General features: G+C 40.7%; 51 protein-coding genes and 2 pseudogenes (1 of these 53 running past the window's edge). 40 read left to right on the top strand and 13 right to left on the bottom strand.

Features of this window, described 5'->3' with window-relative positions:
• The 4 genes from spxB to ACTQ5J_RS11930 form a co-directional block, all read left to right on the top strand.
• On the top strand, positions 1-1,154 hold the 3' portion of the coding sequence (gene spxB / locus ACTQ5J_RS11945) for a pyruvate oxidase (RefSeq protein WP_441753260.1). The gene continues 628 nt to the left of window position 1, outside the view; only the last 1,154 of its 1,782 coding nucleotides appear in the window; its start codon lies off the left edge, out of view; the stop codon is at positions 1,152-1,154.
• A 946-nt stretch (positions 1,155-2,100) separates the two neighbouring features.
• Entirely contained in the window at positions 2,101-3,072 is a 972-nt protein-coding gene (locus tag ACTQ5J_RS11940; protein ID WP_441753258.1) for an alpha/beta hydrolase fold domain-containing protein, read from the top strand.
• Positions 3,041-4,423, top strand: a complete 1,383-nt coding sequence (locus tag ACTQ5J_RS11935; protein ID WP_441753256.1) for an alcohol acetyltransferase — start codon at positions 3,041-3,043, stop codon at positions 4,421-4,423. The genes ACTQ5J_RS11940 and ACTQ5J_RS11935 overlap by 32 nt, the downstream gene beginning before the upstream one ends.
• Positions 4,416-5,078, top strand: coding sequence for a DUF6320 domain-containing protein (locus ACTQ5J_RS11930; protein WP_441753255.1), 663 nt, complete (start codon positions 4,416-4,418; stop codon positions 5,076-5,078). Before ACTQ5J_RS11935 ends, ACTQ5J_RS11930 begins: the two co-directional genes overlap by 8 nt.
• Positions 5,079-5,426: 348 nt before the next feature.
• On the opposite strand, the gene ACTQ5J_RS11925 is transcribed toward ACTQ5J_RS11930, so the two are convergent.
• Entirely contained in the window at positions 5,427-5,582 is a 156-nt protein-coding gene (locus ACTQ5J_RS11925) for a hypothetical protein (protein ID WP_441753254.1), read from the bottom strand.
• A 174-nt stretch (positions 5,583-5,756) separates the two neighbouring features.
• Positions 5,757-6,293, bottom strand: a complete 537-nt coding sequence (locus tag ACTQ5J_RS11920) for a hypothetical protein (RefSeq protein WP_441753252.1) — start codon at positions 6,291-6,293, stop codon at positions 5,757-5,759.
• A gap of 666 nt (positions 6,294-6,959) precedes the next feature.
• On the opposite strand from ACTQ5J_RS11920, the gene nox reads away from it, so the two are divergent.
• The 4 genes from nox (at position 6,960) to ACTQ5J_RS11900 (ending at position 12,715) form a co-directional block, all read left to right on the top strand.
• Positions 6,960-8,300 carry a H2O-forming NADH oxidase gene (nox, locus tag ACTQ5J_RS11915; RefSeq protein ID WP_441753250.1) on the top strand — a complete coding sequence of 447 codons (1,341 nt, stop codon included), beginning with the start codon at positions 6,960-6,962 and terminating at the stop codon, positions 8,298-8,300.
• Between the two features lie 265 nt (positions 8,301-8,565).
• Positions 8,566-8,883 (top strand): cyanophycin synthetase family protein, encoded by a 318-nt coding sequence (locus ACTQ5J_RS11910; protein ID WP_441753248.1) that lies wholly within the window; start codon positions 8,566-8,568, stop codon positions 8,881-8,883.
• Positions 8,884-8,892: 9 nt separating this feature from the next.
• Entirely contained in the window at positions 8,893-11,196 is a 2,304-nt protein-coding gene (gene cphA, locus ACTQ5J_RS11905; RefSeq protein ID WP_441753247.1) for a cyanophycin synthetase, read from the top strand.
• A gap of 559 nt (positions 11,197-11,755) precedes the next feature.
• Complete coding sequence (locus tag ACTQ5J_RS11900; protein WP_441753246.1) at positions 11,756-12,715, top strand: hypothetical protein; 960 nt, start codon at positions 11,756-11,758, stop codon at positions 12,713-12,715.
• An 81-nt stretch (positions 12,716-12,796) separates the two neighbouring features.
• Here ACTQ5J_RS11900 and yaaA read toward each other — a convergent pair whose 3' ends face one another.
• Together yaaA and ACTQ5J_RS11890 are read right to left on the bottom strand one after the other, a co-directional pair.
• Positions 12,797-13,543: a peroxide stress protein YaaA gene (gene yaaA, locus ACTQ5J_RS11895; RefSeq protein ID WP_441753354.1), complete on the bottom strand. Its 747-nt coding sequence runs from the start codon at positions 13,541-13,543 to the stop codon at positions 12,797-12,799.
• 721 nt (positions 13,544-14,264) lie between these two features.
• Entirely contained in the window at positions 14,265-15,233 is a 969-nt protein-coding gene (locus tag ACTQ5J_RS11890) for a nuclease-related domain-containing protein (RefSeq protein WP_441753245.1), read from the bottom strand.
• A 548-nt stretch (positions 15,234-15,781) separates the two neighbouring features.
• On the opposite strand from ACTQ5J_RS11890, the gene ACTQ5J_RS11885 reads away from it, so the two are divergent.
• Positions 15,782-16,177 carry a cupin domain-containing protein gene (locus ACTQ5J_RS11885; RefSeq protein WP_441753243.1) on the top strand — a complete coding sequence of 132 codons (396 nt, stop codon included), beginning with the start codon at positions 15,782-15,784 and terminating at the stop codon, positions 16,175-16,177.
• 29 nt (positions 16,178-16,206) lie between these two features.
• Positions 16,207-17,163 (top strand): 2-hydroxyacid dehydrogenase, encoded by a 957-nt coding sequence (locus ACTQ5J_RS11880; RefSeq protein ID WP_441753242.1) that lies wholly within the window; start codon positions 16,207-16,209, stop codon positions 17,161-17,163.
• A gap of 472 nt (positions 17,164-17,635) precedes the next feature.
• Here the strand turns inward: ACTQ5J_RS11880 and ACTQ5J_RS11875 are convergent, their stop codons facing one another.
• Positions 17,636-19,108 (bottom strand): aldehyde dehydrogenase family protein, encoded by a 1,473-nt coding sequence (locus ACTQ5J_RS11875; protein ID WP_441753240.1) that lies wholly within the window; start codon positions 19,106-19,108, stop codon positions 17,636-17,638.
• Between the two features lie 423 nt (positions 19,109-19,531).
• Here ACTQ5J_RS11875 and ACTQ5J_RS11870 point away from each other — a divergent pair, with 423 nt between their 5' ends.
• The gene (locus ACTQ5J_RS11870; RefSeq protein ID WP_441753238.1) at positions 19,532-20,860 is read left to right on the top strand and encodes an MATE family efflux transporter; all 1,329 of its coding nucleotides are present in this window, start codon (positions 19,532-19,534) and stop codon (positions 20,858-20,860) included.
• A gap of 180 nt (positions 20,861-21,040) precedes the next feature.
• On the opposite strand, the gene ACTQ5J_RS11865 is transcribed toward ACTQ5J_RS11870, so the two are convergent.
• Complete coding sequence (locus ACTQ5J_RS11865) at positions 21,041-21,637, bottom strand: nitroreductase family protein (protein ID WP_441753236.1); 597 nt, start codon at positions 21,635-21,637, stop codon at positions 21,041-21,043.
• 367 nt (positions 21,638-22,004) lie between these two features.
• Between ACTQ5J_RS11865 and ACTQ5J_RS11860 the strand changes: the two genes are divergently transcribed.
• The 9 genes from ACTQ5J_RS11860 (at position 22,005) to ACTQ5J_RS11820 (ending at position 31,344) form a co-directional block, all read left to right on the top strand.
• Positions 22,005-22,730 carry a YcjF family protein gene (locus tag ACTQ5J_RS11860; protein WP_441753235.1) on the top strand — a complete coding sequence of 242 codons (726 nt, stop codon included), beginning with the start codon at positions 22,005-22,007 and terminating at the stop codon, positions 22,728-22,730.
• A 350-nt stretch (positions 22,731-23,080) separates the two neighbouring features.
• Entirely contained in the window at positions 23,081-24,457 is a 1,377-nt protein-coding gene (locus tag ACTQ5J_RS11855; protein WP_441753234.1) for an FAD-dependent oxidoreductase, read from the top strand.
• Positions 24,447-25,907: a helix-turn-helix domain-containing protein gene (locus tag ACTQ5J_RS11850; RefSeq protein WP_441753232.1), complete on the top strand. Its 1,461-nt coding sequence runs from the start codon at positions 24,447-24,449 to the stop codon at positions 25,905-25,907. The genes ACTQ5J_RS11855 and ACTQ5J_RS11850 overlap by 11 nt, the downstream gene beginning before the upstream one ends.
• 208 nt (positions 25,908-26,115) lie before the next feature.
• Positions 26,116-27,627: a glycerol kinase GlpK gene (gene glpK / locus ACTQ5J_RS11845; protein ID WP_441753230.1), complete on the top strand. Its 1,512-nt coding sequence runs from the start codon at positions 26,116-26,118 to the stop codon at positions 27,625-27,627.
• Between the two features lie 16 nt (positions 27,628-27,643).
• On the top strand, positions 27,644-29,473 hold the full coding sequence (gene glpO / locus ACTQ5J_RS11840) for a type 1 glycerol-3-phosphate oxidase (protein WP_441753228.1): 1,830 nt from the start codon (positions 27,644-27,646) through the stop codon (positions 29,471-29,473).
• 78 nt (positions 29,474-29,551) lie between these two features.
• A complete protein-coding gene (locus tag ACTQ5J_RS11835; RefSeq protein ID WP_441753226.1) occupies positions 29,552-30,256 on the top strand; it encodes an MIP/aquaporin family protein in 705 nt (234 codons plus the stop codon).
• Between the two features lie 500 nt (positions 30,257-30,756).
• Complete coding sequence (locus ACTQ5J_RS11830; protein ID WP_441753224.1) at positions 30,757-30,885, top strand: hypothetical protein; 129 nt, start codon at positions 30,757-30,759, stop codon at positions 30,883-30,885.
• Positions 30,882-31,145, top strand: coding sequence for a cupin domain-containing protein (locus ACTQ5J_RS11825; protein ID WP_441753223.1), 264 nt, complete (start codon positions 30,882-30,884; stop codon positions 31,143-31,145). The genes ACTQ5J_RS11830 and ACTQ5J_RS11825 overlap by 4 nt, the downstream gene beginning before the upstream one ends.
• 19 nt (positions 31,146-31,164) lie before the next feature.
• Positions 31,165-31,344 carry a hypothetical protein gene (locus tag ACTQ5J_RS11820; RefSeq protein ID WP_441753222.1) on the top strand — a complete coding sequence of 60 codons (180 nt, stop codon included), beginning with the start codon at positions 31,165-31,167 and terminating at the stop codon, positions 31,342-31,344.
• A 915-nt stretch (positions 31,345-32,259) separates the two neighbouring features.
• Here ACTQ5J_RS11820 and ACTQ5J_RS11815 read toward each other — a convergent pair.
• From ACTQ5J_RS11815 to ACTQ5J_RS11805, 3 genes and pseudogenes are all read right to left on the bottom strand, one after another.
• Positions 32,260-32,448 (bottom strand): aldehyde dehydrogenase family protein, encoded by a 189-nt coding sequence (locus ACTQ5J_RS11815; protein WP_441753221.1) that lies wholly within the window; start codon positions 32,446-32,448, stop codon positions 32,260-32,262.
• Positions 32,449-32,607: 159 nt separating this feature from the next.
• Positions 32,608-33,216 (bottom strand): annotated as a pseudogene (locus tag ACTQ5J_RS11810) (aldehyde dehydrogenase family protein).
• Positions 33,217-33,220: 4 nt separating this feature from the next.
• Positions 33,221-33,631, bottom strand: a pseudogene (locus ACTQ5J_RS11805) (aldehyde dehydrogenase family protein).
• Between the two features lie 790 nt (positions 33,632-34,421).
• On the opposite strand from ACTQ5J_RS11805, the gene ACTQ5J_RS11800 reads away from it, so the two are divergent.
• Positions 34,422-35,750, top strand: coding sequence for an MATE family efflux transporter (locus tag ACTQ5J_RS11800; protein ID WP_441753219.1), 1,329 nt, complete (start codon positions 34,422-34,424; stop codon positions 35,748-35,750).
• A 44-nt stretch (positions 35,751-35,794) separates the two neighbouring features.
• On the opposite strand, the gene ACTQ5J_RS11795 is transcribed toward ACTQ5J_RS11800, so the two are convergent.
• Together ACTQ5J_RS11795 and ACTQ5J_RS11790 are read right to left on the bottom strand one after the other, a co-directional pair.
• Positions 35,795-36,391 carry a nitroreductase family protein gene (locus ACTQ5J_RS11795; RefSeq protein WP_441753217.1) on the bottom strand — a complete coding sequence of 199 codons (597 nt, stop codon included), beginning with the start codon at positions 36,389-36,391 and terminating at the stop codon, positions 35,795-35,797.
• A gap of 177 nt (positions 36,392-36,568) precedes the next feature.
• Positions 36,569-37,369, bottom strand: coding sequence for a DUF72 domain-containing protein (locus ACTQ5J_RS11790; protein WP_441753216.1), 801 nt, complete (start codon positions 37,367-37,369; stop codon positions 36,569-36,571).
• A gap of 281 nt (positions 37,370-37,650) precedes the next feature.
• On the opposite strand from ACTQ5J_RS11790, the gene ACTQ5J_RS11785 reads away from it, so the two are divergent.
• The 3 genes from ACTQ5J_RS11785 (at position 37,651) to ACTQ5J_RS11775 (ending at position 40,159) form a co-directional block, all read left to right on the top strand.
• A complete protein-coding gene (locus tag ACTQ5J_RS11785) occupies positions 37,651-38,097 on the top strand; it encodes an organic hydroperoxide resistance protein (protein ID WP_441753214.1) in 447 nt (148 codons plus the stop codon).
• A gap of 99 nt (positions 38,098-38,196) precedes the next feature.
• On the top strand, positions 38,197-38,880 hold the full coding sequence (locus tag ACTQ5J_RS11780; RefSeq protein WP_441753212.1) for a Crp/Fnr family transcriptional regulator: 684 nt from the start codon (positions 38,197-38,199) through the stop codon (positions 38,878-38,880).
• Positions 38,881-38,968: 88 nt separating this feature from the next.
• A complete protein-coding gene (locus ACTQ5J_RS11775) occupies positions 38,969-40,159 on the top strand; it encodes a DUF998 domain-containing protein (protein WP_441753210.1) in 1,191 nt (396 codons plus the stop codon).
• A gap of 77 nt (positions 40,160-40,236) precedes the next feature.
• On the opposite strand, the gene ACTQ5J_RS11770 is transcribed toward ACTQ5J_RS11775, so the two are convergent.
• Entirely contained in the window at positions 40,237-41,151 is a 915-nt protein-coding gene (locus tag ACTQ5J_RS11770) for a glycerophosphodiester phosphodiesterase (RefSeq protein WP_441753208.1), read from the bottom strand.
• 333 nt (positions 41,152-41,484) lie between these two features.
• On the opposite strand from ACTQ5J_RS11770, the gene ACTQ5J_RS11765 reads away from it, so the two are divergent.
• A complete protein-coding gene (locus ACTQ5J_RS11765; RefSeq protein WP_441753206.1) occupies positions 41,485-42,540 on the top strand; it encodes a hypothetical protein in 1,056 nt (351 codons plus the stop codon).
• Positions 42,541-43,227: 687 nt separating this feature from the next.
• Here ACTQ5J_RS11765 and ACTQ5J_RS11760 read toward each other — a convergent pair.
• Positions 43,228-43,746, bottom strand: a complete 519-nt coding sequence (locus tag ACTQ5J_RS11760; RefSeq protein ID WP_441753205.1) for a hypothetical protein — start codon at positions 43,744-43,746, stop codon at positions 43,228-43,230.
• Positions 43,747-43,878: 132 nt separating this feature from the next.
• Here ACTQ5J_RS11760 and ACTQ5J_RS11755 point away from each other — a divergent pair, with 132 nt between their 5' ends.
• The 15 genes from ACTQ5J_RS11755 (at position 43,879) to ACTQ5J_RS11685 (ending at position 56,922) form a co-directional block, all read left to right on the top strand.
• The gene (locus tag ACTQ5J_RS11755) at positions 43,879-44,298 is read left to right on the top strand and encodes a cupin domain-containing protein (protein ID WP_441753204.1); all 420 of its coding nucleotides are present in this window, start codon (positions 43,879-43,881) and stop codon (positions 44,296-44,298) included.
• Between the two features lie 168 nt (positions 44,299-44,466).
• Positions 44,467-45,564: a DUF871 domain-containing protein gene (locus tag ACTQ5J_RS11750; RefSeq protein WP_441753202.1), complete on the top strand. Its 1,098-nt coding sequence runs from the start codon at positions 44,467-44,469 to the stop codon at positions 45,562-45,564.
• Positions 45,561-46,448, top strand: coding sequence for an N-acetylmuramic acid 6-phosphate etherase (gene murQ, locus ACTQ5J_RS11745; protein ID WP_441753201.1), 888 nt, complete (start codon positions 45,561-45,563; stop codon positions 46,446-46,448). Before ACTQ5J_RS11750 ends, murQ begins: the two co-directional genes overlap by 4 nt.
• A 54-nt stretch (positions 46,449-46,502) precedes the next feature.
• Positions 46,503-47,966 carry a PTS transporter subunit EIIC gene (locus tag ACTQ5J_RS11740; protein WP_441753199.1) on the top strand — a complete coding sequence of 488 codons (1,464 nt, stop codon included), beginning with the start codon at positions 46,503-46,505 and terminating at the stop codon, positions 47,964-47,966.
• 54 nt (positions 47,967-48,020) lie between these two features.
• Positions 48,021-48,890 carry a MurR/RpiR family transcriptional regulator gene (locus ACTQ5J_RS11735; protein ID WP_441753197.1) on the top strand — a complete coding sequence of 290 codons (870 nt, stop codon included), beginning with the start codon at positions 48,021-48,023 and terminating at the stop codon, positions 48,888-48,890.
• Positions 48,891-49,082: 192 nt separating this feature from the next.
• Positions 49,083-49,523 (top strand): PPC domain-containing DNA-binding protein, encoded by a 441-nt coding sequence (locus ACTQ5J_RS11730; protein ID WP_441753195.1) that lies wholly within the window; start codon positions 49,083-49,085, stop codon positions 49,521-49,523.
• Positions 49,524-50,017: 494 nt separating this feature from the next.
• On the top strand, positions 50,018-51,010 hold the full coding sequence (locus tag ACTQ5J_RS11725) for a tRNA dihydrouridine synthase (RefSeq protein ID WP_441753352.1): 993 nt from the start codon (positions 50,018-50,020) through the stop codon (positions 51,008-51,010).
• A 60-nt stretch (positions 51,011-51,070) separates the two neighbouring features.
• The gene (locus ACTQ5J_RS11720) at positions 51,071-51,403 is read left to right on the top strand and encodes a DUF1294 domain-containing protein (RefSeq protein WP_441753193.1); all 333 of its coding nucleotides are present in this window, start codon (positions 51,071-51,073) and stop codon (positions 51,401-51,403) included.
• A gap of 136 nt (positions 51,404-51,539) precedes the next feature.
• Positions 51,540-52,442, top strand: a complete 903-nt coding sequence (locus tag ACTQ5J_RS11715) for an SDR family oxidoreductase (protein WP_441753191.1) — start codon at positions 51,540-51,542, stop codon at positions 52,440-52,442.
• A 434-nt stretch (positions 52,443-52,876) separates the two neighbouring features.
• Entirely contained in the window at positions 52,877-53,290 is a 414-nt protein-coding gene (locus ACTQ5J_RS11710) for a GNAT family N-acetyltransferase (protein WP_441753189.1), read from the top strand.
• A gap of 97 nt (positions 53,291-53,387) precedes the next feature.
• Positions 53,388-54,341: a Gfo/Idh/MocA family protein gene (locus ACTQ5J_RS11705; RefSeq protein ID WP_441753187.1), complete on the top strand. Its 954-nt coding sequence runs from the start codon at positions 53,388-53,390 to the stop codon at positions 54,339-54,341.
• Between the two features lie 195 nt (positions 54,342-54,536).
• Positions 54,537-55,025 (top strand): PaaI family thioesterase, encoded by a 489-nt coding sequence (locus ACTQ5J_RS11700; protein WP_441753186.1) that lies wholly within the window; start codon positions 54,537-54,539, stop codon positions 55,023-55,025.
• A gap of 77 nt (positions 55,026-55,102) precedes the next feature.
• Positions 55,103-55,822, top strand: coding sequence for a YebC/PmpR family DNA-binding transcriptional regulator (locus ACTQ5J_RS11695; RefSeq protein WP_441753184.1), 720 nt, complete (start codon positions 55,103-55,105; stop codon positions 55,820-55,822).
• A gap of 48 nt (positions 55,823-55,870) precedes the next feature.
• Positions 55,871-56,731, top strand: coding sequence for an aminoglycoside 6-adenylyltransferase (locus ACTQ5J_RS11690; protein ID WP_441753351.1), 861 nt, complete (start codon positions 55,871-55,873; stop codon positions 56,729-56,731).
• Positions 56,728-56,922: a YwbE family protein gene (locus ACTQ5J_RS11685; protein ID WP_441753182.1), complete on the top strand. Its 195-nt coding sequence runs from the start codon at positions 56,728-56,730 to the stop codon at positions 56,920-56,922. The genes ACTQ5J_RS11690 and ACTQ5J_RS11685 overlap by 4 nt, the downstream gene beginning before the upstream one ends.
• The last annotated feature ends 749 nt before the right edge of the window (positions 56,923-57,671 follow it).

The raw sequence follows: 57,671 nt of genomic DNA, 5'->3' as shown, positions 1-57,671 counted from the left end.
GTCCTGTAATTTATGCAGGTGTTGGGACTATGGGACACGGTCCTGCAGTAACAGAATTATCTCGCTTAATCAAAGCACCAGTCATTGTAACTGGTAAAAACTACGAGACTTTCGAATATGATTTTGAAGCGCTAGCTGGTTCTACTTACCGTGTTGGTTGGAAACCTGCTAACGAGACAATCAAAGAAGCTGACACAGTTATCTTTATTGGATCAAACTTCCCGTTTGCTGAAGTAGATAAAACATTCGAAAACATTGAAAAATTCATCCAAATTGACAACAACCCAGTAATGCTAGGTAAACGTCACAATGCTGATGTTGCAATTCTTGGAGATGCTGGTGAAGCAGTTCATTCATTATTAGCTAAAGTTACTCCTGTTGAAGAATCAGCTTGGTGGAACGCTAACTTGAAAAACATTCAAAACTGGCGTGAATACATGACGAAATTAGAAACAAAAGAAAGTGGCGCTTTACAACTTTATCAAGTGTACAATGCAATCAACAAGTATGCTGATGAAGATGCAATCTACTCAATCGACGTTGGTAACTCAACTCAAACATCTATTCGTCACTTACACATGACGCCTAAAAACATGTGGAGAACTTCTCCATTGTTTGCATCAATGGGAATTGCATTACCTGGTGGTATCGCAGCTAAGAAAGTTTACCCAGAACGTCAAGCATGGAACTTAGCTGGTGACGGTGCGTTCTCAATGAACTACCAAGATATCGTTACAAACGTACGTTACGATTTACCAGTTATCAACGTGGTATTCACAAACACTGAGTATGGTTTCATCAAGAACAAATATGAAGATACAAACTCAAACACGTTTGGTACTGAATTTACAGACGTTGACTACGCTAAGATTGCTGAAGCACAAGGAGCTGTTGGTTTCACAGTAAGTCGTATCGAAGATATGGACCAAGTGATGGCTGACGCAGTTAAAGCATACAAAGAAGGCAGAACAGTTGTCATCGATGCTAAAATTACAAAAGAACGTCCAATTCCAGTAGAAACACTGAAATTAGATGCATCTTTATACACTGCAGAAGAAATCGCTGCTTATAAAGAGAAATATGAAGCAGAAGAATTAGTAGCATTCAGTGAATTCTTAAAAGCTGAAGGTCTTACTTCTAAAGTAGCTAAATAATTTTGACAGAATATTAATTCGAGAAAAGGTGAGTCGCTGATTAAAGTGACTCACCTTTTTTGTCTTTTTAATGTTGATAGCAATAGAAAAGGGCTATAGATCCTCATACTGGCCAATTTAAGGATCTAAGTTGAAAAAAGTATTAGAGAAAATTTTCTCACAATGCTCAAAATATTATAACCATTTCTTTACCAATTTCTTGGGAAGATTCGATAGGTGTACTGGCTGAACCAGCACGATTAAAAGCTTAGCTGCTTTTTTAATCCTTGCGATACGAAGCGAGCAACATCTCTTGTGTTTTCAACTAGCGCGAGCCTAAGTGGCTCGGAGTTGTCTAGGTGAGCTATCTTTTAGTGTCTGAGTACTTAGGTGAGTAAGTAAAACATGGCTGACAACTTAGGTCAGTAAGTAAAACATGGTTGACTACTTAGGTGAGTAAGTAAAACATGGCTGACTACTTAGGTCAGTAAGTAAAACATGGCTGAGCTCTTAGGTCAGTAAGTAAAACATGGCTGAGTACTTAGGTCAGTAAGTAAAACATGGCTGAGCGTTTAGGTGAGCCACTAAAACATGGCTGAGCTCTTAGGTGAGCCACTAAAACATGGCTCAGTGATTAAAATGAGGGATGTAGAATAATATTTTGGGCAAAATAGAACGGTCTGACAAATGGTTATTGCTAACTAGCTAGATGATACGTGGTGTGGGATAGTCAGATGAAATAAAAATTTGCCTGTATGGAAAAAGGTGCCAACATTCCTGTACAATATAAAAAAGTGTTGAAATACTATCGAAACTACTCAATAAGTAGAAAGTTATAGCGAGTATTAGAAATAAGACTTACTTTAATCTGATAAGGCTTTTTATTCAGGCGGCTTATCTTTTTGCTTGACCTTCAGCACAACATCAGACACACTACAATAAAACAATCATGAGTGAGGGGACTATTATGAACATTATCGTACGTTTTCTATTGAAAATTATTTCTTCCCCAAAAATAAATATGCGCGAGTGGTACAAGCGAATTCGAAGAATTCAAGAATTTTTCGCTCTAAGTGTAAAAAATCGATATGAGTTTTTAGATTGGCATATTTATGCGGAAGATGGCAGCCATGAAATTCCAATTCGTGTCTTTCAACCAGACGTTAAACGTAGTAATGAATTACTACTATTTATTCATGGCGGTGGTTGGGTACTTGGTAATGTTGATACCTATACAAAGGACTGCAGCAAACTGTCCAATCGAACAGGCCGAACCGTTTTATCTGTCGACTATTCGAAAGCACCAGAGCATCCATTTCCAGCAGGCTTTAATGATGTTTATCAAGTAACTGATAGGTTATTGACTGATCTAAAAACGACCGGTTTGTTAGAAGGAAATGAATTAACATTAGTTGGCAACTCAGCAGGAGCCAACTTGGTAGCAGCTGTTTCTTTACGTTTACGTGATGAAGGTAAAACTATCCCCACCAAGCAAATATTAATTAATCCAGTGACTTATTGGGCGCACGATGAACGCTCACCTTTTAAAAGTGTCTGTGAAAATGCGACTGATTATGGCTTAACCGCTAAGAAAATGCAAGAGTACATGGATATGTATGAACCAGATATTGGAGCTCGTCAGTCACCTTATGTCGCTCCTTTGATGACACAAGACTTTTCTAAGCAACCGGCCAGTTTAATCATTATTTCTGAATTTGATCCATTACGTGATGAAGGGCTGATGTATGGCGAGTTGTTAGAAGAAGCGGGGAATTCGGTAGAAGTTTTTGAAGCAACTCAGACGGTTCATAATTATATATTTGGACCACTCAACCATAAAATTGTCGAAGATTCTTATGATTTAATCGAACGCTTTCTAGATAATCACTTGAAAGGAAGTGACGCATATGACGAAACGGGAAGCTCGAAGCCAGAATAAGTGGGTAAGGTTAGACTACGCTTCGAATATATTTCTTGCTGCCATGACACAAAGGGACACCAAAGTGTTCCGATTCAGTGCGGAAGTTTCAGAAGCAGTCGACGCTAATTTGTTGCAAATGGCCTTGCAGAAAGTCTATGACCAATACAGGCTATACCATAGTGTCTTACGGCGTGGCTTCTTTTGGTATTATTTAGAAGAAAGCGATTTAATACCAACTGTAAAAGAAGATACACAATCACCCTGCCGTCCAATTTATCATTTTGACCGCAAAGAATTGCTCTTTCGCGTGCTTTATTTAAATCAGCGAATTAGTCTGGAGGTATTCCATGTTTTATCAGATGGAACGGGCGCTATGTGGTTTTTCCAAGATTTAATGCGCGAGTATTTGGTATTAAAACATCCAGAAGCCCAGAGTATGCTTCTAGAAACCTCAACTTATAGTCACGAGAGCTCAAGTGAAGATAGTTTCTCGCGTCACTTCCGTAAAACTGAACAGCGCAGTTTTACTCAAGAGGCTCAATCTGCTTTACGTAATTTTACAGAAATAGGCGTGCGAGTGAAACGAATTCTTTTTCCAATCGCCAAACGAAGCAAAAAGAAAGTCTATCACTATAAAGGGACGTATACTCCGGATAACAGGCCACGAGTTGTCGAGTTAGAAATGCCAGTCAAAGACATTATTAGCCAAGCGAAGAAAATCGGCGTATCGGTAACTATTTATTTAACCGCTTTATTTATAGAAGCTTTACGGCAAAGTGTCACGGATTTTGAAGGTGATGAAACAATTGCGGTCTCTGTTCCAGTTAACCTGCGCCAATATTTCCCCTCGACGTCTGCGCGAAATTTTTTCTCGGTGACCAATATTTCTTATACTTATAAAAAAGGTCATGAGAATAGTTTGCATGACATTTGTTATGAGCTCAAAGCCGAGCTTGATCCTCAACTCGAAAAAGATCACCTAGAGGGCTGGCTAAAGCAACTCGTTTATTTCGAATATATGCCGATTAGCCGTGTGGTTCTTCGGCCAATCAAAGATTTTGGTTTAAAAATAATTAATTATCTGAATAACCGAAATATCACAATTGCGATATCCAATTTAGGACGCGTCAGTTTTTCTCAAATGATTGATCAATGGGTCAAGCAAGTTTTCTTTCATACGATTGCTGTCAGACCTCAATTTTGTACGATCAGTCATAATGATGTGATGACGATTACCTTTACCTCACCGTTTGTGGAAACTGATATTTTTCAAAACTTTGCGACTCATTTAACTGATTTGGGCATACCGGTCACAACAACTGTTAATAAGGTGACTGAAGAAGAGTTAGGAGAGGGCAGCCATGCGTAAATGCGACCGGTGTAAAGTTGAAATAAATGGAGATTGGGCAACTTGTCCCTTATGTCACCAAGCAATTGCTCAAACAGGAGGAGTCGTTCCCAGTTCATATCCCGACGTTCCGCTTCAATTTAATAATCAACGAATTGTTAAATGGCTAGTTTGGCTGTCCATCCTGATTATACTGGTAATTTTTGCTTTCGCTTATATTTGGCGGGGAGAAATACGTGTGTTTGAAGGATCTGTTTTAGGCATTGGAACGATTTGGCTGATTGTATTAATCGTTGTACGGAAACGGCGAAATTTAGCCAAAAGTGTCCTGTACTTGCTAGTGAGCCTGTCATTAGTCAGCGCCTATCTAGATTACCTTCTGACTTGGACAGGCTGGTCGTTGACTTACGCGATACCAATTTTTTGTAGTGCATCGCTCGTGGGGATGTTTGTTTCCACAAGATTAATCCACTTGAAGCCAGGGGATTATATTCTTTATTTAGCTGTTGCGGACATACTTGGGCTCGTGCCAGCGATTTTTCTAATTTTAGGTTGGGTTACAGTGACAACACCCGCGGCGATTTCAGTTTTTTTGAGCGTTTTAACCTTGATTTTAATTGTCTTGTTCCGTTGGCCGGATATCCGTCGCGAACTAAAGAAACGGACCTTTATTTAGAAAATGACTCTTTACTCAGAATATTTTGATTGGATTTACAGCAGTACAGCGATAGTTGATGATTGCAAAGTAGGCTTACTCTAAGTTTGCTTGAAATGTTGTGGAAGTAAGCCGTATATCATCAGTCGACATTCTGAATAACAAGCAAAAGAGCCGTCTCATTTCAGAGGCGGCTCTTTTATTACTCATATTCAGTTCGAATCCGTCGAGTCAGGAAACCGCCTTGCATGCGAATAGACCTAAGAAATACCCGGCAAGTAAAGCTCTACTCGTCGATGCTATCTAAATGTCTTTCCATTGTTTCAGCGCCGCCAAACCAGGTATCAATCAGCTCTTCCATTGGTAAATTCAACAGATCTTTGACGTATTTGAATTCAAGCTATCATCCTCGATACCAGTCTCAGTTGCTGTGGCTAATGAGGTATGACTACCGAAATAAGCTGCGAAAACGATGCTTTTTAAAGTGCTACCCAATAATTCATTATCTAATTCGTAGATGTTCATCTAAAAACTCTTTTTTAATATTATTTCCTTACATAATACCATATAAAACCGTGAATTTCGGAGATACTATAACTAACATGACTCTCTCCTTTAGGTTAAATCCTCTGCCTTAAACGATTTAATAGCGACGGTAATCGAAAATCGCTCTGGAAAACTCAGGACCAGTCAACAGGTTTACTTGAGCGAGCCTACACGCATAATCGTAGGAACGTCATCCAAGAACAATTCTTTAAATTCAATCTCCACATTTTCTGGCTCTTCATTTGTACCATAATAAATCATTAGATTAATGGCGCGTCCTGCTGAGACAAACTCTTGTTTAATTTCATCTAAATTGTAGTAATGTTCTGCCTTGACATTGTTAACGTAAACGTCGAGGTCGTGGCCCGTACGGTATTCTTCGCTCGTATGATTGTGCAGAACATATTCAACGACAATCACATGTTTGAACGTCGTTTCTTCGTAATCATAACGCTTATTAGTCAAGGCAACCTTTTTAATCTCAGCAATCACTTGACCACTTGGTAAGTTAATACCAGGTTCGTAGTCCACAATATCGCTTTGTAATGCCCTCATTTCTGAGGTTAGTAAAGCTATCTCTGCTTCAATTTCACTGAACCGCGCCTCGGTCTGTGCTATTGCAGACGTTAACTTCAGATTATTCAAACTAACTAAAAGCACAAAGACTATTTGTACCAACCATTTTTTCATTCAATGCCTCAATTATGATTTTTTGAAAACTCAAAAATGCCTTTATCTCATTATATCATGGAGGAGACATTTATGGGACTTATCATCAAAACGCTCATCTCGCCAAACACTTCCAACATTGTCAAAATATTCCTTGAAATAAAAAAATTGGAGGACCAGATAGAAAGCCTGCTAAAATGCTGATAATTCGCTGCTAGAAAATTATTTTTTCGCAAGTTTATAGGAGAAGAATAATCAAATGAACTCAAAATGCTTGTGAATAGTTTTGTTTTCCATGAAGTGATTCGAAAGCGAGATAATTCATTCTAAACGCCATTGTAATAAGCTTGCGAAGGGGATAAAAAAATAAATTAAATTTTAATTAAAGTGAAGTTTGTGAATTTCATATAAAAAAAGAATATTTTTGTGAAGGAAAAGTAAATCAACTTATCCAAAAGTGAACAAGGATGAAATTGTCATAAGTTTATTGTGAAAAAATAGTTGTCATGACAGTATTATATTGTATAGTTAGTTAGCTTATGATTTAACGAGTTTAACAATGAATTTAAAATGAAATCAGTTATAAATGCCTATTTAACAATGTTTTCTCTCCCGTTTTTATGAGGGAAGTGTTATACTTTTAAATGTAAATTATAACATTGCCTAAGTGCAAGAAGGAGACTTTTTATGAAAATTGTATTAGTCGGTAGTGATCATGCTGGAATTGCAGCAGCTAAAATGATCTTAACGAATCCAGAAAACGAATTAGTAGTGATGGATAAAAGCAGCCACATTTCTTATGTAGGTGCTGGAACAGCTCTTTGGGTAGGTCAAAAAGTTGAGAATCCTAACGATCTTTTCTATACAAATCCTGAGGAATTAGCAGCTTTAGGCGCTAAAATGTTAATGGAGACAACGGTAACAAACGTTGATTACGCAAATAAAATTGTTTTTGCTGAAGACAAGAATGGTGAAACGATTGAAGAGTCATACGATAAATTAGTTTTAGCAACAGGTTCATTGCCAATTGCTCCTAATTTACCAGGTAAAGATTTAAAAGGAATTCACTTCTTAAAAGCTTTCGAAGAAGGCCGTGAAGTTGAAGCTGCTATGGCAGACCCTAAAGTAAAACGCGTGGGTATTATTGGTGCGGGTTACATTGGAGTTGAAATTGCTGAAGGTATCCGTCTACGTGGTAAAGAAGTTGTGATGTTTGATGCGGAAGCACATTCATTAATGAACTACTATGACGAAGAGTTCGCTTCAAAAATGGATGAAAACTTAATTGAAAATGGTTTAGAATTACAATTCGGTCAATTAGCTCAAGGCTATATCGGAAATGAAGAAGGCCATGTGACAGGTATTAAAACATCTGAAGGCGAATACGATGTTGATTTAGTTATCAACTGTATTGGTTTCCGTCCAAGCGCTGACTTAGGTGGCGATCATTTAGAAAAATTTGTCAATGGTGCTTACTTAGTCGACCGTAAACAAGTGACAAGTGATCCAGATGTCTATGCAATTGGTGACTGTGCGACTGTTTTCTCTACCGCACAAGGCAAAACAGGTTACATCGCATTAGCATCAAATGCTGTTCGATCAGGTTTTATTGCAGGTTCTAACTTAGCAGGCAAAGACATTGAATCTCCAGGTGTTCAAGGTTCAAATGGGATTTCAATCTTTGGTTTAAACTTAGTTTCAACTGGGATAAGTGTTCGTGCTGCTAAACGTTTTGAAGTTGAAGTCGACTATGTTGACTACGAAGATACCCAAATCGAAGAATCAATCAAAGACCATGAAAATGGTACTGTTAAATTACGTATTGTTTGGGAAAAAGAGAGCCGCCGCATTGTTGGTGCGCAATTTGTTTCAAGATTGAATATTTCAAGTGTGATTCATACGTTCTCATTAGCTATTGAACAAGGTTACACGATTGATCAACTAGCATTATTAGACATTTTCTACTTACCACATTTCAATAAAGTGACTAACTACATTACTTCAGCCGCTTTAAAAGCAATTAAATAATTTAGTTAGCCAAAGCTCATCTTCGGATGGGCTTTTTATCTTGGAAATAGAACTGTTTTACTGAGTATTTTGCTTGAATAATTAGTCAATGTTCCTCACATCACTGTTAAATCGGAGAGTGTTCGATTTTTGAGAGTATAAACACTCTTGGTGTATCGATTTGTACTAACATTAGATGAGTGTGTATACTTTTTATATCACCAAGAAAGAAAGCGTTTTCAGTGTTGTGACTGTGATTGGTCAATTAATTGGAGGGAATAATCATATGAGAATATTCGAAAAGAGAGCTCTACGTGGGGCAAACTATTATCATCAGCTTCCGGTTATCTTTATGGGATTGGAATTGGGTGAACTTGAGGAACGGCCAAGTAATACAGTACCGAACTTTTTGATTAATCTTAAAACTCTACTCCCTAGCTTACAAGAACACACATGCTCGCCTGGTGTGGTGGGTGGCTTCTTTCAGCGAATTGAGAGTGGTACTTGGGCAGGGCATATTTCGGAACATGTGGCTTTAGAGTTGCAGAATTTGATTGGTCATCCCGTAAACTTTGGAAAGACGTTTACTAAAGAACCTAAATGAACCTATCACATGGTTTATCGCTACTGCATTGAAGCGGTTGGCTTGCGAGCGGGCGAAATGGCAGTGGAATTAGTCAATCGTTTATTTGAAGGGAAACTCACAGAAATCGCACCATTACTTGCTGAACTACGAATGCTAGAAGAAGAAAGTTCGTTTGGACCGTCGACGCAAGCTATAGTTGATGAGGCGACTAGCCGTGGTATATCCTATAACCGATTAAACAAAGATAGTTATGTTCAATTAGGTGATGGTAAATATCAGCGTCGCATCGAAGCGACCCTCATGGATAGTACGTCTGCTATCGGAGTTGAAATTGCTGCTGATAAAGAACGAACCAAGGAAATACTTGCCAATAGTGGTATAGCAGTATCAAAAGGAAAGCGAATCACCCAGCTAAACGATGCGATTGAGACGGCTGAAAGTATTGGTTACCCTGTCGTTTTAAAGTCACAAACTGGTAATCATGGTAGGGGTGTGGTGGTTAATATTCAGGATGAGAGTACACTGCGTCTAGCTTTTGAGAAGCTTTCATTGATGACTTCTCAGATGATTGTTGAACAGCATCTTGAGGGGTTTGATTATCGCTTAATGGTGATTGATGGTAAGTTTGTAGCAGCGGCTTTGCGGCAACCAGCTTATGTTATCGGCGATGGTGAAGCGAGTATTAGTGAATTGATTGATCGCTTGAATGATGACCCACTAAGAGGGAATGGGCATGAAAAAGTCTTGACGAAGGTTAAGATTGACCATGACACACAACGAGTATTGGGCTTGCAGAATTTTCATTTGAGTACAGTTTTGACTTTAAAGCAGCGGGCTTATGTTAAGGCGACTGCCAATCTAAGTTCGGGAGGCACGGCTGTCGATGTGACTGAGACTGTCCATCCTACGATTAAAAGGATGGCAGAACGGGTGTCACAGTTGATTGGACTGAATGTGATGGGAATTGATTTAATTGCGGATAGCTTAGAAGAGCCATTGGATTCAAGCCGAGCAGGCATCATAGAAGTTAACGCTGGACCAGGATTTCGTATGCATTTATGTCCTTCTGAAGGGATACCTCGTAATATTGCGTCCTCAGTGATTGACATGTTGTTTCCCGAAGGGACGCCACACACTGTCCCAATTTGTGCGATAACAGGAACAAACGGTAAGACTACGACCTCCCGATTAATTACACATATACTCTCGCAACAAGGACAAATCGTAGGGTTGGCATCAACCGATGCAGTGGAAATTAATCATACACCGATTCTTAAAGGTGATTACAGTGGGCCGGCTGGGGCGGTGGGTGTGTTGGCTGATCAAACAATCGATTATGCTGTCTTAGAAGTTGCGAGGGGTGGCATCATTCGCCGAGGATTAGGTTTTCGGGAATGCGATGTCGGTGTTTTACTAAATGTCTCATCGGATCATTTGGGCTTTGGCGGTATCGATACACTCGAGGAATTAACTCGTCTGAAGTCCGTTGTGACTGAGTCAGTCAAGCCGGAAGGGTATACCGTTTATAATGCGGATGATCCATTAGTCATGAGTCGGGCTGGTAAAACAAAAGGAAGCACGATTTATTTCTCACTTGATGATCAGAATGATATTCTGTTGGAAAACTTAAAGAATGGACGTGCTAATGTCACGCTAGTTGGTAAGCAAGTGGTGATTCAAAAGCCGGACCAGCAAGTGGTCATTGGCGAGATAGATGAGTTTCCAATGACGTTCGCGGGACAAGCGCAGTTCAATGTTAAAAATCTGATGGCAGCGATAGCAGCCACCTATGCTTTAGGTGTGCCAATAGAGCAGATTCGTGCGGGTGTAATGAGTTTTAATACTTCGATTAGCCAGTCGCCTGGACGAATGAACGTCATCGATTTTGGGGAGTTCAAAGTCGTCATCGACTATGGACATAATCCTGGTGCCATCCATGCGACGGGGGATTTTTTCCGACGCTTAATGCCAGGGCGCAAGATTCGTTTAGCTTCTGGGGTTGGTAATCGACGTGAAGAGGATATTAAAGCATATGGTCAAGCAGTTGCACATTATTTCGACCAGGTCATTCTTTGTAATTCGGCGCCAAGAAATCGTCCATTAGGTGAAACGGCAGAAATAGTCAAACAAGGTATGCTTGAAGGCGGTATGGAAGCCAATGCGATTGAGCTGGTTTATGATGAAATTCTTGCTGCTCGCCGTGCATTGGAGATGGCGGAACCGAATGATCTAGTGGTGCTTCAAGCAGATAATATTGCCAAGGTCACACAAGACGTTCTGGATTTCAAGAGGGAATATACCGCCAACCAAATTCTTTCATTGAAACAATAAGGTCGCCTTGGGTCGAATATACTGATTTCCGGATGTGTAACAAGGTAAGCATAATCATTGATACAAAATATTTCTATTAAATTAAAGGTTCGTAATAAATAAAGTGTTACGATGCCTGATTTTTTTTCTAAATGTTGGATTATCAACGATTATAAGCATTCATCATCACAGTATACGAACCTTCAAAGGGGAAGCTAGGGCTAGTAAAAGAATAAATACATCGCAAAAATTAAGTGGTAAGTAATTTTAAAAGACCTGTTTTTGTTTAGAGGTCTTTTTTATTGTGGACCAAAGAAAATAGGTTAGAACACTTTAGCGCTACAAATTGTTTGGTCATGTTTAATTACAAGTATTAAGATAGCTTGCTAGTAAAAGTTTGCGTTAGCAGTGATCCAAGACTTAAACGGAGTTGATATTATTATTATTTTAAACATCGATTTTTCCTATTGCTTGACCACAAGTTTTACAAAAAAATTAAAGCAAAGTGAGATTATATTTAAAGTTTTGCCATTTTTGTTATATCATTTAAATAAAAACTTCTAAGAAAGCGGGTGATTCAATGTACCAGACAGAATTTTTACTAAAAGAATATCAATTCAGACATTATAAACTAGATAAGGTCGAGCTTTTGACTGGGACTGCAAAAGCTTATCCAGTGATAGTTGGGCTAAATCCAAGTGCTAATGAATACTTTTTACGATTAGGGATGGAAAGGCAGTATGAAATACTAGAAGCGGATGAAATGAAAGACTTCATCCAAAAGCTTAATCATACGTATGATGCGGAGAAAGTTGAATATACGCCGACTACTCGATCAACTTTTTTCGAAGTGAAGGGCCAGATACCAGCTAAACAAGCAGAATTTGAAAAACTAATGACTGGTTTATTAACTGAGTTGCCTTTGAAATTTGAAGAATTATCTTTAATGGAAACGGATTTCATGAGTGAACTGGTCGAAGAAACCATCGATTTATATGCCTACGATAATTCTTATTATTTATTGAATAATTCCAACTATCAGAAAATCCTTAACAAACAAGCAAAGTACACGGAGCGAGAAGAATCCCCAATAACTGGGCTTTATAGTGGCATCTTAGGGGCAATCCTCGGGGGAACCTTGGGAACACTGGTGGCATTTCTCATGTGGGGACCGGCTATCAACTACTCATTTTACGGGTGGTTGCCTAGCTTTTTTAGTGTCGCGATGGGCTTTGCCTGCTATCGCAAGCAAAAAGGGCACGTCTCAAAAGCGACTTATCTCAAGTTAGCCACTGTGGTAGTTCTCATTATACTGATGCTTAATTACGGGATTTACACGATTTTGATGGGGGATAGTCGTTATTTCTTCAGCACTCTCATCCGTCTGCCGATTATCCTGAGACTTTCGGGAGTTTTACCCGTCTTCCTTACCAACAACGCGACCGCCATCGCCGTCGTATTCATTTACACTTGGTTGCACTACAATTATCACCATCGCCGCAAACGTTTATTTAATATTCGAAGAATTGCACACCAATAACCAGAAAAGTCCTCGTCAGGATAGACTGATGAGGACTTGTTATATTTTGGCTGACTGTCTCTCAGTCAGATTCTGGATTCTTTATGTTTGATAGAGAAAGACGAGTTGTTTGTCAGTCGAGCGTTCTTTTGAAAAAATATAATGAGGATGATCGAAATGTTTTAGATCGTCAATCTGTGAAGCCTGGTGTTCAGCCGCGAATCGCACCATTTGACCACGAGCCATTTTCGCCGGAGTAGCCTTTATTTTCAGCTTTCCGTCGATTAAGTTTGCAAAAACAATATCAATAAATTGATCGCTAGTTTTGAGGTAAGGAGTAAGGGCCTTGGTATACTCTTTAGAAGCCAGGTTAATGATCGGACCTTCGTCAAATTGAAGAGCGTCATAGATTTTCTGCCCCCAAAATTGGTAAAGATTGGTGTGATTTTGGATAGGCAGCGGAGCCTGCATTTCAAGTCGGTAGGGCGAAATCCCATCAAAGGGACGTAATATCCCGTAAAAACCAGAAAGAATCCGTAAATTCTCTTTGACATAGCTCAATTCGCTCGCAGTAAATAAATCGGGCACCATATACTGAAATTGCAGGCCCTTATAAGACATGACCGCAGCCGATAATTGCTTATCTAATTGCATATTTCTTAGCCGTTCGAAATTTTCAGTTGCCAGCTTATCATTACATTTCCAAAGTTGCTTCGCCTCTACATATGTCAAAGCCTGCAAGCTATTAAGAATCTGGCTGGCTTCTTTGATATAAAGCGGCTTACTTTCGGCGAGGAAACTATCTGTTTCAGCGACCATTTGTTTAGTAGGTGAAATAATAATTTGCATAATAATTCCTTTCATTAGAGCAGTTCCTATTAGTTTAACACGGCAGTTGAAATTCGTCAGCATCTAATGCAAGTGGCGTATCTGGTTAAATCGTGTTTACTGAGCGACGAATCACGTTACGCGGTCATGAAAACTTGGCTGACTGTTTAGGTGAGCCACTAAAAGTAGGCTGACTGTTTAGGTGAGCCACTAAAAATTGGCTGACTGTTTAGGTGAGCCACTAAAAGTAGGCTGACTGTTTAGGTGAGCCACTAAAAGTTGGCTGACTGTTTAGGTGAGCCACTAAAAATTGGCTGAGTGATTAGGTGAGCCACTAAAAGTTGGCTGACTGCTTAGGTGAGCCACTAAAAGTTGGCTGAGCGATTAGGTGAGCCACTAAAAGTTGGCTGAGTTCTTAGGTGAGCCACTAAAAGTTGGCTGAGTTCTTAGGTGAGCCGCTAAAAGTTGGCTGACTGATTAGGTGAGCCACTAACACATGGCTGACTGCTTAGGTGAGCCACTAAAAGTAGGCTGAGTTCTTAGGTGAGCCGCTAAAAGTTGGCTGACTGCTTAGGTGAGCCACTAAAAGTAGGCTGAGTTCTTAGGTGAGCCACTAAAAGTTGGCTGAGCGATTAGGTGAGCCACTAAACCTTACCTTTTAGATCCCAACAACTATCAAATCAGCTGGGTATTTTTTTAATATTTTGATATAAGGGGAATTTTTATGAAAACTAGAATTGGTTTATTTGCTAAGGGGTCTGTCCTTGAACCTAAAAGTTAGCTCCGGAAATTGGGCATTATAGTTGAGTTGGCGATTTATGTAATGGTTAGAGTTGGACTTCCTATGAAAATGCCGTTTCAGAATCAAAAAAAGTGTATTGTAGTTTGTGTTTGGGCTGAGAAATGTCATCAAATCGGGCACGCTGAGATTTCTAAAGGGAAAAAGAATCCCATAGTCACAAATCGTTCTAATTATTGCCTTTTCTTTACTTTCGCTAAATTGGCAGCTATTACAATAAATGTGGTAGCGATCGCCGGCAATGTCGAAGGAGTTACAAGCGACGCAATGAACTCCTTTTTGAATCGTCGCGAAACGGTCATCCGTCAGGCTGAGCCGCCGTTCATCAACTTGGTGCTGACTAATCAGCCATTCGGTCTCGCGGTGATACGTTTGAGTTGGCGCCTGCTGACAGTCTTTCAGAGTATTCTTTACAAAACGGCCCAGTTTCGCATGCTTAATAAACGGCAGAGTCGGGTCATCAATTTCGACCGAATCCTCTTCATTTATATACACGACAAAACTATCAACAGGTATATTGATTCCGTGTTGCTGCATATGAAACCTGAGCAGGCCCACTGTGCGATCGAGTTGCAGAAAATCATTGTGATATTTCACCTTGCCATTTACTTTCCAACGCCCATCGTTGTAGTGATAATCGGCGGAGTAATTTTTAACTTCAAACAAAGTTAGGCCTAAATTGGTGATTAAAATCGCATCTATTTGGATTTCACCATTTATTGTTTTCAACCGAAGATCCTGCAACAATACCCAATCTTTCGGTATAAAATTCCTCATATACTTGCCAAAATACTCCTCCCCATTGAAACCGGCTTGCATTTGTTTGAGTTCTCTTTGTTCGCTGGTTGTCAAACCCTTGCGCTTTTCCATTTCTTCTAACCACAATAATTGTTGGTGCTTTTGTAATTGCATTTGCATTCCTCCTAAAAATCTACTTATATATAAATACGTATTTTGGAGAGAAATATGCTTTTAAATAGTATAGTTTTTTATTAAGTTTTATGAAAAATTGTAAGCATTAATAAACTGCTTTTTAAAGGTTGGTAGAAGAAGGAGCTGGCAACCACTTGAGAGTTGCGCTGTCACATTTGGTCATTTAGTCGGTAAATCCGGAGTATTGAATAACTATCTTTTCGGGTCAAGGAGTCTAAGTTTTAGCCGGGTGATTCTTAATGGCCAATGAACTGGAAATTACAACCAGAATATAATTGTTCGATGTTTCACAATTGAAGTCAATTTTCTAATTGCTCTTAGTATATCAAATCAAAATAAAAGAGATTAAAAGATAAGTCGGTTGGTAAAAGCTTATTTAGCAGAGTTTTTGTTGTGTTTAAACAAAAGTTAGCTATAATGCATAATCGGACAGGATATTTTATCGATTTACAATATGTGAAACTTTGAGCGATAGGGTTATTATGTATATGTACAGAAGAGATGAATAAGAGATAGGGGGAATTGAGATGTCGCTTAAAACGATGTTGCGTGAAGATTTACAGGAGCGAATTTTTCATTGGCCGGAGATGCAAGTGTTTAGAGAAGAAGCTGCTACGAAACGAATTTTATATGAAACGCCAAATACTGTGGGTGCAGTTTGGTGCATGAAACCTGGGCAAAGTTTGCCGATTCATTCGCACGACTGTGCAGATGATATTTGGATCGTGATTGAGGGAAAAGCCGATTTTTATCCTGAATGTGGTGAAAGAGTGACAATTAAAGCGGGTGACATTGTTGTCGCACGTGCCGGTGAAAAACATGGGATGACGAACACATCGGATCAAGATTTCGTAATGCTAGGCATTGCAGGTCCCACACCTATCGGATTTATCTCTCATGAAGACCAACATTTTATAGCCTAAATAATATAAAACAAATAAGGAGAATTTACATGCGAATTAAATTATTAGAACCATTAAACGTTTCCCACGACTTGATTGAGGAATTAGCCGCACCGATTAGAGAAAAAGGCCATGAATTCGTTTATTACAAAGATAAAACGACCGACCCAGCTGTATTAGTTGAACGGAGTCAAGACGCAGACGTGGTGATGATCGCGAATAACCCATATCCAACGGAAGTTATCGACCAAGCCGACCAACTTAAATACATCAACGTTGCGTTTACGGGGGTCGACCATGTTGGACTAGCAGCTGCTAAAAATCAAGAAATCCTCTTGTCTAATGCGGCCGGCTACGCGAACCAAGCGGTTGCGGAATTGTGTATCGGCTTAACGCTCGATTTATACCGCAAAATCACGCAAGGTAATTCAGTAATCCGTGATGCTAACTTTCCTGGACCTTTCCAGGGTGGCGAAATTAACGGCAAAACAGTAGGCGTGATTGGAACAGGAAAAATTGGCCTAGTTACGGCCAAGCTCTATCAAGCTTTTGGCGCTAAAGTTATTGCTTACGATCCTTACCCAAATCCTGCCGTAGCAGCTTTGGATATTGCATATTTAAGTTTGGATGAAGTCCTGGGCCAAGCAGATATCGTGACATTACATCTACCATTATTGCCCGCTACTAAAGGCTTGATTTCGGCTGAAAAACTTGGCTTAATGAAGAAAAGCGCGATTTTAATCAATTGTGCACGTGGCCCGATTGTCGACAATACAGCACTAGCCGCGGCACTGAACCAGGGAACAATTGCTGGTGCGGGAATTGATGTCTTCGATATGGAGCCACCAATCCCGACCGAGTATCCATTATTAACTGCAAAGAATGCGATTTTGACACCACACGTTGGCTTTCTAACGAACGAAGCGATGGTGAAAAGAGCCCGGATTGCATTTGATAACACCATGGCCTTTTTAAATGGCGCACCACAAAATTTAATCAACCGTTAAACGTCAGCAAACCGTCCGCCTAAATTAGGCGGGCGGTTTCTGTGTTTTTTTAACACAGCGTGCATTTTACAATGTGCTAAGAATCCCTCGGATTATTAGCTAGAATCAGCAAAACGTGGCGCGGTTGTCAGCGTGACGGCAGCCAGAGCAGGCGGTTGGATCATTGCCACAAACTAATCTGGCATTCAAATAAAGCCGGGCGGGCTAGAAATATAAAGGAGTCCCTCGCTGCGTTCGGGACGATTATATAAAGGGCGCTAGACTTTAAATCGTGCTGGCGAGCCAGCACACCTTCTGAATCTTTCGATGCTCGAATAGCGTTAGCTGATGATTAGACAGATAATAAAAAGTTTGGATCGAAGCTTTCACCTTCACACCCAACAATCAAATCTTCCAGCCGCAAGCCTCCACAAACAAGCATAGAAAAAAAGGACGGGAAAACCCCGTCCCTTTAACTAAACTAGGAGACTGTTTAATACATTCCGCGACTCTGACCGCTCAGATCGATATAAATATTCTTAGCTTGTGTATAAGCATCTAAAATCATCTTATGCGTTTCACGCCCAATTCCAGAATTCTTATAACCACCAAATGGAGCCCCGGCTTCAAAACCAGCATACGTATTGACCCACATGCGACCAGTACGCACACCACGCGCCACCTTGAAAGCAGTGTTTAAATTACTCGTCCACACACCGCCGCCTAGACCATAGTCGTTGTCGTTAGCTAAAGCAATGACTTCATCCGCATCTTTAAATTTAATCACGACCCCAACAGGACCGAAGATTTCTTCTTGGGCGATACGAGCGTCATTAGTTGCTTCAAAGAGTGTCGGTTGGAAGAATGACCCTTTGGCTAACTCACCTTCTTGATAGCGACTACCACCGGTTAGTATTCTAGCACCTTCCTCTTTACCTATCTTTACATATTTTTCAATTGTTTTAATCTGACTCTCGTTTACTTGAGCGCCCATCTGTGTCTCTGTATTTAAAGGACTACCCACTTTAACGTTTTCAAATTCCTTAACCAAACGTCCGACAAACTCATCGTAGATTGATTCTTGGACGAAAATACGTGAGCCTGCTGAACAAACTTGACCTTGATTAAAGAGAATACCTAAAGAAACTCCTTCTAAGGCTAAATCCATATCCATGTCCTCGAAAAAGATATTGGCGGACTTGCCTCCTAATTCCAACGTTGAAGGAATCAAATTTTCTGCTGCTGAAATACCAATTTGGCGCCCAACTTCAGTTGATCCTGTAAAGGCAATTTTATCAATGCCTTGATGGCGTTGTAAATAATTACCCGATTTAGAACCGCGTCCAGTCACTAAGTTGAAAACCCCTTTAGGTAAAACATCGTTTAGAATTTTAGCTAATTCTAAGACGCTTAAAGAGGTACTAGATGATGGGCTGAAGACAATTGTATTACCTGAAGCTAAAGCGGGCGCGATTTTCCAAGCAGCCATTAGGAAGGGGAAATTCCACGGAACTATCTGAGCAATAACGCCAATCGGCTCGCGTAAAATCATCGACATTGTTTGATCGGATAACATTTTGACTGTGTCTTCTTCAGAACGAATGACACCAGCAAAATAGCGGAAGTGGTCGATGGCCAAAGGTACGTCTGCACCTGCCGTTTCGCGAATTGGTTTCCCATTATCTAAGGATTCTAATTCAGCGAAACAGTCAGCTTTTGCTTCAATCCGATTGGCGATTTCCAATAGGATGGCTGAGCGAACTTTGACATCCGAGCGGCCCCAATGTTTAAAAGCTGCTTGAGCAGCTTCAACTGCTTGATCCACATCATCATTTGTTGCATCTACAAGTGTCGTCAGTGCCTCACCAGTTGCTGGATTATAAGAAGTAATTTCGTCTGCCCCCGTACCTTGGGTCCATTCACCGTTAATGAGCAATTTATAATTTGAGTCTAATTTAATCGACATTTTTCCACTCCTACTTCATTTAATAATCTAAGTATACCAATTTTTGTAAAGCGCTTTCAAATGATTGTTCCGCATTGTGGAACATCCATTTGAAAGATAATTTAATGAAATTAGATAAATTGACACAGCCATTAGGTAAACATTTTTCCAAAAAAATATATCTTCGGTAAATTCACAGAAAATCAATTTAAAAGCCTTTGAAAAAGAATCTGTGCTTTCAATTAATGATCACTGACAGAATATAGCCTTAACAATTTACTTGAAGAAAATTTGACTTACCAAAATTAGGGTGATAGAATTCAGTTTAATTAAATCAATGCGACTATTTTATCACCGGGTAAAATAGACACGCTCTTTTTCTTTTGTGTAGGTCTTAGAAACAAAAGAGAAGGGGCGTTTTTTATGTTGGGGAGGAAATTACAGATGGAAAAATTTGAAAATCAAACAAGCAGCACCCGCCAATTATTTGTTCAATACACATTTTTAGCAGTTTTGAGTATGTTGGGCCAATCTTTGTTTATTTTTGCCGATACATTTTTTATTGCAAATGGCGTGGGGGCACATGGAATTGCTGCTTTAAATATTGTTTTACCAATGATCAGCCTGTTTAACGGCTTAGGTTGGTTATTTGGAATTGGCGGTGCAACACTTTTTGGGATTGCGCTAGGTAAAAAGCGAGTAGTAGAAGCAAATCAACTATTTAACATGACACTTTGGTTTACATTGCTTGCATCAGTCATCTTCGTGGGCGTGACGACCATATTCTCCAATCCACTCTTGAATCTTCTGGGAGCAAATCCAGAAATTTATGAGATGTCAGCCAGCTACTATAATATTCTAATGTTGTTTGCGCCCTTATTCATGGTAAACGTCGTGCTGGTTTCCTTTCTCCGCAACGATCATAATCCACGCTTAGCGATGATTGCCCTCTTAGCAGGCGGCTTGACCAATATCATTTTAGATTATATTTTTATTTTCCCTTTACAAATGGGGCTAACAGGAGCTGCTATTGCAACAGCTAGTTCACCCATCGTCTCAATGCTAGTGGCTAGTCTACATTGGCGCCGGCAGGATCATCATCTCCAGTTTCGTAAAGTTAGTTTAAAATTCGAACAATTAAAAGCAATCGCTAGCTTAGGGTTCTCGTCCTTCTTTAATGAATTTTCTTCAGCGGTCGTGATGTTCTTATTTAATATTATGATTTTACAAGTTGCCGGAACGATTGGGGTAGCGGCCTACGGCATTATTGCTAACTTAAATATTATTGTCATTGGCTTATTTACAGGGATTGGTCAAGGTTTCCAACCTCTAATTAGTTACTATTTTGGCCAGAGAAAAGCGAAAGAAATTAAACAAGTGCTTAAATTAGCTCTAATGACAGCTGTCTCCTTGAGTATCGTGATTTTCTTAATAGGCACCTTAATGCCAGATTCCTTAGTTAGTATTTTCAATAGTGACTCAAATGTCCAGTTAGCGACCATAGCAAGCCAAGGCATTCCGCTTTATTTCGCTTCCTTTCTACTTACAGGAGTTAATTTCGTTGTGATTTATTTCTTAGCCGCGATTAATCAAGCACGAGCATCTTTAAGATTATCAGCCTTACGAGGAATTGTTTTTATCATTCCGGTTCTACTAGTGATGTCCCTTTGGTTTGAATTAGTCGGAATTTGGTTGACGTTATTAGTTGTCGAAACAATGACCTGTGTTCTAGCAGTCTATCTACTTAAAAAATCTGTCGAACGCCTTAACTAATACCCATAAAAGTTTCTAAAATTTTGAATGTTGGCGAGAAGTAGCTTACTGACATTCATTTTAATTTAGAGTGTTTAAAAACCAGCGTGGTGAATCGCTTTGCTTGACTGTAGCCACCAACACTCAAAAAAGTTAGAACAAAAAAAACCGCCAAATTTGGCGGTTTTTACATATAAATTATTATTTAAATAATTGAACTTGGATGTTGGTATCCATGTATTCTTTTGCATCAGCCGCTTGTTCGATTGAATCGAATGGCATTTGAGCAATTAATTCAAATGAATCTGGTAGGTTGAACATTTCGCGAACTGCTTTATCAAAGCCTTGTTCGTAGCCAACGTTAAAATGTTGTAAGGATCCGCCTAAGTTCATTTCAGTCAATGTTAACCAAGTTGCGAATTGTGAGTTAGCAGAGTTGTTTTGTTTGTAAGCTTCAGTACGCGCGCCAACTGTAGGCATCGTTGCAACAGCATCACGGTCCTCGAAGAATAAAACTGTTCCGATACCATTTTTAGCACCCATCATAATTGGTGACATGAAGTCCCAAGTTCCTTCGTCTAAAACGTTTTTTTGAACTTCTAAGATTAAATCCCAGAATTTAGTGTTTGCTTCGCCATTCAAAATAACTAAACGAGAAGTTTGGCTATTGAAAGCTGTTGGAACATCTTTTTGAGTTTCGCGGATTGATGAAACAATCTCTTCGATTGAATGTTCGCTTTTGTTACCTGATGCGTAGATTGAGCGGCGGTCTTTGATTACTTGTTTAAATTCTGTCATGAATGAAATTCTCCTCAATTGTTTGGCATCTTCATAAGAAAGCGACTTTAATTTCTGAAGAATATCCTTTGCCTCCTTGAGGTAAAGAGGGTGACTCTCGGCCAAGAAACTGTCCGTCTCGATGACCATCTTTTTAGTAGGTGAAATAATAAATTTCATAATAATTCCTTTCGCTCATCCGTTCCTATTATCTTAACACGGAAGCGCTCATCCGTCTTTAACAATGAGTTGAGAGGGATAAATTTTGGAAGGCTTTCGCTTTACTTTTTTATAATAAGCTAACATACTGTGAATAAGTACGTGAACGTATTTAATAAGTTGAGAATCGCAAATAAAACAGACACGATGATAGATAGGAGGGTTTTACATGAAAAGTAAATCAAAAAAGGGCTTATTTAACAGAAGAAAGGCTGCAAAGGACGTGATTTCTTTAGTACAGGTGAGCCCTGAGCAAGAGCTTGAACTTAACGCGGCTGATGAAGAACAAGCCTTTAAGTCTTTCTTCGATGAAGTCTTGAAACAACTGCCAACGAAAACATCAGCTATTATTATAAATACTTTTGAAAAGTCAAAAGTACAAGCAGAAAAAATATTAGCCAACAGTAAAGGACAGTTTGAAGGGATCTTTGATGAGTTTTTAGAAGGCGTGGACGAGGACACTCGAAAGAAATGCCACTCAACTATTCATGCGGCTTCACTAAGCGCCGCAATAATTGGTTGTTCACCCATTCCATTCTCGGATGCTGTCTTACTGGTACCTGTGCAAATGACGATGATGGCTCGCTTGCACAAGACGTTCGGTCAATCATGGTCTAAAAGCTTAGGCTCAAGCCTCTCGAAAGAATTATTAGTGGTAGGTTTTGGAAGAAGCGTTGTTGGAAACATCATTAAATTCGTACCAGGTGTTGGGACAGTTGCTGGCGCGGCAATCAATGGTTTAGTCGCTAGCACGATTACTGAGACACTTGGCTGGGTGAGCGTTAAGATGTTGAATGAAGGGGTCGATATCTTTGACGATGTTCTTTCATTTAAAGGGCAATTTAACTTATTGCTAAAGGCCCTTAAATCGAGTGGTAAAACAACCAAAAGATAAAAGTTGTTCAAATTTAAAAATATAGGCGATAAACAGCACTGCGAAAGTCAGGGGAGAACTGATTTTTGGAGTGCTTTTGTTTTGGCTGAAAATTGAGTGTGAAGGAGACGACTTGAGGTGAATATCTAGCCGATTCTCTTAAAGTAACGGTTCGCGTCGCATTAGAGGATAATAAGCGAAATCAAGAGAAGTCCAGTTAAAAGATTACTCAGCAAAACCAAGTCGCTCAAAAGCAGCGACACCTAGTGAAGCGTAAGAGGTCATTTGATAAACGGCAGTCATTTCGCAAGATTGTTATTCTATCCTTTACTAAAGATTGGTAAGATAGAAACTAAAGAGAAATCAGTAGGATGGACAAGAGAAAGGGATTATCAACTATGGAACCATTAAACATCGTGATTATTGGTGCATCCTTTGCCGGTATATCAAGTGCGCTAACAATCAAACAATTAAATGAGAATACTAGTGTCACGGTAATTGATCGCCAAGAAACCGTGGGCTTTATCCCCAATAGTATCAATCGCCTGTTGAAGGGGAAAATCAAACAGCTGACGGATCAAATGCCTGAGACAAAGGAAAGAATGTTAGAGGCGGGAATCGACTTGTTGTTAGGTCATGAAGTGCTCGCACTTGATGCAGAAATCAAGCAATTACAGTTGACGCATCAAGGGGAAATCAGCACACTCCACTACGATAAGTTGATTCTAGCAATGGGCTCTATTCAACTGTCTGAACGAATTGACGGGGCTGATCATCCAGCAGTTTTAACGACAAAGACATTAGCTGCTAGTCTAAAAAGCCAAGAAGAATTAAAAGAAGCGACGCACCTCTTAATTGTAGGAGGCGGACAAGTAGGGTTAGAAGCAGCAGACGCCTATACAAGGGCCGGTAAAAAGGTGACGCTCGTTGAAGCCTTCGCTTCACTCGCTTTTAAATCCTTTGACCCTGAGATGGTGACTGAATTAGAAAAACGCATGCTTGAAAGTGGCGTGACGATTTATAAAAATCAGCAAGCTGAAGTAATTAGAGTAAGCGAAGAAGGTTTGACAACGACCACTAGCCAAAACGAAATACTCGCATCGAGTCACGTTTTACTTGCAGTCAATTTCAGACCCAATAGCCAACTTGTAACAAATCATCTGGCTTGTCACCTAGACCGAACGGTGGTCGTCAACGATTATTTACAAACGAGTCAAGCAGATGTTTATGCAGCAGGCGACTTAATCCGAGTCCCTTATACAGGCACCAATAGTGAGTATTATTTGCCATTTGTGAATAATGCGGTTATTACCGGACGACTGGCAGCGATGAATGCTTTAGGTATGTCAGAAAAAGTCGACACTTTTGTAAGAGTGGTAGGCTCACAATTGTTTGGACTTTTTATAGCCAGTGCAGGCTTGACTGAAGAAGAAGCTCAGTTGTACCATCAGACAATCACAATCATTCACCGTCAAACTGATGAACAAAAATGCCCGATGACGCTTAAATTAATCGTAGAGAAGACAAGTGGTCGCTTATTAGGAGGGCAAGTCTATTCAGACGTCAACGTGATAGCTTTGATGGATACTTTAGCTGTAGCTATCAAAGCGAACTTATCCGACCGTGATTTGGCCTTCCAAGATTATCTATATGATTCAATGGATTCTATAATGGCACCGCTATTACACGAAGCAGCTTTTGCGATTTACCGAAAGCGTCTGAAAGGAGCTAGCCTAGATGCATCTTGAAGACTTATTTGAAAAGAGAGAAAAAAGTCAATTAGTCTTAATTGGCACCTTGATGGAACAAACTTCGGAAGCGATTTTGAAAGATATTTTGTCAAAAACGGGCTTGTCGCGTACAACTTTAATTAAATACATCGATGATTTAAATGACCTGGCCCAAGAGAGTGGCTTTGAATTAGCGATATTCCTCAACAGTGACCGCTTGGATTTGCGCCTGGGCGCCCAGGTAACGAAAGAGGAATTGATTCAATTGTTGCTACCTTTTTCCCTGAAAATTCAAATTCTCCATTACCTTTTTGCTAAGGAAGAATTTACGGTTCAGAAATTATCGCAAGAATTGCTAATTAGTGAAGCAACTTTGCACCGTCAACTGGCTGCTTTGAATACTTTACTGGAAGAGTTTGGCGTTAGTATTAAAAACGGCCGTCTAAGAGGAGAAGAACATCAAATTCGTTATTTCTACTATCAATTATATTGGTTGACGATACCCAAGAAAGAAATGGCTGAACGATTTGAATTCCCTCAATATCAACCAATGATTGAAGCAATCAAGCAAGTGTGGTCGATCGAGATGCCGACAACGAATGAATTTAAATTAGCTTTATGGTTTTCGATTACAAAGAAACGTATTGGCTTGAAGAAGAAATATTTCAAAGGCTTAAAACAACAGATGAGAGTGTATCAAACGCACCGCTTCTTCCAACAAGTACGTCAACAAATGTTACGTTATCTCAGTCGCTACGCATTGGAAGTGGAAGAAGAAGAAGTAATGTGTCAATTTATATTTATTACGACTATGTCTATTTTATCCCCCTATGTGATGGAGCGAAAATTAGGCTATGGTGGACCGGTCAGTGAGGCGACGACGAAAGGTTTGCGGGTGATTCGTTCAATCGTTCCGCTTGAAGAGAACTTGAGTGAACAAGGGATGTACACACTCAATCAAATCTTAGGTCAATTGTATTTCTTTAAAGGAGCCTTGATTGACCATGCCTATCGGTTGGATCAGGATTTAGCAGTGATTGGTGGAAGCATGGCTTTGGATCATGTGGACCTAGCTCAGGCAATGATTGATGAAGTCGTTGTAGAGGTTTATGGCTTTCATCCTAAGCAATATGGTGATTTGTTAGTTAAAGCCCGTTGGCGAATTATGGAAGTCTTGTCCTATGTGATTTATCAAGCACCGCGGCAATTAGTGATTGGTGTCGACTTGTCCGGTTCACAGACCAAACGCTTGCCGGTTCTGAGCGTCTTGCGCCAGCAGTTGGAAGTTAGTCGTTTGGTTATTCTAGAACCTTGGAATTCTAATGACGATTATGACTTTGTGATTTCAAATGTTTATAACGAGACCTATCGTATGCCAACCTATTATCTGAAAGGGGCACCAAACGCTTATGATATTCGGCAATTAGAAGAGACGATTAACGATTATTTGGTTGGGAAATCCCCTTAATTAACGACTAGCTTCATTTTTTTGAGGCTAGATTTTTTATTGTCACCTCAAGGATTTGATGGAAGGGCTCTCATTAATTTATGAAAGTAGAAAAAAGACGATAGTTACTAGAAGTAAAAAACAGTAAAGTAGTGTTAAGTTACAAATGAAAGCATTAACATCATGATGTCAATACAATTATTAAATCAAATAAACAGGGGGACTTTCAGTGGAAAATTATATTTTATCCATCGATCAAGGCACAACTAGTTCGAGAGCAATCATTTTTAATAAAAAAGGTGAAAAAGTGAGTAGTTACCAAAAGGAATTTACACAAATCTTCCCAAAAGCAGGTTGGGTCGAGCATAATGCGAATGAAATCTGGACTTCAGTTCAATCGGTTATTGCGGGTGCATTTATTGAAAGCGGTATTAAGCCAAGTCAAATCGCGGGTATTGGTATTACGAACCAACGAGAAACAACCGTTGTTTGGGATAAGGCGACTGGTTTACCCATTTACAATGCGATTGTATGGCAATCACGTCAAACAGCAGAAATTGCGGATCAACTAAAAACAGCAGGTCATTCTGAAATGATTCACGAAAAAACAGGACTAGTGATCGATGCTTACTTCTCAGCGACTAAAATCCGTTGGATCTTAGATCACGTTGAAGGGGCACAAGAACGTGCGGAAAAAGGTGAATTATTATTCGGTACGATTGATACGTGGTTAGTTTGGAAATTAACGAATGGAGAAAAACACGTCACGGATTACTCAAACGCTGCCAGAACCATGTTATACAATATTAAAGACTTAGAATGGGATCGTGAAATTCTTGATTTGTTAAATATTCCAACAATAATGTTACCAGAAGTCAAATCAAACTCAGAGATTTACGGTATTACCGCCCCTTTCCATTTCTATGGAGGTGAAGTCCCCATTGGTGGAATGGCTGGGGACCAACAAGCAGCATTATTTGGTCAATTAGCTTTCGAACCAGGTATGGTAAAAAACACTTATGGAACAGGATCATTCATTATTATGAACACAGGTGACAAAGTGCAAATGTCTAACAACAACCTATTAACAACAATTGGTTACGGCATTAACGGTAAGATTTACTATGCCTTAGAAGGATCGATTTTTATTGCGGGTAGTTCGATCCAATGGTTACGTGATGGTTTAAAAATGATTGGCGATTCAGCGGAATCTGAAGAGTTATCACGTCGCTCAACAAACAATGACGAAGTTTATGTAGTCCCAGCCTTTACCGGCTTAGGAGCACCTTACTGGGATTCAAATGCGAGAGGCTCTGTTTTCGGCGTAACGCGTGGAACGACGAAAGAAGACTTTGTTAAAGCGACTGTTCAATCGATTGCTTATCAAGTACGCGATGTTATTGATACGATGCAAGTCGACACAAAGATGAAGATCCCTGTCTTAAAAGTGGATGGTGGCGCAGCGATGAATAACTACTTAATGCAATTCCAATCAGATATTATTGGCATTGAAATCGCGCGTGCGAAAAACTTAGAAACAACCGCCTTAGGAGCAGCTTTCTTAGCGGGTCTTGCGGTAGGTTTCTGGAAAGATTTAGACGAAATTAAAACATTAAATGAAGCGGGTGAAGTCTTCTCGCCTTCGATGAATAATGCACGTAAAGAACAATTATATCGTGGCTGGAAGAAAGCTGTTCATGCTACTCGCGTCTTTTCGCAAGATGACGCATTAGATCTTTAAGAAGGAGAGAATAATGATGAGATTTTCAAAAGAGACACGTTTAAGAGCCATTGAAAAATTACAAGAGCGTACCTTGGATTTACTAATTATTGGTGGAGGAATTACGGGAGCGGGTGTGGCATTACAAGCGGCAGCCAGCGGTTTAGACACTGGTTTGATTGAGATGCAAGATTTTTCGGAAGGAACAAGTAGCCGTTCAACAAAATTAGTTCACGGTGGGATTCGTTATTTGAAGCAGTTTGATGTGGAAGTCGTATCTGACACAGTGAAAGAGCGTGCAGTGGTTCAACAAATTGCGCCACATATTCCAAAAGCAGACCGCATGCTATTGCCTGTCTATGATGAACCCAACTCAACTTTCAGTATGTTCCGCTTAAAAGTCGCGATGGATTTATATGACTTGTTGGCTGGGGTGACTGGTACGCCTTTAGCGAATAGACAGTTAACAAAAGAAGAAGTCTTAGAGCGCGAACCAGAAATTAAAGCAGAAGGCTTATTAGGTGGAGGAGAGTATCTAGACTACATCAATAATGATGCGCGCCTAGTCATCGAGAACATCAAACGAGCCAATGAAGATGGCGCCTTAGTGGCTAGTCGTGTCAAGGCGATTGGTTACTTGAAAGATGCGAAAGGTCAAATCCTTGGGGTGAAAGCGAAAGATTTACTGACAGGCAAAGAATTCGACATCAATGCACGTTATGTCATCAACACAACAGGTCCATGGAGCGACGTTGTTCGTAATATGGATAACACGGGTGACCAAAAGCTACAAATGCGACCAACTAAAGGGGTTCATTTAGTGGTAGATAGCAGTAAAATCAAAGTTCCAAATGCGACCTACTTCGATACAGGCTTAGGCGATGGACGTATGGTTTTTGTGATTCCGCGTGAGAATAAGACATATTTCGGAACAACCGATACAGACTATACGGGTGATTTAACTCATCCAACCGTGACTCAAGAAGACGTTGACTACTTATTAGAAGTCGTGAACAGTCGATTCCCACAAGCGATGATCACTTTAAAAGATATTGAAAGTAGCTGGGCTGGATTAAGACCATTAATTTCTGGTAACAATGCATCAGATTATAACGGTGGAGATAATGGGTCGATTTCAGACGAAAGTTTTGATCACTTAATTGCGGTTGTTAGTCGTTACTTGAACAAAGAGGCAAGTCGTGAAGATGTAACAGAAGCGATTATGACAATTGAAAGCAGTAGTTCAGAGAAAAATCCATCAAGCATTTCTCGTGGAAGTTCTCTAGATATAGACGATAACGGGCTAATCACATTAGCAGGTGGTAAAATTACTGACTACCGCAAGATGGCTGAAGGTGCGATGCGCGAAATCATACGTTTACTTGCCCAGACTCATAGTCGTCACTATACATTAATTAACTCAAAAACTTATCCTGTATCTGGTGGCGAGTTGAATCCATCAAACGTGGATTCAGAGTTAGAGACTTTCGCTCATTTAGGTGTCAAACGTGGCTTAGATGCAGCCGATGCGCGATATATTGCGAATGTATTCGGATCGAATGCACCTCGTGTCTTTAAATTAGCAACAGATCTAGAAGCAGCAGAAGGCTTAACGTTACGCGACACCTTAGTCTTACATTACACAATGCGTGAAGAAATGGTTTTAACACCGGTTGACTACTTCTTAAGAAGAACCAACCACTTATTATTTATGCGTGAGTCATTGGATGCTTTAATTCAACCAATCGCAAACGAAATGGCTAAATATTTAGGTTGGAGTGAAGAAGAACAAGCAGCTCACCTAGCGGAATTAGACCGTGTGCTAGCTGAAAGTGATTTAAGAGACTTAAAAGCACTCGCAAACTAATCGATTGACACAATAGAGCATTCAAAATATAAAAGCAGGGAGTCCTGTAGGGCTCCTTGATATAAGAGGAGAAAATTTATGGGAACAGAATTTATTGGAGAATTATTGGGTACATTTATTTTAGTGTTGCTAGGAAATGGAATTGTTGCGGGTAACTTATTAAATAAAACTAAAAGCAACAATGCTGGTTGGTTAACAATCACAATCGGTTGGGGGATTGCGGTAACAATGGGGGCTTTCGTCTCAGGTTACATGAGTTTAGCTCACTTAAACCCGGCCGTAACGATTGCTTTCGCAATCTCAGGCGGTATTGCTTGGAGTTCAGTACTGCCTTACATCGCGGCTCAAATGGTGGGTGCTTTCTTAGGATCAGTCTTTGTATGGTTACAGTATAAAGATCACTATGACATTACCCAAGACCAAGGGGCTATCTTAGGCACGTTTGCGACAGGTCCTGCAATTTACAATCCAATCATGAACACGATTAGTGAAGTGATTGGTACTTTCGTATTGATGTTTGGTATCCTTTCATTCTCTAACTACGATACATTCCCATGGGCGGGTAACTTAATCACAGGTGCGTTAATCATCGGTATCGGTCTATCATTAGGTGGAACGACAGGCTATGCCATTAACCCTGCACGTGATCTAGGGCCACGTATTGCTCACGCAATCTTACCAATCCCCAATAAAGGCGACTCAGACTGGAAATATGCTCTTGTTCCAATCGTAGGTCCAATCATTGGTGCAATTCTAGCGGTATTAGTTTACGGCATGATTTAATTAAAGTCAGACTATTCACAGTGCGATCCCTCGATAGGAGTGTCGCACTGTTTTTTTTGGGGGGAGGCAGTCGTTATTAATTTTTAGTGATTATTCGAGAGTAGCTCGTCAGATAGTTGAATAGTCATTGGGGTTTTACACTCATGAAACATACTTATGACACACCGCTTATAAATGAATGCGATCATTCACTTCAACCGAGTATAAAATAAGCTGCTAACTAACGCTGATTCGAATGTTCGTAAAATTACAAACGGGGTATGGATTTTTAATTGTGTTCTTGGTGGCAACCTAGAACTATAACTGAATAATATAAATAGACTGATAAAACACTCGTTATATGAAGTATCATAAGTTTTTTTGGAGGTTAAGTGACAAACATTAGTCACTTAGCATAATAGAAGTTGGGGTTTGTCTCAATTCAACATGTGAACACTTAATCAATCGATTTGTGATTAAATTAAAAATAAGAAATAGACGGAATTAAGCTGTCGCTTAAAATGATGATGCGTGAAGAGTTACAAGAGCGAGTTTTTCGTTGGCAACAGGTGCAAGAGTATAGAGAAGAAGCCGTTACCAAACGAATTCCATACGAACATCAAACACTTCAGGTGCTGTCTGATGCATGAAGCCAAGACAATATTTACCGGTTCATTCACAAGACGGTGCACACGATATTTGGATTGTGATTGAAGGAAGGGTAGAGTTTTATTCTGAATGTGGCAAGAAGGTTATGATTAAAGTGGGGGACATCGTTATAGCAAGTGCCCGAGAAAAACACAGTATAACGATTAACTCGGACAAGGATTTCGTGATGTTAGAAATTACAGGACCAACACCTACCGGTTTTATCTTTCATGAAGAACAACACTTATGGCTTTTTTTTTAAACAGATAAGGAGAATTGACATGCGAATTAAAGCATTAGAATCATTAACTGTTTCACACGACTTGATTGAGGAATTTGCTGCACCAATTAGAGAAAAAAGTCATAAATTCACTTATTACAAAGAAAAAACGACTGACTTAGCCGAACGTAGTAAAAATTCGGACGTTAGAATGATCGCAAATAATCCTTATCCAACGTAAGCAATCGACCAAGCAGCAAACCTAGAGTACATGACGTCGCCTTTACAAATGTTGATCATATAGGGATCGCGGATGCTAAAAATCAAGAGATTCTACCTTCGAATGCGGCAGACTATGCCAATCAAACCTTTGCAAAAAATGATCTATTGAAATCACTTTGGACCTTTACTGCAAAATTACCCTAGGAAAGAAACACATCTGTGATGCCAATTTCTCTGGACCATTCCAAGGTGGTGAAATTACGGCAAGACAGTCAGCGTGATAGGAAAGGGTAAAACCGGTATCATAACGGCCCAATTATATTGAGCGTGTGGTTGTCAATTAATTGCTTGTGACCCCATCCCCCAACTCAGATGCAGCCGCATTAGGTATCATTTATTTATCACTAGATGATGTCTTAACACAAGCTGACATTGTCACACTACACCTGCCCTTATTACCGGCTACATAAGATTTGAATTCGACTAGAAAACTACAATTAATGAAGGAAAGTGTGACTCTAATCAATTGTGCACAATGCGTTTCTAGCTGACGCATTGAACACAGGTCAAATCGCTGGGGCAATCATTGACGTCTTCGATATGGAATTACTCATTCCAGCAGGTTATCCATATTATACGTTAACATGCGATTTTAACGCCGCACGTCGGATTCTTAACAACGAAGCCATGGAATAAAGAGCGCGTATCGCATTTGACAACAGCTTAGGCTTCTTAGATGGTAAGCCATAAAATGTAATCGTTCGCTAAGTCATACTAAACTGTCCCCATTATTAGGCGGGCAGTCTTTTAAGGGGAATACACGATCACAAAGGAACACAATCAGGAGTCACCAATCGCTTATAGCTCATAATTGAGAATGTGTAGACCAAAAAAAGGACGGAAATATCATCCGTCCTTTCAAGTGTCAAGAAGATTAGTACATACCGCGAGCTTCATCACTTAAATCGATATAAATATTTTTGGCTTGAGTATAAACATCTAAAATCATCTTATGAGTTTCGCGTCCAATTCGTAAATTCTTGAAATCACCAAATGGTGCGCCGGCTTCAAAACCTGCATACGTGTTAACCCAGATACGACCTGTGCGTATAACCCGTGCCACTTTAAAAGCGGTATTGATATCTTTCGTTCAAACGCCATCACCTAAAGCCTATTCATTATCGTGGCTCGTTCGATGACCTCATCCACATCCTTGGAAGTAATTACAACTCCAACAAGACCAAAGAATTCTTCATGCGCAGTAGGTCAATCATTCGTTGCTTCAAGTAAGGTTGGCTTGTAGAAGGCACCTTTGGCACAACTCACCATCTGGATAAAAACTTCCGCCCACAAGGAGTGTCTCACCTTCTTCTTCTTCTTTATCAATTTTCACATATTTTTCAATCAGTTCGTTTGGGTCTTCATTCACTTGAGCACCCGTTTGTATCTGTAAATCCAGTGGACTAGCGACTATAACTCTCTCAAAATCTTCTACTAGACGACCAACAAATTCATCGTAAACTGATTCCTGAACAAAAATTCGAGAATCATCTGAACACACTTGTCACTGATTAAAGAGGATTCGCAAAGCTGCATCATCTAAAGTTAAGTCCATCTCCATATCTGCAAAGAATATATTGGTAGATTTTCCTCCTAGCTCTGAAGTTGAAGGGATTAAATAATTAGTGGCTGTGATATCACTCTAGCGTGCAACTTCCGTTGAAGCAGTAAAGACAATTTTATCAATTACTTTATGATGTAGTAAGTATTCACCTGATTTTGAACTGCGCCCTGTCAGTAAAATGAAGCCCCCATGAGGTAAAACATTGTTTAATATTTTTGTTATTTCTAAAACACTCAGCGACGTACTAAAGGAAGGGCTAAATCCAATCGTATTACCGGCTGCTAGGGCAGGTGGGAGTTTTCCAAGCGGCCATTAGGAAAGGAAAGTTCCAAGGGACACTCTTTGACACGACACCAATTGGTTCGCGTAACATCATTGACAAGGTCTGATTGGTTAATATTTGGACTGTCTCTTCTTCTGAACGAATCACGCTAGCGAAATAACGGAAGTGATTAATTGCTAAAGGAATATCTGCACCAGACGTTTCACGAATTGGTTATCCATTATCAAGAGATTCCACTTCAGAAAGAAAATCAGCTTTTGTCTCAATTCAATCAGCAACTTCTAACAAAAGGGCAGAACGTTCTTTTACATCTGTATGGCTCCAAGAGTTAAAAGCAACTTGTGTAACTTCAACTGCTTTGTCGACATCATCATCCGTTGCGTCGACCAGAGTAGCCAATACCTTACCAGTTGCTGGGTTATAAGAAGTAATTTTATTTGAACCGGTCTCATGAACCTATTCACCGTTAATGAGCAATTTGTAATTTAAATCTATCGTCAAGGATATTCTCTCACACCTACTTCATTTAGTGCTTTCACTATGAAGAGATTTCAAAGCGCTCTACAACTAATATTTCATTTAGCGCAACGAATCAAAGATATTTATTAGTTTTACATTAACAAAATACGTTTAAAATCAGCCTGAAAGCTAAAAAATATTTATTATCGATTCTAAGGCTGACATAAAGTGGAAACTTTCGAACTATCCTCAGAAAATAGCAAAAAAACGTATTGTTTTAAAATGTCCTTGGCGATTTCTAGCCCTTAATGTTAATTCACTTTGTTCGATAAGTAAATGATAGACAAAGGTTTTCGTAAATCTCGCGGGGGAAATTTGTGGGAAAGCGGCTTGCTGGTCCAATTCACATTCTGCAAATCAACTTAGCTGTCATACTATTATGTTAATCGGTTAATCTTTTGTTGTGCCTATTGATTGACAATGGGCCGCGGCAAGTTTTTTTATTGAAGCTTCCTTGCCTAATAAGTTAATGTTTAAAAGTGTAATATAGTACACGCAATTTACTTATGAAACGAGTTGGCATTCCTAAGATGGGGTGATAGAATTCATTTTAATTAAATCAATGCGACTATTTTATCACCGGATAGGATAGAAACGCTCTTTTTCTTTTGTGTAGGTCTTTGAAACAAAAGAGAAGGGGCATTTTTTTATGTTGAGGAGGAAGTTTCAAGTGGAAAAATTAAGTAATCAAACAAGTAGCACACGTCAATTATTTGTCCAATATACATCTTTAGCTGTCTTAAGTATGTCGGGACAATCATTATTTATTTTTGCGGATACATTCTTTATCGCAAATGGTGTGGGGCCTAAAGGGATTGCGGCCTTAAACATCGTCTTGCCGATGATTAGTCTATTCAATGGATTAGGTTGGTTATTTGGTATCGGTGGAGCAACACTGTTTGGGATTGAGTTAGGTAAAAATCAAATAGATGAAGCAAATCGTTTGTTTAATATGACGGTCTGGTTTACTTTACTCGTTTCTGCAACATTTGCGGCATTAACGACTTTATTTGCTCAAGAACTATTGAATTTATTTGGTGCAAATTCTGAGATTTATGAGATGTCTGCTAGTTACTACGGTATTCTCATGCTGTTTGCACCGCTTTTTATGTTGAATGTTGTCTTGATATCATTTCTACGCAATGATCATAATCCTCGTTTAGCGATGATCGCGTTGTTAGCAGGTGGTTTAACTAACATTGTCTTAGACTATGTGTTTATTTTCCCACTTCGAATGGGCTTAACAGGTGCTGCAATTGCAACGACAAGTTCACCGATTGTCTCGATGTTAGTCGCAAGTTTACATTGGCGTCAAAGCAATCATCATTTACAGTTTCATAAGGTAAGCTTGCGCATTAAAGAACTGAAGGCCATCGCTAGTTTAGGTTTCTCGTCTTTCTTTAATGAATTTTCATCTGCTGTCGTGATGTTTCTCTTCAACATCATGATTTTACAAGTAGTTGGCACCATTGGTGTTTCGGCTTACGGAATCATCGCCAATTTGAATATTATTGTTATCTCCTTATTTACAGGACTTGGTCAAGGGTTTCAACCCTTGATTAGTTATTATTATGGTCAGAAAAATGCTAAAGAAATTAAGCGAATACTTACGATGGCCCTAGGATCAGGAGGCGCTTTAAGCGTGATAATTCTCCTGATTGGTCTTTTAATGCCAGATGCCTTAGTGTCTGTCTTTAATAGTGAACAGAATGTTCAACTAGCTGAAATTGCGAGTCAAGGGCTTCCTTTATATTTCGCTTCATTTTTATTAACGGGAGTCAACTTCGTTGTCATCTATTTCTTAGCAGCCATCAATCAAGCGAGGGCCTCCCTAAGACTGTCTGCTTTACGTGGTATCGTATTTATCATTCCAATTCTGTTTGTCATGTCCATGTGGTTTGGTTTGGTAGGTATCTGGTTAACCTTATTAATCGTTGAAGCCTTGACCTGTGTCTTAGCCGTTTACTTGCTAATAAAATCGGTCGAGCGACTTAACTAATAACAAGAAAAAAACCGCCTAATTTTGGCGGTTTTTGTGTAGATTTATTTAATTAATTGAACTTGAACATCTGAATCGATATATTCTTTTTCGCCAGCTGCTTGTTCAATTGAACCGAAAGGCATTTGAGCGATTAATTCGTATGAATCTGGTAAATTGAACATGTCGCGAATGGCTTTATCAAAGCCTTGCTCATAGCCAACGTTAAAGTGTTGTAGAGATCCGCCTAAGTTCATTTCAGCTAATGCTAACCATGCAGCATATTGTGAGTTAGCTGAGTTGTTTTGTTTGTATGCTTCAGTACGTTGACCCACTGTAGGCATTGTTGCGACAGCATCGCGGTCTTCGAAGAATAAAATTGTACCAATACCGTTTTTCGCACCATGCATGATGGGTGACATGAAATCCCAAGTCGCTTGGTCTAAGACATTTTCTTGAACTTCTAAAATTAAGTCCCAGAATTTAGTGTTCGCTTCACCGTTTAGAATCACTAAGCGAGAGGTTTGGCTGTTGAAAGCTGAAGGAACATCTTTTTGTGTTTCACGGATTGATGAAACGATTTCCTCGATTGAGTACTCGCTTGAGTTACCTAAGGCGTAAATTGAACGACGGTTTTTGATTACTTGTTTAAATGCTGTCATGAATGTAAATCTCCTCTGTTTTTGAATGTATTTAACTAACTGATTAATAATATAACATGCATTTGAATGATTGTAAACCCTCGAATTCGAAATAAATATAATGAATACGTTTTCTATAAAGTTAATGGCAAAATAAGACCCCCAATCATATGACGAGGGGAGTCCTATGGATAATTATCAGAATAAATCTAACTGTCGAGGGGCAAGGTTTTCGTAATGGATTCCCAGTAGTTTCTGAAATTCTTTGGCGTTTGGAGCCGCATGTCCACCAGAGTTATTGTTGAAAATAACAGCCACATTTTCTGAAGCATCCGCTAGAGTGAGCGTGATGTCTTTAAAGTTGTTTAATTCATCGGGTGAATACTGATATAGGGTCCGGACTTGACGCCAATCTTGACTGTCGTCTACACCGAGCCAGCCGTCGTAATTGCGACCATGTAAACGCAGGATGCTTTGTTTCTCATGTGTCACAGTGGCGACCAAAGGCACGGAATTATGCGGTGTTTGAGGTTGGTCGACCACGACATGGATCAAGTGGTAGTGCTGCAAAAATTGTAACGTTTCGGTGGCGTAGTCGGGACTCAACCAGCTAGGATGACGAAATTCGACCGCAATTGGGACATCGCCCATTAGAGTGCGGACTTGGCGCAAGTATCTGACATTTTCTCTCACACAAGTAAAGTAAGGTGGAAATTGAAAGAGAAAGGCGGTCAGTTTCCCGCTGTCGACCATCGGTCTAAAGTGTTGGCTAAAGGTGGCAAAAAGCTCTTTGAGCGGCCGGCTTTCGTCAGGGCGCCGGGCATGTTGCGTCATCGGTCCATAGGCTTTGGTGATAAACTGAAAGTTGTCTGGTGTTTGTTTCAGCCACTGAAGTATCCGCTCTTGGGAAGGAATCGCATAAAAGCTTGCATCCAGCTCAACGATTGGAAAGTGAGACGCGTAGTCCACGAGTTTGTGTTTAGATTGAGTGTGTAGCATCGGATGGTCCATCCAACCTGTCAAACCAATTTGAATCATGTGGCACCTCCTTTAATCTTTTACTTTAAACTTGTCAGCCACCCGTCAATTATTAAGCGCCGTCAAGTGATGGGTCCTATTTTGAACGGAGGGGTTAATGGCTTGTCTGATTCAGTTTGTTCGTGTCATTAGTTTATCATAAAAAAATAGAACCTTCCTGAATGTGGGGAGCTTGACCTAGGTCAAGGCGCTTGTTGCGAAAGTGTTTTATAATAGAGTTATCAAGGAAAGGGGTTTTAAATATGTCAGATTACAAACAACTTTACGAAACAAGTGCTGTGAATACTGGGGGACGTGATGGCTTCAGTTATTTAGCGGATGGGTCATATGAAGTGAAAATTTCAACACCAAAAGGGATGGGTGGAACGGGTGAGGGTCAAAATCCGGAACAATTATTTGCCTTAGGTTATGGGGCTTGTTTCCATGGTGCTTTAGAGGTTGTCAAAGGTCAGCATAAAGTGACCAATGCGTCTCAAGTATTGAATACTGTTCGATTATTTAAGAAACCGGAAGCGGCCGATTTTAAATTGGAAGTTGAAATTCAAGTGGGGATTCAAGATTTAGACCGTGAGGCTACACAGAAATTAGCTGACGAAGCGCATACGGTGTGTCCTTACTCAAAAGCGGTTGCGGGCAATATCGAAGTGTTCGTGAAAGCTGTGGACTATGATGCGAGTCAAGAAAAATAAAGAGTGAGTGATTGAGACCAGACATGCGTGTGTATGTTTGGTCTTTATTTGTTTTGGTGGTAAAATTTAGACACACTCTGAGAGAAAGTAGGTGGCTGATTGGATTTTTCACAGTATCATCATTGCATTAGCACCATGCCTTTGTTCCAGTCACTGTCTGTTGAACAAATCGAATTGATTCAAGCGCAGATTATCGAACGCGACTTTGCGACCGGCGACTTGATTCACCGAGAAGGCGATGAGGCGGATACTTTATATCTGGTTCAAAAAGGTCAAATTCGAATGTTTAGATTAGCAACTTCAGGTAAGGAACAGCATTTGCGTGTGTTGGAAGCTGGCGATTTTGTTGGTGTACCGGCATTGTTTGCACACCGTCATTATGAATATTTTGTTGAAGCAACTGAGGAAACGACAGTTTGTTGTATTCAACGGGAGACGTTTAAGGACTTATTGTTAAGCAATCCTCAGATTGCGCTTGAATTATTGAGTGTGTTGTCTGAGCGCTTGGAGGAATCTGAACAACAAACGACCTGGATTACGTCCGAAAGTGTCCAAAGTCGTTTAGCAAATTATTTATTGGAGGAAGCCGCTAGGCAAGCGACGACGACCATTACGCTCACTTCCACTAAAAAGAATATTGCTTCTTTCTTGGGCATGTCACCTGAGTCCTTTAGTAGAGGTTTGGGAAAATTAACCAGAGCCGGCCTAGTCAAGCAACCCAAGCCGAATCGGCTTGAAATTTTGGATCAGACTGGCCTTAAGCAGTTAACTTATCAAGCTTAGTCGGTCCAACTTCAAGTTGATGCCATTTTGAAGTTGGCATGAAACGAGTTGTGGAGAATGGCTGAAGCAGAGGAAAAGGTGGAGAATAGTGACCCAAGAAAAGCAAGAACAGACAATGGATCTATATATTGAATCGAAACAGGCGCTGCAATTAGCCCAGAAACATCAAATTCAATTAATTATCGACAATCATATGTACAGTTTACAGTCCGATACGCTAAATAAAGGCCATCAGATTGCAGCACTTAGGCAATTTCTGTTTCCCTCTGTCTTAGTGACGGCCATCTTTTTCCTGATTTTTTTCTTTCGTGGGCAAGCCTTATTTGCCTTGACTGGTGGCTTTTCCATTGGGAGTACAGTGACCGCCTTAGGCGTCGTGAGTGGCGTCTTGACTTTTGCTTTTTATTTCGTCCGCTGGAAAAGGCAGGGCTACTCGCATCTAGAGAAAATTTATTGGCGGAATTTCCCGACCATCCTTATTTCCTTTGCCATCATCATTCTAATCGCCATGCTCTTCTTGTTTTATTTGTTATCCACTTTGTTTGTGAATCTTTATTTGGATCTCTATCTGTCCACTTTATTGGCTTTTATTGTCTTTGCCTTGGTGCATTACTTAATGATTCATTTCGTTTTGATTCTATCGCCTTCCGTTATGACGAAGCTATTGGTGTTTGTCGTATTAGGGGGTGTAGTCATCGCAATGGTGACAAATAATCAAGAAGAGTGGTGGCAAGTTCACTTGAGCTTTTTAGGGTCAAATCAGGCGACAAGTTCTTGGCAATTTAATTCAACCCTGATTTTATCGGCTTTATTGATGATTGCCTTGGTCGATTATATTTTTGTCGGCTTGAAAGAGCAGTTCCCTAAGCATTTAGGTGCAAGTATTTTGCGTATCTTGTTGACAATCACCGCTATTAGTTTAGGCATGGTAGGCTATTTCCCAGCAGATGGGCCAGGCAGGATGCCATACTATCATAATAAGTCAGCTGAGATGTTGGTAATTATGATCATCTTGATGATTATTGGGGTCAAGTGGCTACTGCCAAAAGTAACGCGTGAATTTCAATGGTTGTCGTATGCGCTAGGGGCGGTCTTGGTCGCAGTAACGACTCTCTATATGGTAGGTGACTATATCACCTTAACTGGCTTTGAATTAATTGCTTTTTTCTTAGCTTTCAGTTGGCTGATGTTACTCTTACAACATTTGGAAAAAGCCTTGCACCCTGAGGTTTTGACATATCAAGTGATAGTTCATTACCGAAATCCAAACGACAATTAATAAACACCTCAGCGACCTTGAAAAAACGGTCGTTGAGGTGTTTTATTTTGGTGAAATGCTTGGTCAGTGACGCTTACTTAGGCTTTCCGAAATTCTTCATCCATAACCTTTTGTAGCAAGTCGGGATTATCCGACATGATACCGTCCACGCCTTGACGCAAAAGTTTGCGCATGGTTATCGGGTCATTGATTGTCCAGTAGTAAATATCGATGCCTTGGCGACGGGCGCCTTTGACGATGTTTCTTTGAGTCAAATCAATACCGCGTTGTTTGAGCGGCAACTGTAGGGCCTGCGAATCTGTTTTGGCCAGAGAGTTGAGTCGCAACACCATCTTGACGATGTATTGCGTGGCTTCGCTTTCACCAGCCCCGATTGCGACACGACCTTTGGAAATTTCTTTGAAACGCTGATTAATCGCATGGTCAAAACTGGCCACGATTACCTTGTCTTCCATCTGATGTTTTTGCACAATGCGCCACATTTCTTGGACCATTGCTTCATATAAAGCCGGATGATTCGTGTCTTTTAGTTCAATCACCGCCCGCTTATTTGGGAAGGTTTGGAAAATTTCTTCAACAGTTGCTAACGTAATGCCTTTGCCACGGAAAGCGTGCTTACCATCCAGATCAACGAACTTCTCGCCAGCATCAAGGGCCTTGATTTCTGCGAGTGTCATACCATTAATTAGCCCAGTTCCCGTTGTGACGCGATCAACCGTCGGGTCATGACTGGCAATTAAATGACCGTCCTTAGTGATGTGAACATCATATTCAAACATATCCGCACCGACCTCATCGGCCTTGGTAAAAGCCTCCAACGTTTCTTCAGGCGCTAAAGCAGGACCGCCACGGTGGGCAATGTTATAAGGTTTGTCTGTCGCATCCGCGAAAAAAGGCCATTGTTTTTGCTTGTTGGGCCATAAATAAAGGAGCAACCAAAGTGGCGGGAGATATTTACAGAGATATTTTGCCAGTGTCTTGAGTGTTTTCATTTGAACCTCCTAAGGATGTTGTAAGTTTATTATAGGCTAGTTTGGCTACCTAAAGCAAACCAAGCTAGTTCATTCGGAAGATATTAAGCCCACAATATAAAGGCACAATATTATTATAAAATTTACGGCGAAATATTAGAGGGGATTGAATGAAAGTTAGTGAGCGTATCAATTGAGAAAAATATAATTCCGGTTTACGATAGTTTATAGAAGTTATCAAAATGTAAAGGGGATGTATCTCGTTTGTAATAAACTTATGCATTGTTAACGCAACGTATGAAAAAAGGGCAAACGTTGCCTTGTCGATAAACTAATTTTAGAGAGGTGAATGAAATGGGAAAAGGTAATTTTTTCAGTAAATATGTATATGACGCACCGTCAAGAGAAGCAGGTTTGAATATTTCATGGGCCAGTATTTTTGCCGGATTGGTTACTTTTATTGCGACTAGCTTGATGTTTTCATTAGTAGGAGCGTCGATTGGTTTTGGAGCGCCAGACTTAACCGCCGCCAATCCTTTAGAAGGTGTTGGCATGGGCTTAGTTATTTGGATCATTTTTGCTTTAGTCGTTTCTTTAGGTTTGGCAGGTTACGTGGCTGGTTTAACCGCGAGTCGCGCCGGCTTTGTTCATGGTTTCTTAACTTGGGCAGTCAGCTTAATCGCGATGTTCTTTTTAATGACATCCACTGCAACTTCAGCCTTTAATGCGGTTGGCTCCTTAGTCGGTGTGACGGGAGATGCGGTAGGTACAACTTTAGCGACAGCGGGCGACGCAGTTGGCAACTTATCCGAAGAGGCCTTCCAAACAATTTCAGAGAATGTGAATGTTGATTTATCAACGATGGACTTAGAACAAGATGTGGTCGATGCCCTAGAAAATTCAGATATTGAGCAATTACAACCTGAATATTTACAAGGACAATTAGATGCGACCGTGAATGAAATTTCTGATGCGGGTAAACGTATTGTAGTTGATGGCGAAGATCCAGCCCAAGTCTTTGACGAGGTCACGACATCGATTCAAGAGCGTGTCGAAGGGCTTGCTGCTGAAATTGATGAAGAAGACTTGACGCAAGCAATCGCGGACAACTCAGATTTAACAGAGCAAGAAGTCGAAGAGGCTGTGCAGAATATTCAGGAAGGTTATCCTGCAGCCACTGAAGAAGCGAAGCAAATGTTAGCCGAAGCCGAAACTGCGATTGCGGAATTAAGAGCAGATGCGGAACAAGCGATTGAAGACGCACGCATCCAAGCAGAAGAAATCGCTAATGCTACGGCCCGATACTCATTATACGTATTCTTTGGTATGTTAATCGCCTTAGTTATTAGTTCATTCGCAGGCTTTGCGGGTGCCAAAACTTTCCAAGCGCAAGTCGACACAGCCAAATAATTTATGTGCTTAAGTGTTTAGAGGCCATTAAACATTAACAGTAAAATTGAATAGACGCTAAGCCTCACCCGATGACTGGTATAGTACTGGTTGTTGGGTGATTTTTGTGGTGCCTTGGGGTGGTGTAGTTCAGGTAGACCTTGGAGCCGAGTGCTTCTTCAAAGAAACCTAAAGGAGTCACTCCATTACATTGCGTGACGCTTTTATGAAAGAAGCGAGCTGGCTCTTGTATGAATCGTCCGACTAGTCAGAGTCGGACACCTTTATGTTTTCTGGTAGTGGTGTAGCATTTCAGGTAGACCTTGGAGCCGAGTGCTTCTTCAAAGAAAGCTAAAGGAGTCACTCCATTGCATTGCGTGACGATTTTATGAAAGTAGCGAGATAGCTAAATGACTAATTATTGACACCTTGAATAGTAGAATTGGCACATACTCGTTCGCTAAAGTTCTTGTTAGAAATTTGACTTGCGGCAACAAATCTAACGTGTCGACTGGAGATCGAGTCGACACGTTAGACCAGTTAACATGTCGACTCAAACCGCGAGTTAACACATTAAAAGTTAAATATTTAATTACCTTAAGAATATCGCGGAAATTAAAGCCTAAATTCATCAAAATTCACAGAATGCTATCGGCAAGCCTTGCAAAGGCAATACTCCGCCATTATGTCATCCGAAAGCTTCCAATTCTAGTCCCAATGTTCCTCCCAATTTTCGAAATGGTCATTGTATTGCTTAATAATCGCAGCTTTTCGCTTACGCACCATGCCCAAACTGGCAATCGCCTGGCTCGACGACTCCAATAGATCCAAATCTTCTTTTTGACGCTCAATCGCCTCGGCCACTGGCTCATAAGGAGCCGCCTCTTTGATTTCATCCAATTCCAAACGGATTTGATGTTTGACGCGCTCTAAACGCTGCGGCTCGTAGGCCTTGATTTTGGGCAACTCCTGCATCATCCAACGAAAATTCAGAAAACGCGTCATTTCGCCATGCTCCACCTTGACGTATTCCTTTTGAAAAGGCGCCAAACCAGGCACCAAACCATTAATTTGATACCAGCCCGGATACAAATCCCAAATACTGGCCTGTTTTTCCGGCAAGAAATCTCGCTTTAACTTAAAGGTTTCATCCTCATCCGTAATCTCTGCCAGCCAAACCTTTTCCTCAGGCCCCGACGCCACTAATTGTAAATGTTTTGCCTCCAACGGCCCACCTTCTTCCTTAAAACAATTATAGCAAAATAGGAACGAAAACCCTAGAGTGCTTACACCAACTAAACCTTCTTGCTTGTCGACTGATTTTTGAATTACACTTACCTTAACAAGGAGGCGTTTACAATGAGTTTTGATTTTACAGACAATGGCAAAATACCAAGATTTGATAGTTTAGAAGCATTGGCACTCGAGAATGATAATTTTAGAACCACGCTTTGGTCAGGTGTTAACTTACAAATCACTTTAATGACAATTCCAACAGGCACTGAGATGGGACTCGAAACCCATGCTGGCATTGACCAGCTTTACCAAATCGTTCAAGGGCAAGCAACCGCACAAGTCGGAAAGATGGAAGATAACTTAGAAGAACACTTAGTTAAAGCAGGTGACAGCGTGCTCGTCCCAGCAAGCATGTGGCACAATATCATTAATGAAGGTAAGGAAGATGTGAAGATGATTACGGTCTATGGTGCCATTGAACATAAGCCAGGTACCGTTCACAAAACGCAACAAGATGACCTTGACGATCCAAACGAACATTAATCAAGCAAAAGACCCATTCTGGGTCTTTTTTTGCTTGTTTTCGCCTGAAAAACCGACCTATTTGTAAAATTAAGTTTTATGTAAATGAATAATTATGCAAAATACTTGAAATATTATTTTACGTCAGTATAATAAAGATGAAGGAAAACGATTACAAGGAGGGGTTCGATGTTTGGCTTTTCAATTTTTCTCAATGAGGCTTTGACCAATGAACATCTGGCGTATATACAAGCCATGAAAGTAGCCGGCTTCAAGGGGATCTTCTCGTCGATTCATATACCAGAAGAAGAGAACGGACCAATCTTGGAACGATTGCAAAGTCTTGGGGCCATTGCCAAAGAACACGGCTTGGAATTAGTCATTGATATTTCAGGGAATGCGTTAGCTAAATTAGGTTTGGACTTTGACAATGTTTTTCCCTTAGTGGACTGGGGGATTACGGGCCTTCGAATGGACTATGGTATTTCAAATCAGGTGATTGCCGGCTTAAGTCAGCACATAAAGATTGCTTTAAACGCCAGCACGCTCACACAAGCTGACGTGTCACAATTGAAAGCTGCAAAGGCCGATTTCACGCGGATGGAGGCCTGGCATAATTATTATCCAAGGCCAGAAACAGGATTAGGGAGTCAAGAATTTGAGTTGAAAAATCTGTGGTTGCAGGCGCAAGGCTTTACGGTCATGGCTTTTGTACCAGGGGATCAACGCTTGAGAGGGCCACTCTATGAAACATTACCCACACTAGAAAAACACCGCGGTGGCCAAGCATTTGTGGCGGCACTTGAAATGGTCAAACGCTTTAAAGTCGACCATATTTACATAGGTGATCCACAATTATCAGCTAAGGCAATCATGCTGTTTGAGAAGTATATAAAAGAAGATGTCCTCACGTTACCCATTCGATTAGCTCAAGGCATAACGCCAGCCGATGATCAACTAATAAAGCAACAAGTGACTAGCTTGAAAGGGCGCCACAGCAACCGTCTGGATGGAGCGAGAGATGTGATTCGAAGTGCCGAGGCACGCTTGCGGAAAAGTCAGCCGGTCAAGGCTTTGAGCAAGGCAGCCAAGCGGCCGAAAGGAACTATTACGATTGACAATGACGCTTATGAACGATATGCAGGAGAAGTTCAGGTAACGAAAAGAGCATTAAAAGCAGATGAACGTGTCAATGTTTTAGGTCATATTCAAAGTGACTATAGGGACTTAGTCAATTATTGTGGACCGGGACAAAAGTTTGAGTTTGATTGGGAGGAAATAGAATGAATTTAGATAAATTAACGACCGAAAGTCGTCATCGAGAGACCATGAATTTGGATGGAATGAGTTTAGCAGAGATGTTGGCGAAAATGAATCAAGAAGATCGCAAAGTACCAGTAGCAGTTGAATTAGCGTTACCAGACATTGAAGCGGTCGTCAAAGCTGCGATTGCCTCATTTAAACAAGGTGGCCGTCTTATTTATATGGGGGCTGGAACTAGTGGCCGTTTAGGTGTCTTGGATGCTGCAGAATGCGTGCCGACCTTTGGTGTGTCACCAGAAATGGTCGTTGGTTTAATTGCAGGCGGTGAACAAGCGATGACCGTAGCGGTTGAGGGGGCTGAAGATTCGACCGTCTTAGGTAAGGAAGATTTAGTCGCTTTAAATTTAACCGCTAAAGATACGGTTGTAGGAATTGCGGCCAGCGGTCGCACGCCTTATGTGATTGGTGCCTTGGAATATGCAACGCAAGTTGGCGCAAGTACCGCCACGATTGCTTGTAATTTGAATAGTGAGATTAGTCAGTACAGTCAAATGCCTATTGAAGTGGATTGTGGACCGGAAGTTTTAACAGGTTCCACGCGTTTAAAAGCTGGGACAGCTCAAAAACTGATTTTAAATATGATTTCGACAGCATCCATGATTGGGATTGGTAAAGTTTACCAAAACTTGATGGTCGATGTGCAAGCGACTAATGAGAAATTAGAAGAACGTTCGAAACGAATTATTATGGAAGCCACAGACTGTGATTATCAAGCATCAGAAAGGGCTTTTGAAGCAGCGGATAAGCATGTTAAATTGGCTATCGTTATGATTTTAACAGGCTCAAACAAAGAGGAGGCGACAGCGAAACTAGAGCAAGCAAAAGGTTTTATTCACCAGACGCTATAAGAGTCATATTTTGCAATGAGTGTTTTTATTAGGAGATTAAAAGGAGGAAATAAAATGGCATTATCGAAAGAAGAAAGAATTGCGCAAGGGATTTACGCGCACATTGGCGGGCACGCAAATACGACGAAAGTCTATAACTGTATGACGCGTGTAAGAATTGATTTGAAAAACGCGGGGCAGGTTGACCAAGAGGCCTTAAAGAAAATTGAGGGCGTTTTGGGAGTTGTTCAAGATGGCGACAATCTACAAGTGATTGTTGGTCCAGGAACCGCACAAAAAGTGGCGACTCAAATGGCAGGTATGGCTGGTCAAGAAAAAGGTGCGAGTATCAATGAAAACTTAGACACTTCTTTAACGGATGGTCGTGCTGAAGGCCAACGAATCACTCAAGAAGTAAAAAGTGCTTATAAAAAGAAAAATGATACACCATTCAAACGTGCCTTAAATATTATCGCAAGTATTTTTGTTCCGTTAATTCCAGCTTTTGTTGCGGCAGGGATTATTGGTGGGATTGCGTCGATTATTCAAAACTTAATGACGGCTGGAACACTTGATCCAAACTCTTGGACACAAATTTTCTCAGTTATGAAAATTTTACAAAATGGTTTATTTGCTTACCTGAACGTTTATATTGGTATTAATGCTGCAAGAGTCTTTGGCGCGACTGAAGGTCTTGGTGGGGTTATTGCCGGGGTTGTGTACTTAAACGGTATGAACGTCGACCAACCACTGACTAACCTTTTCACGGGTGATCCGTTAAGTGCTGGTCAAGGAGGGGTGATCGGAGTAATCTTTGCAGTCTTCATTCTATCAATCGTTGAAAAACAATTACGCAAAGTTGTGCCAGATTCATTAGATATTATTGTGACACCAACTGTATCATTAATTGTAGTGGGACTCATCACAATTTTCCTAATTATGCCAATCGCAGGTGTGATTTCAGCTAGTTTAATTGGTAGTATTAACTGGGTACTTGAAGTAGGTGGCGCATTTGCCGGCTTCGTACTGGGATCAACCTTCTTACCATTAGTAATGTTTGGTTTACACCAAGTATTAACACCAATCCATATTGAAATGATTGCTGAGACTGGTTCAACTTTATTATTACCAATCCTTGCGATGGCAGGTGCGGGGCAAGTGGGGGCTTCATTCGCGATTTGGATGAAATGTCGCCAAAACAAACAATTAACTAACATCATTAAAGGGTCATTACCCGTAGGTATCCTAGGAATCGGCGAACCTTTAATCTATGCAGTTACTTTACCTTTAGGTCGTCCATTCATCACAGCTTGTATTGGTGGTGGTATTGGTGGTGCTGTAATCGGTGCGATTGGTCAAGTTGGCGCAACTGCCGTTGGACCAAGTGGTGTTGCTTTACTTCCATTAATTGCTGATGGCAAATGGTGGGGGTATGCTTTAGGTTTAGTCGCAGCATACGTTGGTGGTTTCATCGCAACTTACTTGTTCGGTGTACCAGCAGAAGCTATGGAAGCAACTGAAATCGACGCATCACTTTAATCAACAGCATAAAGTATAATAGATAGATAAAAAGATGACGAGAGGAGTAACGAAGTGGCTCAAACATTATTGATGACAATTAAAAGCCAATTACCGTCATTGCCTGTATCCGAAAGGAAAATTGGCGAACTTATTCTGAAGAAACCGACGGAGATTATTCAAATGAGTGCCACCAAGTTGGCAGCCGAGGCCGGTTCAAGTTCAGCCGCAGTCATCCGTTTCTGTAATTCGATTGGTGTTAAAGGCTTCACCGAATTCAAAATACAGCTCTCAGCACAGTCGGCGCAAATCGATGCGGGACTCTTGACCGATATTGCCCCTAATGAGGCTCTAGAAGACATCAAGAAAAAATTATTATTTAATACTAATTTCTTCTTTGAAAAAACCAATGAAGTCTTAGAAGATGAGTCGATTGATCAAGTTGTTGATTTAATTGCTCAAGCTCCCGCAATGTTTATCCATGGTCTGGGCGCTTCGTTTTTAGTTGCCTCAGACATCAAACAAAAATTTAACCGGATTGGCAAGCAAGTCTTTTGTACGCAAGATGCGCACGAAATGTCGGCATTGATGGCAATCGCTGAAGTAGGGTGTGTTTATATCGGTATCTCCAATAGTGGCGATAAAGGAGAAGGTTTATTGTTAATGGAACTGGCGAATGACCTCGGCTTAAACACGGTTTCTTTAACGAAAGACTCCCTAAACCCGCTAAGAGAATTAGCCGATATTGGCCTGACAACAGCTGATACGCAGGAAGCACCACTCAGAAGTGGCGCGACCATCTCATTGTTGAGTCAGATGTATGCCGTTGATATTATCTTCTATCATTTTATGGCGAAGAATTATCAACACAATCTGACCCATTTAAATAAGTCCCGCCAAGCTACTGCCAAATTCGAGCAACTGTTTGAAGAATTTAGAAAATAGCGAGAAGCCCCGTTTTCAAGCTGACACCTGTCGCTTAGACGGGGATTTTCTATTGGTAGCGGAGGCTTAGGTCCACAAGCTGTCGAGCATCTTCTTTTTTTAAAAAAACTAAGGGCAAGCTTCGATAGACTAAAGTAGAGTAAGCGACGGTTAGATTGGCTAGGAAGACCACTTTCGAAAGGAGAATTTGGCTTGGAATACAAACTATTTGGTGAACAGATTATTGTGAAATTAGCAGTTGGTGAGAAAATCATGGCTAGTATGGAGGCTTTAACTGAAAAGGGGACAATTCAAGCGGCGACTATTACTGGCATTGGTGCTGTGGATAAGGTTGATTTAGCGTTCTTCCATCTAAATACGCGTGATTATGAAAAACACCAATTAGAAGAAGAATTTGAGGTACTCTCTTTAACGGGAAGCTTGACTTTAAATGACGGCAAGTACCATCCGCCCTTACATATTGTGCTGGGGCGTAGTGATCTGTCGACAATTGGTGGACATTTAAACGAAGCTTATACGAGTGTCACAATGGAGAGTTATGTGACGGTGTTAAACGGTACTATGTTAGACGGTACTATTGAGCGGAGTCAGGATGAGGCCGTCGGTTTGAAGTTAATGGATTTTGATAAATAGTCATGTGGCTTAAAGTCCTATTCTGAAGGGAACGTTTTCTTTGGCGAAAGTTATGCCAAGGGAGGCGTTTTTTATTGTTATCAGGCGAGAATAAAATTTGGAGCGTTTAGTCGGATAGCATTCATCCTGGTTTTAACCGCCGTAAACTAGCGGCAGAATGTTGAAGGGGTGAAAGTCCAGATTATTTACGAGGCTGATCATCTGTTTATGAAGCAAAGCGCGTCATTGTGTCTAATGACTGGTTACAAGCGGACTTAATTGCTTAAAAATTCTCTAAAAAAGCGTCCAGAGTGCAATTAGTACTGTCTTTTTGAGCGAAGTTTGTTACAATAGAATTTCTTGGAATATAGGACTAATAACAATTAAATGCACTTTAAATGAGCAGATTAAATCTGCTTTTTCTTTGTTTATAAACGGGAGATTGACTGGCTGTTTGACTTTGGTTCAAGAATCAAAGGGAAGAGCGAGTGTGAATGAAAGGAATTTGTGAGAAAATGAAAGAAAACTTTTGGCAAGAATTGCCACGGCCATTTTTCGTATTAGCGCCGATGGAGGACGTGACGGATGTCGTCTTTCGTCATGTGATTGCTGAGGCGGCGGCACCGGATGTATACTTTACGGAATTTACGAATAGTGAGAGCTATTGTCATCCAGATGGTATCGAGAGTGTACGTGGGCGTTTGACGTTTACAGCGGATGAGCAGCCGATTGTGGCGCATATTTGGGGGGATAAGCCTGAATACTTCGAGCGTATGAGCATTGGGATGGCCGAGATGGGCTTCAAGGGCATCGATTTAAATATGGGCTGTCCGGCGCCAAACGTCTTTAAACATGGACGCGGTGCAGGCTTGATTTTACGTCCTGAAGTGGCAGCTGATTTGATTCAAGCGGCTAAAGCGGGTGGTTTACCAGTCAGTGTTAAAACGCGTTTAGGTCATGCGAAGATTGAGGAATGGCGTACATGGTTGAGACATTTATTGGAGCAAGATATTGCAAACTTATCGATTCATTTACGTACGAAAGTTGAAATGAGTAAAGCGGATGCACATTGGGAATTGATTCCGGAAATTAAACAATTGCGTGACGAAATTGCGCCGAATACCTTATTAACGATTAACGGTGATATTCCCAATCGTCAAGTTGGTTTAGAATTAGTTGACAAATATGGCGTGGATGGTGTGATGATTGGTCGCGGTGTCTTCCACAATCCTTATGCATTTGAAATCGAACCTAAAGAGCACGACAGCAAGGATTTATTGAATCTATTGAGATTACATCTTGATTTATTTGATCAACATTCTACTGAAGAGCCGCGTAATTTCAGACCGCTCTTACGCTTTTTCAAAATATATGTGCGCGAATTCCGTGGCGCAAGTGATTTACGTGTGGCCTTAATGGATACCAAGTCAACTGACGAAGTTCGTGTGATGTTAGATGACTTTGAAGTAAAACAAGCAGAAGAAGCTTTGGCTTTTGAAAATGATTAATTTAAATCTAATCGACACCTTCTAAACATTATGATTAGAAGGTGTTTTTTTAGGAAAGGAATGAGAAAAATCGAAGGAATACTGATTGCAATGGTATTATTATTGGTTTTAAATAGTTATAGTTATTATTTATTTACAAAAGATAAAAAGCTAGCGCGAAGCGGGGCTTATCGTCTATCAGAAAAGCGTTTAGTTCTTTCAAGTGTGTGTTTAGGAGGCGTGGGTGCGCTTTTGGCCATGCGAATCGCCCGTCATAAAACGAAACATTTATTATTCCAGATTGTTGTCCCCTTGAGTGCTTTGTTCACACTTTGCGTCGGTGTTTGGCTACTCGTTCATTTGCTGGATGTCTTAATGATTGAAGGGATTGTTGGTTTAACCTTTTCTTTATAAAAATTAATATTTTATAAAGAAAAGAATGTCCTTAGCTTCTTTATCATGTGCTTAGGTATTAGAGCTTGCATATCATTAACGATGTGTTTTCTTGCATGCTATACTAAGAGTATCTAAACATAGAGAGGGCAATTTTATGACAAATGACAAAGTCAAAGATCCTAGAAAGCAATATTACACAGAAGGTTTCTCACAAGAAAACGAAGCAATTGCAAAATCACCCGCTTTACAAGAAGACATGATGCCAGTACCAGATTGTGGAGAAGAGTCTTATGAAGGTAAGGGGCGTTTGGAAGGGCGTCGTGCGCTAATTACGGGTGCTGATTCGGGGATTGGACGAGCCGTTGCTATTGCTTATGCACGTGAAGGTGCTGATGTCGTCTTTCAATATTTCCCAGGCGAAGAGCCAGATGCCGAAGCGGTGACGAAGTTAATTGAAGCAGCCGGTCGTAAGGCCGTTGCTATTCCTAGCGATTTACGTCAACAAGGTGTCGCAACGCAATTAGTGGAACAAACCGTCAAAGCTTTAGGTGGCTTAGACATTCTAGTCTTAAATTCCGCCCAACAAATCGCAACAGAAACTTTAACGGATTTAACAATGGAACAAATAAATGATACGTTCCAAGTCAATATTATAAGTATGTATGAGGCCTTAAAGGCGGCTGAACCGCATTTAAAAGCAGGGAGTGCAGTCATCACAACCAGTTCTGTTCAAGCGACAGATCCATCTGCTTCACTATTGGATTATGCAGTAACCAAAGCGGCCATTTCAAACTTTACAGTTGGAATGTCCAAGTATTTTGGTAAAAAAGGTGTGCGCGTGAATAGTGTGGCACCGGGACCCATTTGGACACCACTCCAATTAGATGGCGGGAAATTAGACGGCGATTTAGAAACTTTTGGTCAATCAGAGACCTTAGAACGTGCTGGACAACCTGTTGAATTAGCCCCAGTGTATGTCTTCTTAGCTTCTCAAGAAGCCAGTTATGTCACTGGTCAAATTTATGGTGTCACAGGTGGTTCGGAAACAGACTTATAACAATTAGTGAGCTTGCACTTGATGAAGGTCTGCTATCAGAATGACTAACAAATCCCCCTTATAGACGGCTGCTTTTTGCAACCGTCTATAAGGGGGATTCTTTATGGAATAGAATCTAAGTGAGAACTTGGCTTTTAATGGATCAAGCCGTCTAAAAGTTCTTCGTTTTGAGTAAGAGTTATTGAGTAGAAGCCTATCAGGTGGGGTTCCTTATGGAAAAGTTGATAGGCTGCGATTAAGGAGCATTAATCATGGGATGTGGCAGTGGAAATTAACAGGACTTCATGCTTGCGACTGCAATGAATGAAGTAACTGTGTTAATATTTAAGACAAACAAGTCTAAGTGGCAAGCGCTCAATGTGTTTGTCTTTATTAGTCAATAGTTGGTATTTTTTAGTTTGTCTTTTAGGTGGTCTAGAAAGGGAGTGGAACAGATGACGGTGACGATTCAGGTCTATGAAACTTATCAAGAGGCAGAAGTTTTGGCGCTTTATGCAAGTGTTGGCTGGACCAATTATACGCAAAATCCTCAAATGTTACGCAGTGCCTTCAAACATTCCTTAAAAGTATTGGCTGCTTTTGAGGGGGAGCAATTAGTCGGCATCATTCGTGTGGTTGGCGATGGCTATTCAATTGTTTTTATTCAAGATTTATTAATTCATCCAAATTTTCAACGCCGTGGCCTTGGCCAGAAATTGTTGAATCTTATTGTGTCCGAATTCTCAAAAGTTTATCAATTACATTTGATGACTGATGATACCGAGAAAACGCAGTTGTTTTACGAGTCACTGGGCTTTGAAAGGGTCAATCAGATCGGGATACGAGCTTTCACTAGGTTGCGTCAATAACTAGTTAAATTGTTTTGAGAATGTGACGGATTGTGCTATTCTTGAGGTTGGAAACGCTTATTGTTTAAGTAGGAAAATTTAGAGATTGAGGTGTCAAATGGTCAAATGGGGAATTATTGGTGCAGGCAATATTGCGAATCGCTTTGCGGAAGCTTTAGAGTTAGTTGAGGGGGCGAGTTTATATGCGGTGGCTTGTCGTACGATGGAGAAGGCCGAGCAGTTTCGTGCAGTTCATCCCAGTGAGCGTGCTTACGATAGCTATCAAGCCTTATTGGAGGATCCAGCGGTCGACGCAGTCTATATTGCGGTGCCGCACAAATACCATGCTCAGTGGGTTAAGCAAGCTTTGAAGGCGAAAGTGGCGGTATTATGTGAGAAGCCTGCGGCTTTGACACATACTCAAGCTAAGGAAATGATAGATTTAGCGGCCGCTGAGGGAGTTTTCTTTATGGAGGCGCAGAAAAGTCGATTTGTGCCGGCTTATATCGAGTTAAAGGCTCGTGTTGACCAGGGAGAAATTGGTGAAATTCGTAAAGTGACGACTTCTTTATGTCATGTGTTCAATGAGGCGACGTCGAGCTATCATTTCGAACCGGTGCAAGGCGGGACGTTGTTGGATATGGGCGTTTACAATCTATCAGTCCTGGAGGATTTTATGCCGTCGCCGATGGAAGTGGTGGAGGTTGAGTATGTGATGCATCCGAATAATATTGAAATTTATGTTAACGCGACTCTGGAAGCAGGTGGAGTGACAGGTGTGATTGAAACGGCTTTTGACCGTGAAACTGAGACGGTTGCTATCATTGAAGGAACGAAGGGGTCAGTACGTATTCCAGATTTCCACCGGGCGGCTAGCTATGAGTTGACGATTGATGGGGAAACAGAGCGGATTGACGTTGGCTACGACCATGACGATTTCTATAGTGAAATTCAGCATGCGGTTGACTGTCTTCGTGAGCAAAAGCTTGAGAGTCCTTTGATGTCCCATCAGGATACCTTGAACATTGCACGTTTAGTTGATCAATTGAAAGCGTCTGTTGGCTTAGGCTAAGAGAAATCAATGGAGAGTGTCTACCGTGTGTGGCTAGGCGCTTTTTTTGTTTGGCTGGATTTGACAAAGATTGGTGGGGAATGCCCTAGTCACGCGAGGTGAAAGGATCTTCTAGAGGCTGAAAAACGGTCATAGCACTGGTTAATATAAGTAATACATAGTATTTCGACAGGGTATAATTGAAGGGAGCATAACATGAAAACATTAAATCCAGAACATATAGACGTCTTATTAAAATTTGCGAACGCGAGTCCATTCGCTTCGCTATTAGGAATGAAAACAATCGAGTTGGGCATTGATTCTTGCCGCATGGAAATGATAGTAGAAGAAAAACACTTGAATCCTTATGGTGGCATTCATGGTGGTGTCTACGAATCTTTAATCGATAGCGCGACTTACTGGGCGGCATACGGCCAGCTAGATGAAGCGGATGGCTTGACGACGATTGATCTAAAGGCTGATTTATTGGGAACCGTTACAAAGGGAACGTTGATTGTTACATCAAAAGCAGTTAAGGTTGGGCGTACGGTCTGCCTATCGGAAGCGACCATTACTGACCAAAGCGGTAAATTATTGTGTCATGGAACTTCGAAACTACTGGTGATTAAAGAACGTCAAGAGCAAATGAAGAGCCAGTATGAAAAATACGGTATTACATCAATTCCACCGAAATTTACAGATTGATTAGAATGTTGAGTCGGATTTGTCGCTAACAAGGCAATATGATAAGCTAAAGAGACTACAAGATAGGACGTGAGGAAATGGCAGGACATTCAAAATGGAAAAATATACAAGGCCGTAAAAATGCACAAGACGCCAAACGTGGCAAAATATTTCAAAAAATAGCGCGTGAAATTTATGTGGCCGCTAAAAATGGTGCAGATCCAGAATTAAATCCAGCGCTTCGTCAAGCTTTAGATAAGGCGCGATCAGCTAACGTACCCAACGAGAATGTTAAGCGCGCCATCAAGCGAGCTACCGATGCTGGCGCTGGTGAAAATTATGATGAAGTGAGTTATGAAGGCTATGGACCAAATGGTGTGGCTGTATTAGTTTATGCTTTAACTAACAACCGTAACCGCACGGGTGGCTCAGTCCGAACCGCCTTCACCCATAATGGCGGCACGCTGGGGGAAAGAGGCTCTGTCGCTTTCCAATTTGAGCGCAAAGGTTATCTTGCAGTTGAGCGAGAAGGTTTAGAGGTGGATGAAGATACGATGATGTTGGCTGTGCTTGAAGCAGGTGCCGAGGAGTTAATAACATCTGATGAAGTCTTTGAAATCTATTCTGACCCAGCGGATTTCCAATCGGTTCGCGAGGTGTTGGAAGCTGACTATGAGTTAGCACAAGCTGAGCTAGCTATGATCCCCAATGTGACAATCGAATTGCCAGCAGAAAGTGTCGAACAATTTGAAAAGATGATTGATGCATTGGAAGATGATGATGATGTGACCGATGTGATTCATAACGCAGATTACTAACATGAGACTAAGACGCTCCGGATAATGTGAGCGTCTTTCCTATTTTCTATTAGTGAGGAGGGGGTTGCCATTCGAACAGAAGAAGATATGCTGGCTTTGTTGCTCAGTTTTGCCAAAGAGAATGAACACATTCGCTTGATTACGTTAGAGGGGTCAAGGTCGAAGGCGGCTGTCATTCGGGATTCTTTTCAAGACTACGATGTGTCTTATTTTGTCAGTGATATTGTTGGTTTTGAAGCAAGTGATGAGTGGTTGGATTATTTCGGTCCGCGGTTGATAATGCAGAAGCCGGAAGCGCCATTTGAAAAGGGTTTGTCCTATCTGATGTTGTTTGAAGATGGTAATCGGATTGATTTATTTGTGCTGCCACTGGCTGAATGGGAGCATTATCAAGCGGTGGAAGCATCCGTGCAGGTTTTGCTGGATAAGGATCAGCGTTTGCTTGGTCCGCCAAAGTCGCAAGAGGTCATGTACCACACACATTTACCTGCGGCGGAGGTGTTTGCCAAGGCATGTAATGAGTTTTGGTGGGTGTCGACTTACGTGGTGAAGGGTTTATGTCGCGGGGAGTATCTGTATGCGACGGCTCATTTCGAACAGATTGTGCGTCAGGAATTGTTAAAGGTGTTGGCCTGGCGAGCGGTCTATCAAGCGGGGCACTCGCTGGATTTGGGCAAGGCCTATAAATTTTTGCCGGACTTTTTGGATGAGGACACCGAGCGGCGTTTGCAGTTTACTTATGATTTATCGAATGAAAACTCCATCTGGCAGGCCTTGTTAACCAGCCAAGCATTGTATTTAGAAGTATCACAAGAATTGGCGGGCGCCTTGGATTATCCATTTTCATCGTCCGAGGTCGAGAACGTTCGCCGCTACACGCAAATTTATTACGAAGGAGGCAGTTTATGACAGCAGGAACACAAAGAGCCAATATCCAAATCGGCTCACAAGTAAGAGTTGTGCAGAAACAAGATCAAGGCACAGGCAAACTAACGGAAGGCGTCGTCAAACGCATTTTGACAAATTCACCCAAACATCCCCACGGGATTAAAGTAATGCTTGAATCCAACATTGTTGGGCGCGTGAAGGAAATAATTTAATTAAACTTATTCGGAAAAATAGGACTAATATAAGGCGGGCGGACGATCGATTGAAATAAATTGATCGCTCGTTTTTTTGTGTTGGTAGGGGGAGGGGGGATTGATTAAGGTGCTCTACACGCACCTGTCTAACCCGTGAACTTATTTCTCGAGGCGACACATTAAAGTTTTAATTGTCCCACTCGGAATCTGAGTGGTCACATTAGAGTTTTAATTGTTCCACTCAAACTCCGAGTGGTCACGTTAAAGTTTTAATTGTTCCACTCAAACTCCGAGTGGGACAATTAGTATGGATTACATAGCGAGTGTGAGAGTTCGCTTAGAAAAAGTGTCCAAAGATGGTGAATAATTCGGTGAATTTAATTTTACCAGAGAATCTGATTTTAATTATCCCACTCGCGATCTGAGTGGTCACATTAAAGTTTTAATTGTTCCACTCAAACTCCGAGTGGGACAATTAGTATGGATTACATAGCGAGTGTGAGAGTTCGCTTAGAAAAAGTATCCAAATATGACGAAAAATCCAGTGAATTTAATTTTTACCAGAGAATCTGATTCTATTTGTCCCACTCGCGATCTGAGTGGTCACATTAGAGTTTTAATTGTTCCACTCAAACTCCGAGTGGGACAATTAGAACGGATTACATAGCGAGTGTGAGAGTTCGCTTAGAAAAAGTGTCCAAAGATGGTGAATAATTCGGTGAATTTAATTTTACCAGAGAATCTGATTTTAATTATCCCACTCGCGA

The sequence above is a fragment of the Fundicoccus sp. Sow4_F4 genome (genome assembly GCF_052116145.1).
Classification (GTDB): domain Bacteria; phylum Bacillota; class Bacilli; order Lactobacillales; family Aerococcaceae; genus Fundicoccus.
This window is presented reverse-complemented; position numbering and strand designations above follow the sequence as displayed.

Excerpts from the sequence above, each read along its gene's own strand:
- ACTQ5J_RS11750 (WP_441753202.1), top strand. The coding sequence starts at position 44,467 with ATGTTTGGCTTTTCAATTTTTCTCAATGAGGCTTTGACCAATGAACAT.
- ACTQ5J_RS11825 (WP_441753223.1), top strand. The coding sequence starts at position 30,882 with ATGAAGCCAAGACAATATTTACCGGTTCATTCACAAGACGGTGCACAC.
- murQ (WP_441753201.1), top strand. The coding sequence starts at position 45,561 with ATGAATTTAGATAAATTAACGACCGAAAGTCGTCATCGAGAGACCATG.
- cphA (WP_441753247.1), top strand. The coding sequence starts at position 8,893 with ATGGTTTATCGCTACTGCATTGAAGCGGTTGGCTTGCGAGCGGGCGAA.
- ACTQ5J_RS11855 (WP_441753234.1), top strand. The coding sequence starts at position 23,081 with ATGGACAAGAGAAAGGGATTATCAACTATGGAACCATTAAACATCGTG.
- ACTQ5J_RS11885 (WP_441753243.1), top strand. The coding sequence starts at position 15,782 with ATGTCGCTTAAAACGATGTTGCGTGAAGATTTACAGGAGCGAATTTTT.
- ACTQ5J_RS11755 (WP_441753204.1), top strand. The coding sequence starts at position 43,879 with ATGAGTTTTGATTTTACAGACAATGGCAAAATACCAAGATTTGATAGT.
- ACTQ5J_RS11820 (WP_441753222.1), top strand. The coding sequence starts at position 31,165 with ATGCGAATTAAAGCATTAGAATCATTAACTGTTTCACACGACTTGATT.
- ACTQ5J_RS11685 (WP_441753182.1), top strand. The coding sequence starts at position 56,728 with ATGACAGCAGGAACACAAAGAGCCAATATCCAAATCGGCTCACAAGTA.
- ACTQ5J_RS11900 (WP_441753246.1), top strand. The coding sequence starts at position 11,756 with ATGTACCAGACAGAATTTTTACTAAAAGAATATCAATTCAGACATTAT.
- ACTQ5J_RS11770 (WP_441753208.1), bottom strand. The coding sequence starts at position 41,151 with ATGAAAACACTCAAGACACTGGCAAAATATCTCTGTAAATATCTCCCG.
- ACTQ5J_RS11880 (WP_441753242.1), top strand. The coding sequence starts at position 16,207 with ATGCGAATTAAATTATTAGAACCATTAAACGTTTCCCACGACTTGATT.
- ACTQ5J_RS11925 (WP_441753254.1), bottom strand. The coding sequence starts at position 5,582 with ATGAACATCTACGAATTAGATAATGAATTATTGGGTAGCACTTTAAAA.
- ACTQ5J_RS11850 (WP_441753232.1), top strand. The coding sequence starts at position 24,447 with ATGCATCTTGAAGACTTATTTGAAAAGAGAGAAAAAAGTCAATTAGTC.
- ACTQ5J_RS11700 (WP_441753186.1), top strand. The coding sequence starts at position 54,537 with ATGAAAACATTAAATCCAGAACATATAGACGTCTTATTAAAATTTGCG.
- ACTQ5J_RS11695 (WP_441753184.1), top strand. The coding sequence starts at position 55,103 with ATGGCAGGACATTCAAAATGGAAAAATATACAAGGCCGTAAAAATGCA.
- ACTQ5J_RS11890 (WP_441753245.1), bottom strand. The coding sequence starts at position 15,233 with ATGCAATTACAAAAGCACCAACAATTATTGTGGTTAGAAGAAATGGAA.
- ACTQ5J_RS11835 (WP_441753226.1), top strand. The coding sequence starts at position 29,552 with ATGGGAACAGAATTTATTGGAGAATTATTGGGTACATTTATTTTAGTG.
- ACTQ5J_RS11715 (WP_441753191.1), top strand. The coding sequence starts at position 51,540 with ATGACAAATGACAAAGTCAAAGATCCTAGAAAGCAATATTACACAGAA.
- ACTQ5J_RS11920 (WP_441753252.1), bottom strand. The coding sequence starts at position 6,293 with ATGAAAAAATGGTTGGTACAAATAGTCTTTGTGCTTTTAGTTAGTTTG.
- ACTQ5J_RS11830 (WP_441753224.1), top strand. The coding sequence starts at position 30,757 with ATGATGATGCGTGAAGAGTTACAAGAGCGAGTTTTTCGTTGGCAACAG.
- nox (WP_441753250.1), top strand. The coding sequence starts at position 6,960 with ATGAAAATTGTATTAGTCGGTAGTGATCATGCTGGAATTGCAGCAGCT.
- ACTQ5J_RS11795 (WP_441753217.1), bottom strand. The coding sequence starts at position 36,391 with ATGACAGCATTTAAACAAGTAATCAAAAACCGTCGTTCAATTTACGCC.
- glpO (WP_441753228.1), top strand. The coding sequence starts at position 27,644 with ATGAGATTTTCAAAAGAGACACGTTTAAGAGCCATTGAAAAATTACAA.
- ACTQ5J_RS11940 (WP_441753258.1), top strand. The coding sequence starts at position 2,101 with ATGAACATTATCGTACGTTTTCTATTGAAAATTATTTCTTCCCCAAAA.
- ACTQ5J_RS11930 (WP_441753255.1), top strand. The coding sequence starts at position 4,416 with ATGCGTAAATGCGACCGGTGTAAAGTTGAAATAAATGGAGATTGGGCA.
- ACTQ5J_RS11740 (WP_441753199.1), top strand. The coding sequence starts at position 46,503 with ATGGCATTATCGAAAGAAGAAAGAATTGCGCAAGGGATTTACGCGCAC.
- ACTQ5J_RS11720 (WP_441753193.1), top strand. The coding sequence starts at position 51,071 with ATGAGAAAAATCGAAGGAATACTGATTGCAATGGTATTATTATTGGTT.
- ACTQ5J_RS11910 (WP_441753248.1), top strand. The coding sequence starts at position 8,566 with ATGAGAATATTCGAAAAGAGAGCTCTACGTGGGGCAAACTATTATCAT.
- ACTQ5J_RS11935 (WP_441753256.1), top strand. The coding sequence starts at position 3,041 with ATGACGAAACGGGAAGCTCGAAGCCAGAATAAGTGGGTAAGGTTAGAC.
- ACTQ5J_RS11790 (WP_441753216.1), bottom strand. The coding sequence starts at position 37,369 with ATGCTACACACTCAATCTAAACACAAACTCGTGGACTACGCGTCTCAC.
- ACTQ5J_RS11725 (WP_441753352.1), top strand. The coding sequence starts at position 50,018 with ATGAAAGAAAACTTTTGGCAAGAATTGCCACGGCCATTTTTCGTATTA.
- ACTQ5J_RS11875 (WP_441753240.1), bottom strand. The coding sequence starts at position 19,108 with ATGTCGATTAAATTAGACTCAAATTATAAATTGCTCATTAACGGTGAA.
- ACTQ5J_RS11710 (WP_441753189.1), top strand. The coding sequence starts at position 52,877 with ATGACGGTGACGATTCAGGTCTATGAAACTTATCAAGAGGCAGAAGTT.
- ACTQ5J_RS11865 (WP_441753236.1), bottom strand. The coding sequence starts at position 21,637 with ATGACAGAATTTAAACAAGTAATCAAAGACCGCCGCTCAATCTACGCA.
- ACTQ5J_RS11870 (WP_441753238.1), top strand. The coding sequence starts at position 19,532 with ATGGAAAAATTTGAAAATCAAACAAGCAGCACCCGCCAATTATTTGTT.
- ACTQ5J_RS11785 (WP_441753214.1), top strand. The coding sequence starts at position 37,651 with ATGTCAGATTACAAACAACTTTACGAAACAAGTGCTGTGAATACTGGG.
- ACTQ5J_RS11860 (WP_441753235.1), top strand. The coding sequence starts at position 22,005 with ATGAAAAGTAAATCAAAAAAGGGCTTATTTAACAGAAGAAAGGCTGCA.
- ACTQ5J_RS11705 (WP_441753187.1), top strand. The coding sequence starts at position 53,388 with ATGGTCAAATGGGGAATTATTGGTGCAGGCAATATTGCGAATCGCTTT.
- yaaA (WP_441753354.1), bottom strand. The coding sequence starts at position 13,543 with ATGCAAATTATTATTTCACCTACTAAACAAATGGTCGCTGAAACAGAT.
- ACTQ5J_RS11765 (WP_441753206.1), top strand. The coding sequence starts at position 41,485 with ATGGGAAAAGGTAATTTTTTCAGTAAATATGTATATGACGCACCGTCA.